This is a genomic window from Polaribacter sp. MED152 (genome assembly GCF_000152945.2).
GTDB lineage: Bacteria > Bacteroidota > Bacteroidia > Flavobacteriales > Flavobacteriaceae > Polaribacter.
In genome coordinates, this window is sequence record NC_020830.1 from 2,580,659 (window position 1) to 2,637,036 (window position 56,378).

The 56,378-nt window shown below is 30.5% G+C and carries 62 protein-coding genes, 2 tRNA genes and 1 pseudogene (1 of these 65 cut by a window edge); 37 read left to right on the forward strand and 28 right to left on the reverse strand.

Annotated elements, in window-relative coordinates; all coding sequences use genetic code 11:
- The 4 genes from tpiA to MED152_RS11425 form a co-directional block, all read left to right on the forward strand.
- Positions 1-186, forward strand: partial view of a triose-phosphate isomerase gene (tpiA, locus tag MED152_RS11410; RefSeq protein WP_015482042.1) — the 3' portion only. It extends 573 nt beyond the left edge of the window; the window shows 186 of its 759 coding nt (coding positions 574-759); its start codon lies off the left edge, out of view; its stop codon occupies positions 184-186.
- 74 nt (positions 187-260) lie between these two features.
- Positions 261-1,097, forward strand: coding sequence for a 50S ribosomal protein L11 methyltransferase (gene prmA / locus MED152_RS11415; RefSeq protein ID WP_015482043.1), 837 nt, complete (start codon positions 261-263; stop codon positions 1,095-1,097).
- 10 nt (positions 1,098-1,107) lie between these two features.
- Positions 1,108-1,383, forward strand: coding sequence for an ATP-dependent Clp protease adaptor ClpS (locus tag MED152_RS11420; protein WP_015482044.1), 276 nt, complete (start codon positions 1,108-1,110; stop codon positions 1,381-1,383).
- A gap of 2 nt (positions 1,384-1,385) precedes the next feature.
- A complete protein-coding gene (locus MED152_RS11425; RefSeq protein ID WP_015482045.1) occupies positions 1,386-1,658 on the forward strand; it encodes a hypothetical protein in 273 nt (90 codons plus the stop codon).
- A gap of 50 nt (positions 1,659-1,708) precedes the next feature.
- Here MED152_RS11425 and MED152_RS11430 read toward each other — a convergent pair whose 3' ends face one another.
- From MED152_RS11430 to MED152_RS11450, 6 genes are all read right to left on the reverse strand, one after another.
- A complete protein-coding gene (locus MED152_RS11430) occupies positions 1,709-2,275 on the reverse strand; it encodes a hypothetical protein (protein ID WP_015482046.1) in 567 nt (188 codons plus the stop codon).
- Positions 2,276-2,532: 257 nt separating this feature from the next.
- Positions 2,533-3,099, reverse strand: coding sequence for a hypothetical protein (locus tag MED152_RS11435; protein ID WP_015482047.1), 567 nt, complete (start codon positions 3,097-3,099; stop codon positions 2,533-2,535).
- Complete coding sequence (locus MED152_RS13765; protein ID WP_015482048.1) at positions 3,096-3,269, reverse strand: hypothetical protein; 174 nt, start codon at positions 3,267-3,269, stop codon at positions 3,096-3,098. Before MED152_RS13765 ends, MED152_RS11435 begins: the two co-directional genes overlap by 4 nt.
- A 189-nt stretch (positions 3,270-3,458) precedes the next feature.
- A tRNA-Arg gene (locus MED152_RS11440) sits at positions 3,459-3,532 on the reverse strand.
- A gap of 57 nt (positions 3,533-3,589) precedes the next feature.
- On the reverse strand, positions 3,590-3,820 hold the full coding sequence (locus tag MED152_RS11445; protein ID WP_015482049.1) for a DUF2007 domain-containing protein: 231 nt from the start codon (positions 3,818-3,820) through the stop codon (positions 3,590-3,592).
- A gap of 10 nt (positions 3,821-3,830) precedes the next feature.
- The gene (locus MED152_RS11450) at positions 3,831-3,983 is read right to left on the reverse strand and encodes a hypothetical protein (RefSeq protein WP_015482050.1); all 153 of its coding nucleotides are present in this window, start codon (positions 3,981-3,983) and stop codon (positions 3,831-3,833) included.
- Between the two features lie 486 nt (positions 3,984-4,469).
- Between MED152_RS11450 and MED152_RS11455 the strand changes: the two genes are divergently transcribed.
- Complete coding sequence (locus tag MED152_RS11455) at positions 4,470-5,402, forward strand: calcium/sodium antiporter (protein WP_015482051.1); 933 nt, start codon at positions 4,470-4,472, stop codon at positions 5,400-5,402.
- On the opposite strand, the gene MED152_RS11460 is transcribed toward MED152_RS11455, so the two are convergent.
- Positions 5,395-6,609, reverse strand: coding sequence for an MFS transporter (locus MED152_RS11460; protein ID WP_015482052.1), 1,215 nt, complete (start codon positions 6,607-6,609; stop codon positions 5,395-5,397). The two genes, MED152_RS11455 and MED152_RS11460, sit on opposite strands and share 8 nt — an antisense overlap.
- Before the next feature lie 210 nt (positions 6,610-6,819).
- Between MED152_RS11460 and MED152_RS11465 the strand changes: the two genes are divergently transcribed.
- Entirely contained in the window at positions 6,820-7,440 is a 621-nt protein-coding gene (locus MED152_RS11465; protein WP_015482053.1) for a DUF1684 domain-containing protein, read from the forward strand.
- Here the strand turns inward: MED152_RS11465 and MED152_RS11470 are convergent.
- The 4 genes from MED152_RS11470 to MED152_RS11485 are packed head-to-tail and all read right to left on the reverse strand — an operon-like array spanning position 7,437 to position 10,052.
- Positions 7,437-8,138, reverse strand: a complete 702-nt coding sequence (locus MED152_RS11470) for a crotonase/enoyl-CoA hydratase family protein (protein ID WP_015482054.1) — start codon at positions 8,136-8,138, stop codon at positions 7,437-7,439. The two genes, MED152_RS11465 and MED152_RS11470, sit on opposite strands and share 4 nt — an antisense overlap.
- 8 nt (positions 8,139-8,146) lie before the next feature.
- Positions 8,147-8,518 (reverse strand): fluoride efflux transporter CrcB, encoded by a 372-nt coding sequence (crcB, locus tag MED152_RS11475; RefSeq protein ID WP_015482055.1) that lies wholly within the window; start codon positions 8,516-8,518, stop codon positions 8,147-8,149.
- On the reverse strand, positions 8,518-9,504 hold the full coding sequence (locus MED152_RS11480) for a DoxX family protein (RefSeq protein WP_015482056.1): 987 nt from the start codon (positions 9,502-9,504) through the stop codon (positions 8,518-8,520). The genes crcB and MED152_RS11480 overlap by 1 nt, the downstream gene beginning before the upstream one ends.
- A gap of 11 nt (positions 9,505-9,515) precedes the next feature.
- Positions 9,516-10,052 (reverse strand): DUF1599 domain-containing protein, encoded by a 537-nt coding sequence (locus MED152_RS11485; protein WP_015482057.1) that lies wholly within the window; start codon positions 10,050-10,052, stop codon positions 9,516-9,518.
- A gap of 82 nt (positions 10,053-10,134) precedes the next feature.
- Here MED152_RS11485 and MED152_RS11490 point away from each other — a divergent pair, with 82 nt between their 5' ends.
- From MED152_RS11490 to MED152_RS11500, 3 genes are all read left to right on the forward strand, one after another.
- The gene (locus tag MED152_RS11490; RefSeq protein ID WP_015482058.1) at positions 10,135-10,716 is read left to right on the forward strand and encodes a TIGR00730 family Rossman fold protein; all 582 of its coding nucleotides are present in this window, start codon (positions 10,135-10,137) and stop codon (positions 10,714-10,716) included.
- Position 10,717: 1 nt separating this feature from the next.
- Entirely contained in the window at positions 10,718-11,539 is an 822-nt protein-coding gene (gene folP, locus MED152_RS11495; RefSeq protein WP_015482059.1) for a dihydropteroate synthase, read from the forward strand.
- A gap of 172 nt (positions 11,540-11,711) precedes the next feature.
- On the forward strand, positions 11,712-13,676 hold the full coding sequence (locus tag MED152_RS11500; RefSeq protein WP_015482060.1) for a YgiQ family radical SAM protein: 1,965 nt from the start codon (positions 11,712-11,714) through the stop codon (positions 13,674-13,676).
- Positions 13,677-13,678: 2 nt separating this feature from the next.
- Here MED152_RS11500 and MED152_RS11505 read toward each other — a convergent pair whose 3' ends face one another.
- The 5 genes and pseudogenes from MED152_RS11505 to MED152_RS11520 form a co-directional block, all read right to left on the reverse strand.
- Positions 13,679-14,419, reverse strand: a complete 741-nt coding sequence (locus tag MED152_RS11505) for a hypothetical protein (RefSeq protein WP_015482061.1) — start codon at positions 14,417-14,419, stop codon at positions 13,679-13,681.
- Positions 14,420-14,519: 100 nt separating this feature from the next.
- The gene (locus tag MED152_RS11510; RefSeq protein WP_015482062.1) at positions 14,520-15,380 is read right to left on the reverse strand and encodes a hypothetical protein; all 861 of its coding nucleotides are present in this window, start codon (positions 15,378-15,380) and stop codon (positions 14,520-14,522) included.
- A 63-nt stretch (positions 15,381-15,443) separates the two neighbouring features.
- Positions 15,444-15,701 (reverse strand): annotated as a pseudogene (locus MED152_RS13890) (DUF3667 domain-containing protein); the annotation flags it as partial.
- A complete protein-coding gene (gene apaG, locus MED152_RS11515) occupies positions 15,689-16,075 on the reverse strand; it encodes a Co2+/Mg2+ efflux protein ApaG (protein WP_015482063.1) in 387 nt (128 codons plus the stop codon). The gene apaG and the pseudogene MED152_RS13890, both read right to left, overlap by 13 nt.
- A gap of 49 nt (positions 16,076-16,124) precedes the next feature.
- Positions 16,125-17,342: a DUF5103 domain-containing protein gene (locus MED152_RS11520; RefSeq protein ID WP_015482064.1), complete on the reverse strand. Its 1,218-nt coding sequence runs from the start codon at positions 17,340-17,342 to the stop codon at positions 16,125-16,127.
- Between the two features lie 182 nt (positions 17,343-17,524).
- Here MED152_RS11520 and MED152_RS11525 point away from each other — a divergent pair, with 182 nt between their 5' ends.
- Genes MED152_RS11525 through nqrF form a run of 6 tightly spaced genes read left to right on the forward strand, consistent with a single transcriptional unit; the run spans position 17,525 to position 23,616 of the window.
- The gene (locus MED152_RS11525) at positions 17,525-18,868 is read left to right on the forward strand and encodes a Na(+)-translocating NADH-quinone reductase subunit A (RefSeq protein ID WP_015482065.1); all 1,344 of its coding nucleotides are present in this window, start codon (positions 17,525-17,527) and stop codon (positions 18,866-18,868) included.
- A gap of 4 nt (positions 18,869-18,872) precedes the next feature.
- Positions 18,873-20,072, forward strand: coding sequence for an NADH:ubiquinone reductase (Na(+)-transporting) subunit B (locus MED152_RS11530; RefSeq protein WP_015482066.1), 1,200 nt, complete (start codon positions 18,873-18,875; stop codon positions 20,070-20,072).
- Between the two features lie 2 nt (positions 20,073-20,074).
- Positions 20,075-20,863, forward strand: coding sequence for a Na(+)-translocating NADH-quinone reductase subunit C (locus tag MED152_RS11535; RefSeq protein WP_015482067.1), 789 nt, complete (start codon positions 20,075-20,077; stop codon positions 20,861-20,863).
- 3 nt (positions 20,864-20,866) lie between these two features.
- A complete protein-coding gene (locus MED152_RS11540; RefSeq protein WP_015482068.1) occupies positions 20,867-21,514 on the forward strand; it encodes an NADH:ubiquinone reductase (Na(+)-transporting) subunit D in 648 nt (215 codons plus the stop codon).
- Between the two features lie 58 nt (positions 21,515-21,572).
- Positions 21,573-22,307, forward strand: coding sequence for an NADH:ubiquinone reductase (Na(+)-transporting) subunit E (gene nqrE, locus MED152_RS11545; RefSeq protein WP_015482069.1), 735 nt, complete (start codon positions 21,573-21,575; stop codon positions 22,305-22,307).
- 1 nt (position 22,308) lies between these two features.
- Positions 22,309-23,616, forward strand: coding sequence for an NADH:ubiquinone reductase (Na(+)-transporting) subunit F (gene nqrF, locus MED152_RS11550; protein ID WP_015482070.1), 1,308 nt, complete (start codon positions 22,309-22,311; stop codon positions 23,614-23,616).
- A gap of 79 nt (positions 23,617-23,695) precedes the next feature.
- On the opposite strand, the gene MED152_RS11555 is transcribed toward nqrF, so the two are convergent.
- Positions 23,696-24,172: a hypothetical protein gene (locus MED152_RS11555; protein WP_041384018.1), complete on the reverse strand. Its 477-nt coding sequence runs from the start codon at positions 24,170-24,172 to the stop codon at positions 23,696-23,698.
- Positions 24,173-24,315: 143 nt separating this feature from the next.
- Between MED152_RS11555 and MED152_RS11560 the strand changes: the two genes are divergently transcribed.
- The 3 genes from MED152_RS11560 (at position 24,316) to MED152_RS11570 (ending at position 25,314) form a co-directional block, all read left to right on the forward strand.
- Positions 24,316-24,762, forward strand: coding sequence for a retropepsin-like aspartic protease (locus MED152_RS11560; protein ID WP_015482072.1), 447 nt, complete (start codon positions 24,316-24,318; stop codon positions 24,760-24,762).
- A gap of 17 nt (positions 24,763-24,779) precedes the next feature.
- On the forward strand, positions 24,780-25,229 hold the full coding sequence (locus MED152_RS11565; protein ID WP_041383643.1) for a GatB/YqeY domain-containing protein: 450 nt from the start codon (positions 24,780-24,782) through the stop codon (positions 25,227-25,229).
- Positions 25,230-25,240: 11 nt separating this feature from the next.
- Positions 25,241-25,314: transfer RNA gene (locus MED152_RS11570), tRNA-Arg, on the forward strand.
- A 38-nt stretch (positions 25,315-25,352) separates the two neighbouring features.
- On the opposite strand, the gene MED152_RS11575 is transcribed toward MED152_RS11570, so the two are convergent.
- From MED152_RS11575 to MED152_RS11605, 7 genes are all read right to left on the reverse strand, one after another.
- Positions 25,353-26,633 carry an FAD-dependent oxidoreductase gene (locus MED152_RS11575; RefSeq protein WP_015482074.1) on the reverse strand — a complete coding sequence of 427 codons (1,281 nt, stop codon included), beginning with the start codon at positions 26,631-26,633 and terminating at the stop codon, positions 25,353-25,355.
- The gene (locus tag MED152_RS11580; protein WP_015482075.1) at positions 26,614-27,999 is read right to left on the reverse strand and encodes an exonuclease domain-containing protein; all 1,386 of its coding nucleotides are present in this window, start codon (positions 27,997-27,999) and stop codon (positions 26,614-26,616) included. Before MED152_RS11580 ends, MED152_RS11575 begins: the two co-directional genes overlap by 20 nt.
- The gene (gene rpe, locus MED152_RS11585; protein WP_015482076.1) at positions 28,000-28,656 is read right to left on the reverse strand and encodes a ribulose-phosphate 3-epimerase; all 657 of its coding nucleotides are present in this window, start codon (positions 28,654-28,656) and stop codon (positions 28,000-28,002) included.
- 229 nt (positions 28,657-28,885) lie between these two features.
- Positions 28,886-29,749 carry an RNA polymerase sigma factor RpoD/SigA gene (locus MED152_RS11590; RefSeq protein ID WP_015482077.1) on the reverse strand — a complete coding sequence of 288 codons (864 nt, stop codon included), beginning with the start codon at positions 29,747-29,749 and terminating at the stop codon, positions 28,886-28,888.
- 442 nt (positions 29,750-30,191) lie between these two features.
- On the reverse strand, positions 30,192-30,806 hold the full coding sequence (locus MED152_RS11595) for a deoxynucleoside kinase (protein WP_015482078.1): 615 nt from the start codon (positions 30,804-30,806) through the stop codon (positions 30,192-30,194).
- 63 nt (positions 30,807-30,869) lie between these two features.
- The gene (locus MED152_RS11600) at positions 30,870-31,547 is read right to left on the reverse strand and encodes a response regulator transcription factor (protein WP_015482079.1); all 678 of its coding nucleotides are present in this window, start codon (positions 31,545-31,547) and stop codon (positions 30,870-30,872) included.
- Positions 31,540-33,144, reverse strand: coding sequence for a sensor histidine kinase KdpD (locus MED152_RS11605; RefSeq protein WP_015482080.1), 1,605 nt, complete (start codon positions 33,142-33,144; stop codon positions 31,540-31,542). Before MED152_RS11605 ends, MED152_RS11600 begins: the two co-directional genes overlap by 8 nt.
- Positions 33,145-33,265: 121 nt before the next feature.
- Here MED152_RS11605 and MED152_RS11610 point away from each other — a divergent pair, with 121 nt between their 5' ends.
- The 6 genes from MED152_RS11610 to gldA all read left to right on the forward strand — a co-directional run bounded on the left by MED152_RS11610 (position 33,266) and on the right by gldA (position 39,974).
- The gene (locus MED152_RS11610) at positions 33,266-33,646 is read left to right on the forward strand and encodes a hypothetical protein (protein WP_041383647.1); all 381 of its coding nucleotides are present in this window, start codon (positions 33,266-33,268) and stop codon (positions 33,644-33,646) included.
- Positions 33,647-33,648: 2 nt separating this feature from the next.
- Positions 33,649-34,491 (forward strand): GLPGLI family protein, encoded by an 843-nt coding sequence (locus tag MED152_RS11615; protein WP_015482082.1) that lies wholly within the window; start codon positions 33,649-33,651, stop codon positions 34,489-34,491.
- 98 nt (positions 34,492-34,589) lie between these two features.
- Positions 34,590-35,420, forward strand: a complete 831-nt coding sequence (locus MED152_RS11620; RefSeq protein WP_015482083.1) for a GLPGLI family protein — start codon at positions 34,590-34,592, stop codon at positions 35,418-35,420.
- A 39-nt stretch (positions 35,421-35,459) separates the two neighbouring features.
- Positions 35,460-38,210 (forward strand): carboxypeptidase-like regulatory domain-containing protein, encoded by a 2,751-nt coding sequence (locus MED152_RS11625; protein WP_015482084.1) that lies wholly within the window; start codon positions 35,460-35,462, stop codon positions 38,208-38,210.
- A 61-nt stretch (positions 38,211-38,271) separates the two neighbouring features.
- Positions 38,272-39,033 carry a hypothetical protein gene (locus MED152_RS11630; RefSeq protein ID WP_015482085.1) on the forward strand — a complete coding sequence of 254 codons (762 nt, stop codon included), beginning with the start codon at positions 38,272-38,274 and terminating at the stop codon, positions 39,031-39,033.
- 47 nt (positions 39,034-39,080) lie between these two features.
- Positions 39,081-39,974, forward strand: a complete 894-nt coding sequence (gldA, locus tag MED152_RS11635) for a gliding motility-associated ABC transporter ATP-binding subunit GldA (protein ID WP_015482086.1) — start codon at positions 39,081-39,083, stop codon at positions 39,972-39,974.
- Here the strand turns inward: gldA and dnaE are convergent.
- A complete protein-coding gene (dnaE, locus tag MED152_RS11640) occupies positions 39,971-44,308 on the reverse strand; it encodes a DNA polymerase III subunit alpha (protein ID WP_015482087.1) in 4,338 nt (1,445 codons plus the stop codon). The two genes, gldA and dnaE, sit on opposite strands and share 4 nt — an antisense overlap.
- Before the next feature lie 144 nt (positions 44,309-44,452).
- Positions 44,453-44,899 (reverse strand): PA2169 family four-helix-bundle protein, encoded by a 447-nt coding sequence (locus MED152_RS11645; protein WP_015482088.1) that lies wholly within the window; start codon positions 44,897-44,899, stop codon positions 44,453-44,455.
- Positions 44,900-45,181: 282 nt separating this feature from the next.
- On the opposite strand from MED152_RS11645, the gene MED152_RS11650 reads away from it, so the two are divergent.
- Positions 45,182-45,745 carry a 30S ribosomal protein S16 gene (locus tag MED152_RS11650; RefSeq protein ID WP_015482089.1) on the forward strand — a complete coding sequence of 188 codons (564 nt, stop codon included), beginning with the start codon at positions 45,182-45,184 and terminating at the stop codon, positions 45,743-45,745.
- A gap of 14 nt (positions 45,746-45,759) precedes the next feature.
- Positions 45,760-46,290 (forward strand): ribosome maturation factor RimM, encoded by a 531-nt coding sequence (rimM, locus tag MED152_RS11655; RefSeq protein ID WP_015482090.1) that lies wholly within the window; start codon positions 45,760-45,762, stop codon positions 46,288-46,290.
- Positions 46,291-46,304: 14 nt separating this feature from the next.
- Here the strand turns inward: rimM and MED152_RS11660 are convergent, their stop codons facing one another.
- Positions 46,305-46,733, reverse strand: a complete 429-nt coding sequence (locus tag MED152_RS11660) for a hypothetical protein (protein WP_015482091.1) — start codon at positions 46,731-46,733, stop codon at positions 46,305-46,307.
- A gap of 134 nt (positions 46,734-46,867) precedes the next feature.
- On the opposite strand from MED152_RS11660, the gene MED152_RS11665 reads away from it, so the two are divergent.
- Entirely contained in the window at positions 46,868-47,536 is a 669-nt protein-coding gene (locus MED152_RS11665; RefSeq protein WP_015482092.1) for a tRNA1(Val) (adenine(37)-N6)-methyltransferase, read from the forward strand.
- On the opposite strand, the gene MED152_RS11670 is transcribed toward MED152_RS11665, so the two are convergent.
- Entirely contained in the window at positions 47,537-48,904 is a 1,368-nt protein-coding gene (locus tag MED152_RS11670; protein WP_015482093.1) for a saccharopine dehydrogenase family protein, read from the reverse strand.
- 72 nt (positions 48,905-48,976) lie between these two features.
- Between MED152_RS11670 and MED152_RS11675 the strand changes: the two genes are divergently transcribed.
- The 10 genes from MED152_RS11675 to MED152_RS11720 all read left to right on the forward strand — a co-directional run bounded on the left by MED152_RS11675 (position 48,977) and on the right by MED152_RS11720 (position 56,363).
- Positions 48,977-49,357: a DUF423 domain-containing protein gene (locus tag MED152_RS11675; RefSeq protein ID WP_015482094.1), complete on the forward strand. Its 381-nt coding sequence runs from the start codon at positions 48,977-48,979 to the stop codon at positions 49,355-49,357.
- A gap of 84 nt (positions 49,358-49,441) precedes the next feature.
- Positions 49,442-51,052, forward strand: a complete 1,611-nt coding sequence (gene pckA, locus MED152_RS11680; protein WP_015482095.1) for a phosphoenolpyruvate carboxykinase (ATP) — start codon at positions 49,442-49,444, stop codon at positions 51,050-51,052.
- A 96-nt stretch (positions 51,053-51,148) separates the two neighbouring features.
- Positions 51,149-52,375 (forward strand): Nramp family divalent metal transporter, encoded by a 1,227-nt coding sequence (locus MED152_RS11685; protein ID WP_015482096.1) that lies wholly within the window; start codon positions 51,149-51,151, stop codon positions 52,373-52,375.
- Complete coding sequence (pxpA, locus tag MED152_RS11690; RefSeq protein WP_015482097.1) at positions 52,376-53,107, forward strand: 5-oxoprolinase subunit PxpA; 732 nt, start codon at positions 52,376-52,378, stop codon at positions 53,105-53,107.
- Positions 53,094-53,831 (forward strand): 5-oxoprolinase subunit PxpB, encoded by a 738-nt coding sequence (pxpB, locus tag MED152_RS11695; RefSeq protein ID WP_015482098.1) that lies wholly within the window; start codon positions 53,094-53,096, stop codon positions 53,829-53,831. The genes pxpA and pxpB overlap by 14 nt, the downstream gene beginning before the upstream one ends.
- Positions 53,824-54,675 (forward strand): biotin-dependent carboxyltransferase family protein, encoded by an 852-nt coding sequence (locus tag MED152_RS11700; RefSeq protein ID WP_015482099.1) that lies wholly within the window; start codon positions 53,824-53,826, stop codon positions 54,673-54,675. The genes pxpB and MED152_RS11700 overlap by 8 nt, the downstream gene beginning before the upstream one ends.
- A 110-nt stretch (positions 54,676-54,785) precedes the next feature.
- A complete protein-coding gene (locus MED152_RS11705; RefSeq protein ID WP_015482100.1) occupies positions 54,786-55,142 on the forward strand; it encodes a YtxH domain-containing protein in 357 nt (118 codons plus the stop codon).
- 5 nt (positions 55,143-55,147) lie between these two features.
- Positions 55,148-55,543, forward strand: a complete 396-nt coding sequence (locus MED152_RS11710; protein WP_015482101.1) for a hypothetical protein — start codon at positions 55,148-55,150, stop codon at positions 55,541-55,543.
- A 10-nt stretch (positions 55,544-55,553) separates the two neighbouring features.
- Positions 55,554-55,754 carry a DUF6327 family protein gene (locus MED152_RS11715; RefSeq protein ID WP_015482102.1) on the forward strand — a complete coding sequence of 67 codons (201 nt, stop codon included), beginning with the start codon at positions 55,554-55,556 and terminating at the stop codon, positions 55,752-55,754.
- A 24-nt stretch (positions 55,755-55,778) separates the two neighbouring features.
- Entirely contained in the window at positions 55,779-56,363 is a 585-nt protein-coding gene (locus MED152_RS11720; RefSeq protein ID WP_015482103.1) for a hypothetical protein, read from the forward strand.
- Positions 56,364-56,378 lie beyond the last annotated feature (15 nt).

The following is a 56,378-nucleotide window of genomic DNA, read 5'->3' on the forward strand; positions in this document are numbered from 1 at the left end:
ATTAGAAAAACAATTGCAGAAAAATACAATCAAGAAGTAGCAGACAGCATTTCTATTTTATATGGTGGTAGTGTTAAACCTGCAAATGCAGTAGAAATATTTTCTAAAGAAGATGTTGATGGTGGTTTAATTGGTGGTGCATCTTTAAAACCTGCCGATTTTGCAGCTATTATAAAAGCAATTTAACTTAAGTAAAACAAATACTTTGGTATAAAACCAATAAATTTGCATCAAGATTAAATCTTGATGCATTTTTTATTATGGATAATATATATATCGAATATACTTTTACAATAACACCTAAAGAGCCAGCTTCAGAAATTTTAATAGCTGAGTTAGGTTCTGTGGGTTTTGAAAGTTTTGTAGAAACAGAAAATGGTGTAATTGCCTACATTCAAAAAGACGATCACTCTTCAACTGTTTTAGAAGATATTTATATTCTAAGTTCTAATGAATTTTCAATTTCATATACTAAAAAAGAGGTTGCACAGACTAATTGGAATGCAGAATGGGAGAAAAACTTCACCTCAATTCAGGTAAACGATTTGGTAAGTATTAGAGCGCCTTTTCATGAGAATCCTAATTTGCAATATGATATTGTAATAGAGCCAAAAATGAGTTTTGGAACTGGGCATCATGAAACTACGCACATGATGATTCAGCATTTATTGGCATTAGATTTAAAGGATAAAAAGACTTTAGATATGGGATGTGGAACTGGAATTTTAGCAATTTTCGCTGAAATGAAAGGTGCAAAACCCATAGATGCCATAGATATTGATAATTGGTGTTATGAAAACTCAATAGAAAATGTAAAACGTAATAATTGTTCAGAAATAAGCGTTTATGAAGGTGATTCTTCTTTGTTACATGATAAAAAGTACGATGTAATTATTGCGAACATCAATAGGAATATTTTGTTAGCAGATATGGAAATCTACACAAATTGTTTAAACGATAAAGGTGTTTTATTATTAAGTGGTTTTTATAAAGAAGATATTTCTATCATAGATGATGAGGTTTCTAAGTATAACTTAAAGTTAGAAAAAACGATAGAAAGAAATAATTGGGTTGCTTTAAAATACAATAAATTGTAATTTTGAAAATATGAGTACTAAAGAAAAAATTCAAGAGGAAGTAGACGTCTTAGAAAAAGAGGTTTTTCAGCACGAAATTGTTTTGCATAATGATGATGTAAATACGTTCGATTTTGTAATTGAATCTTTAATCAATGTTTGCGATCATACTTTAGAACAAGCTGAGCAGTGTACTATTTTAGTACACTATAAAGGTAAATGCACTGTTAAGTCTGGTGAATTTAAAGATTTAGAGCCAAGGTGTTCTAAATTATTGCAATTAGGTTTATCTGCAGAACTCGTTTAATTATGGAAAACGTATTAAAGTATTACGAGTTTTCGGATTTTAAGAAAGACAGTTCTGAAGCATTTTTTAATAACGATATTGCATATACTGAGCTAAATGATACTCATTTTTTGATTTTTGAAAAAGAGGAAAATCAATTTAATTTGTATGTGTCTAAATACAATTCAAGAAGTGAAATTGGTAAAAAGAAACCGCTTATTTTAGAATTGTTGGTTTCTAATTACGATAAAAGTAAGCCTGAGCATAGGTTAGCTATAAAACAATATCTTAATTAAAGATAAATTAAAAAGCCCATAAAATTTTCTTTTATGGGCTTAGTATTTAATTATTCTTTCTCTTTCAAAAACTCTTTAACCATACCATAAATAATGGTGTCTTTGTCGTTGTTTATTTCTCTCCATTTTAAAACTTTAACGTAAGCTTTTTTGCCATTTTTATCAAAAATCTCATCAATAGAGTTTAAATCGTTACCAGTTATTGCAACCACCAAATCTTTCTCATAATATGCTTGCGCATATTTATCTCCAAAAAGATCGAAGTTGTCTTTACCTATATGCGAATAAATATCATATGAAAATAAGTGTCCCAAATGTTTTACGTAAGCAGGATTTACATATTGTATGATAAAACGATTACCACGTTTTACCTTTTGCCAAACTGGTAAAGGAAAACCTTGATAAGTTCTATTGAAAATAATCATGTTCTTTTTAAGCGAAATGCTTTTTTCCTTCAGTTTTACAACTTCAATTTTTACATTTTGGTTTTCAGTTCTTAAAAAGTACGTTGATGTTGTTAAAAACAACAAAGAGATATAGGTAATAATTTTATGTTTCTTTTCTAAATTGGAAACAGTAAATAATAGAGACTGAGCCTTAAGTCCTAATTTTTTCATAAATAACGGGTATCAGATTATTTAAAAAATTTTCGGGGGTTGGTAAATGAATGTTAAAAGATCTTTTTTACAATGTTCGATGGTATAAATAAGAACTGTAACTTAAATAGGGAATTACATAACCATTATTAGGGCAAATGGAGTAGTGGAGCATAATTGTAGGGGTTAAAAGTGAAAATCAAATATAGTCAAAAAAAGCATATAAGAACAATACCCTTGTTCTTTTCATGCTAAATTGTTAGTAAAGTAAAGGTGACTTATTTTTTTATTTTGGTAATTCTTTGCACCATTCCATAAACTAAAGTATCCTTATTATCTCTAATACTTCTCCATTTTAAAACGTGTCCATTAATTGGCGCTCCAGATTTATCTAGAAATTCTTCAGTAGTAGTTAAAGTTGTTCCTGTTATAGAAACAGCAATGTCATTTTCATAAAATATTTGTGCAGATTTTTTTGGCCAAAGCTCAAAATTATTTTTTCCAATAACCAGGTATTGATCATTATTAAAAAAATGACCAAATTCCTTAACAAAAGCAGGGTTAGTATACTGCATGATAAACTCGTTACCTCTTTTTACTTTTTGCCAAACAGGTAAAGGAAATTCTTCATAACTTCTGTTGAAGATTACCATATTCTGTTTCAAGTTTAAATTACGCTCTTTTACAATTGCGTAATCTACCTTTACTCTTTGATTTTCTGTTCTTAAGAAATAGGTAGATATGGTTAAAAAAAGCAACGAAGCATAAGTAATTACTTTATGTTTACGTTCTATATTAGAAACTGCAAAGAGTAATTTACGAGAATTAAAACTTAATTTCTTCATTTACCTCCCTGTTTAAATAAGTGCAAAGATTCTGAATTTACAGTGTAGATGTTGTTAAACCATAAATTATAAATCCAATAAAATAAACGTATAGGGGTTATATATGAGGTATTATCACCTGTAAGCAAAGGCGATTGAATATAGAAAGCATTAGTTTTTATATTATCCATAGTTGAGGGAATTGTAGGGATTATTTAAAATACTAATTATTTGTTTCAACAAATAATAAGGCAAATATAAAAATATAAGATATATAGCCAATATTAATACTCTAATATACAAAGTAAAATTATATATATAGACTAATTATAAATTAAAATAAAAAAAAACTCATTTTAATTAAAAAATGAGTTTTTTTGTGACCATGCTAGGATTCAAACCTAGAACCTCTTGAGCCGTAATCAAGTGCGCTATTCAGTTGCGCCACATGGCCTTTTTGCGGGTGCAAATATAATATCATTTTTTTAATATAGAAAGCCTTATGAGGTTTTTATGAATTTATTTCATTCTTAAAATTTTCTACAACTGCATTTGCTTTATCTAAATCTGTATTGGCAGCATACAGCTCTATAGAATTACCCAAGGCTCCAAAGCCAGCTAAATTTCCTGAGTTTACCCTGTCTTTTATAATGGTTTTAATGTTTGCTTCTTCTAACAAAGAATTTAGTCTATTAACTAAAATAGAGCTTCCTGTAAATACTTTAATATATTCTATTTCCATAATGTTTGTTTTAATCTAAAGATTTCATAGTAACAAATGCTCGCCAACCAATAATGGCAAGTTGTATTTTTGATGCTTTAGAGATGTCTAATTCTTTTTTGGTGTAAGAAGGTAAAATTACCTTATTTACTTTAGCTAATGTTTTAAATAATTTTTTCTTCATTACTGTTTGGTTGGTCGTAAAAGGTAGCAAAAATGTACAACTTTATTTTGGTTATAGCAAGTTGTACTTAATTTCTTAGAATAGAATTATATAAATGATTTCTGCAACAAGTGTAATAAATTTAACCAGTAGTAAGATCATAATTTCTGTGAATTTTAAGTTGAATTTTAATTTTCTGATTTCAATATAAAATCTTAAAATGCTATCAACCTAAAGTTTATAATACTATTAATTAAATTTGTTTTACAATAATAATTAAATAAATAGTTTTAGTTATAATATTTTAAACATTTGCTAGGTGTTAGTTTATTTTTATAATTAATTTATATGAAAAATGCTTAAATGTGTTATCAAGTAAAGGGCTGTTTTAAGTGGATTTATAATTGTAAAGGAAATTTCATCTTTAATTGGTTGTATTTTGCACTTTTCATCTTTATCGAATTTAACTAATTGTATAATCTTGTATCTTTGGCAAAAAGATTTTAGATGAATTTTTTACTAATTATTGTTGGTTTAGTATTGTTAATTTTAGGTGGAGACTGGTTGTTAAAATCGGCAGTAGCATTATCGCTTAAATTAAAAATTTCTAAAGTTGTAATAGGGATGACAGTAGTTTCTTTTGCTACTTCTGCTCCTGAACTTATTGTTAGTATAAACGCAGCTTTAACTGGCTCATCAGATTTGGCTTTAGGTAATGTAATTGGCTCTAATGTTGCTAATTTAGGTTTGGTGCTAGGTATTACTTTGTTATTAGGTTCTATGGGGGTTAGTAAAGACTTTTACAAGTTGAATTGGCCTGTAATGATGATAGCTTCATTGTTATTATATTTCTTTCTTTTGAGTGATTCTGTAATTGTTTGGTGGGAAGGTTTGTTTCTGTTTGTATTCTTAATCTGTTTTATTGTCTATTTACTGCGTTCCCAAAAAGAGTTTGATCTTGATGATATTATAGAAGAAGAAATTCTATTACCTAATCATAAAACATTCTTTTACTTTTTAATAGGTGGTTTAGGCCTTTGGGGAGGATCAGAATTATTGATTAAAGGAGCAACTTCGTTAGCATTAGAATTTGGAGTAACTGAGAGAGTAATAGGAGTTACCTTAGTTTCTATAGGAACAAGTGTGCCTGAGTTAGCAGCTTCTGTAATTGCAGTTCTTAAAAAAGAAAAAGCCATTTCACTAGGAAATTTAATTGGCTCTAACATATTTAATATACTTGCTGTAATTGGTATTACTTCAATAATAACTCCTGTGTCATTATCAGATCAAAGATTGTTGTCAAGTGATATTTTATGGATGTTAGCTATTTCATTTAGTATTTTGCCAATGGTTCTACTGCCAAAGAAATTCAAACTCAATTGGGTAAATGGTGTACTTTTGTTGGGTGCTTATTGTGCTTTTATTTACGTAATTATATAGTTGGTTGTTCTTTCTTTAAAACAAAGTGTTTTAATGCCATTAGAATAGCAACACCTAAAAAAGCAAATACTGTCATAAATAACCAAGTTAATTCATAGCCTATAAAACTAATCATTTGCATTCCTGAGTTATGGCTAAAAATACTAGCTAGCGAAAATGATATTGCATACATAGCCATATATTCTCCTTGATTGCCTTTTTTACCTCTTTCCATTGCAAAAGCATTTGAGAAAGGAAAAGCAATCATTTCTCCAATGGTCATCAACAAAATGCCTACAAATAAAACTCCTATCCAAGATGTAGTTAAAAGGATAACAAAACTTAATGAGACTAAAAATAGACCTAAAGCAACAAGCTTTATCTTATCTTTTTTCAAATTTTCTAACCAATGAATAAGTGGCATTTCAAAAACGAAAATGAAAAAACCATTAAAACCCATGAGTAAGCCAATTTCGAATTCGCTTAAATTTCTAATGTCTTTGTAATATAATGGCATTGTAGAAAAGTATTGCATAAAAGTAAATCCGAAGATGAACATTCCTATAAAAAAGATCCAAAATGCTTTGTCTTTATAAACTGATACTGGTTTTTCTACAATAACATTATCTAGTTCTTTTACTTTTTTAGGATGTAAAACAAATACTAATACCAAGGATGCTAAAATGCAAGTAATGCCATCAACCCAAAAAAGTGCATAATAACCAATACCTGTAATAATTATTCCACCAATTGCAGGTCCAGCAGAAAAACCAAGATTGATTGCCAAACGAATCAAAGTTACAGATCTGGTTTTGTTTTCTGGTTTACTGTAGGCATTTAGAGCAACAAACATTGCAGGTCTAAAAGCATCTGCTGCTAGCATTGTTAATAATATTCCAAGACAAAAAGACTCAAAAGTAGACAGGGTTTGTAATAAAATAAAGAATATTCCTGAGATTAGTAAACTGCTAAACATTACTTTATAATAGCCTATTTTGTCTGTCAGTTTTCCTCCAAGCCATGTGCCTAAAACAGAACCTAATCCCCAAAAAGATAATATCCAACCTACATTTGCTAAGCTAAACCCTAAATTTTTATTAAGGTATAAAGATAAAAACGGAATTACCATTGTTCCTGCTCTATTCACCAAAGTAATTAATGAAAGCCACCAAACCTCTTTAGAAAGGCCTTTAAAGGTGTTTACATAATTGGTTAGAATATTTTTCATCTGGATTATTAGTGTGATAAAATCAAAAAGCCCAATTTCTAGATTGGGCTTTTAATTAATATATTTATTGAATAGAATTAAAAGTGCAACCTCAAATTTGTATAATTGGTAAGTTAGATTTATAAATTCTATTTTTCATTTGCATTAATTACAGGGTAAACGTACGTAAAATTATTGAATATCGTATTTTTGAAAGATAAACATGCTCTAATGAAAAGACTATTTCTACCTAGTTTAATTGTTTTAATATTGATAATATCTTGCAATTCTAAAGATAAAAGACCTTTGTTAGGTGATACTCCATATCAACAAAAATTGAATGCAAGTTTTAAAGATGCTACATCATCACCTTTAAAAAAGATAGATATTAAGGTTTTTAAGGGCTTAGATTTTTTTCCTGTAGATTCAAACTTTATTGTCACAGCAAAACTTACTAAAATCGAAAATGCGCCTATTTTTAAAATGGCAACTACTACAGATAGAACTCCTTTATATAAAGAATATGGAGTTTTAGATTTTACGATTAATAATAAGGCATTACAACTTACAGTATATCAAAGTCAAGAGGATTTAGAAGATGAGCAGTATAAAGATTATCTGTTTATCCCTTTTACAGATGAAACTTCTGGCAATGAATCTTATGGAGGAGGTCGTTATATGGATGTTATGTTAACTGATATTAAAAATGATCAAACAATTCAACTCAATTTTAACAACACCTATAACCCTTATTGCGCTTATAATGAAAAGTTTTCTTGCCCAATTACACCAAGAAAAAATCATTTAGATATAGAAATAAAAGCGGGTATTAAAGATTTTAAAAAGCATTAAGCGTCTAAAGAAATACTGTTTTTAGCGTCTTCAAGAATTGCGTTTTCTAAGTTATTTAAATGATGCTGTCTTACTTTTAGTTTTGTTTCAGCATGTGCTTTCTTGTTTAGTTTAGTAAACATTTCAGCAACCTTTTTTGCAGTAGGTATTAAGTGAGTTTCAGGCACAATCATGTCTAAAAAACCTGCTTTTACAGCGTCTTTAGGATTAAAGATTTCAGCATTATTAACACTTCTGTTTAAATATACTTCAGATAGTCTTGCATTAGCAATGGCAATACCAGCATTATGCATGGTCATTCCAATTAGCACTTCATTTAGTCCAATTTTAAAATCGCCTTCTACACCAATTCTATAATCTACAGATAATAATAAAAATGCACCTTTAGCAATAGCATGACCATTACAAGCTAAAATTATTGGTTTAGAAAAAGACAACATTCTTAAAGAAAGTTTAGAACCTTTGGTTACTAATTCTATGGCAGATTCAGGTGATTTTGTCATCACTTTTAAATCGAAACCTCCAGAAAAAATACCATCTGTACCTGTTAGAATAACTACCTTATCTTCTTTGTCAGCTTTATCTAAGCCTGCATTTAAACCTGCAATAACTTCGTGAGAAATCGCATTCGCTTTTCCGTTATTAATAGTAATTATTGCGTAGTTTTCTTCTGATTGATAAGTTACAAATTCGTTCATTTTCTGAGTTATATTAATTTAATAAGGTACATTCCTGCAAAAACAGCTAAGAAACCTGTGATAAAACTGACAATTGTATAGAATGCAAATGAGGTAAAATCTCCTGATTTTAAGAATACATGATTCTCGTACGCAAAAGTAGAAAAGGTAGTAAAGCCACCACAAAAACCTGTTGCCAATAATAATGTATGATTTTCTGAAATGGCATCGTTTTTTGCTGCATATCCTAAAATCAAACCTATTAAAAGGCTACCTAAAATATTTGCAGCAAAAGTGCCATAAGGCACTCCTGTTTCAGTGTTGTTTAGCCATTTGCCAATGATGTATCGCAAAACGCTTCCAAACCCTCCACCAATAAAAACAAGAAATAAGCTTTTCATTACAAATCTAATTGATCAATGTTTCTCCAATTTTTCTTGTCTACTATAGTACCTTTATTTAAAATCATAATTCCAGGATTAGATCTTATCATGGTTTTTAAAGTAGTTTCATCACAAAATAAAAATTCAAAATCTAGTTGATAACGCTCTTTGGTTAAATCTATGATATCAGAAAAAGAGGCAGAAACACCGTAAATGCTGTAGCCTTTTGCTTTAGCATCTGTAGCTAACTTTTTAATTTCTGGAAATGCACTGTAATTCGACTTTTCCAAACTAGGCATAATTACTAAAATAACTTTTTCTTTTGCTAAAATTTGTGGAGCCAAATCGTTTTGGGAATCTTCTAAAAAGAAATCATGAATTGGTGGAATTTTACCATCATTTTTATATTCCATTCCTTCAGGAATATTTGTACCAATAGCATATGCTCTAAAGTCAATAATTGGTAAATTAACCAAAACATACCAAGTAATTGCTGCTGATATTAATAATGATAAAAAGACAATAAAGCCATTGTTATTCCTCGGTAAAATAGGGTTGATAAATTTTATTTTAAAACCAATAAAGAATATTAAAATGGTTAGTATTACATCTTTCCAAAAGGTCTCCCAAGGCGTAAGTTTAATAGCATCACCAAAGCAGCCACAATCTGTAACTTTATCAAAATAAGCAGAGTACCAAGTTAAAAATAGAAAGAATAGAATAATTAGTTTTAAGCTGTTTACGGTAAATTTTCGTTTCCAACCTACTAAAAGAGCAACACCTAAAACTATTTCTGCAATAATTAAAAATATTGCAAAAGGTAAGGCATAAGGTATCAGAAACTCTAAATTTAGTACACCTTCAGAAAAATATTCTTCAAATTTGTATTGAGAACCAATAGGATCTACCAACTTCACAAATCCAGAGAAAATAAATAATCCTCCAACAATAATTCTAGAAATTTGGACTAAAATATTGATGAATGTATCTTTTTGTTTTACCATAAAATTTAAATTTAATTCTGCAAATGAATCATTGCAAAAACAGCATAATTGATCATGTCTTGGTAGTTGGCATCAATACCTTCAGATACAATTGTTTTTCCTTTATTATCTTCTATTTGTTTTACACGAAGTAATTTTTGAAGAATTAAATCGGTTAAACTAGAAACACGCATATCTCTCCAAGCTTCTCCATAATCATGATTTTTATTCATCATTAATTCTTTGGTAATTTTCACGTGCTTATCATAAAGTAAAGTAGCTTCTTCAGTAGACAAATCTGGATTTTCAACCACACCTTTTTCTAGTTGAATTAAAGCCATTACAGAATAGTTGATAATACCAATAAATTCAGACTTTTCACCTTCATCTACTTTACGAACATCATTCTCTTGTAATTGTCTAATTCGTTGTGCTTTTATAAATATTTGATCTGTTAATGAAGGCAAACGTAAAATACGCCAAGCACTTCCATAATCTGTCATTTTTTTTATGAATAAACTTCTGCATTCTTCAACTACAGCATCATATTGTTTTGAGGTGTCTTGCATTTTTTAATAAAAAGAATTTATCAAATGTAGTAAATCTTATATCCAATTCATTTATTTTTACAATGAAATTAACAATGATTTTATGAAAAGAGTAGTTGTGTTTTGTGGTTCTAGTATAGGTTTTAATCCTGTTTACAAAAAAGCCGCAAAATCTTTGGGGCACTATTTTGCAACTCATAATATTGGGTTAGTTTATGGTGGAGGTAAAATAGGAATGATGGGTGTTTTAGCAGATACCATTTTAGAAAATGAAGGTGAAGTTATTGGAGTAATACCTAAACTTTTAGAAAAGGTTGAAGTGATTCATGCAGGTGTAGAAGAAATGATTGTTTGTAAAAACATGAGTGAGCGTAAAGTAATCATGAGTAAATTGGTAGATGGTTACATTACACTTCCTGGTGGTTTTGGTACTTTAGATGAGCTTTTTGAAGCACTTACCTTAAACCAATTGCATATAGAACAAAAGCCTGTAGGTTTGCTGAATATTAACGGATTTTTTGATGCCATTTTAATGCAAATTGATAAAATGGTTGAAGAAGGTTATGTGAGACCAGAAAATAGAAAGCTCTTAATTGTTGCAAATACTGTAGATGATTTAATGATAAAAATGCAGCAATATGTTGCTCCAGAGTTAGGGCATGTAATTCAAAAAGTGGTAAAATAGAATGACGATTAACTGCAAAGGCAATTTGATAGATTTAGCTTCTCCAAAAGTTATGGGGATTTTAAACATAACTCCAGATTCTTTTTATGATGGAGGAAAGTACAAAGACGAAAACGCCATTTTAAGACAAGTTGATAAAATGTTAGAAGAAGGTGCAACATTTATAGATGTTGGTGCCTATTCTTCTAGACCAGGAGCAGCACATATTTCTGAAGAAGAAGAATTAAAAAGAATTTTACCAGTAGTTGATTTGTTGGTAAAAAACTTTCCAGACATTATTCTTTCTATAGATACATTTAGAAGCGCTGTTGCTAGAGCCACAATAGGTTCTGGTGCAGCACTAATTAATGATATTTCAGGTGGTAATATGGATGACCAAATGTTTGCAACTGTTGCAGATTTGCAAGTTCCATACGTTTTAATGCATATGTTAGGTACACCACAAAATATGCAGAAAAATCCTGTTTATGAAGATGTAACAAAAGAGATAATTTCCTTTTTTGCAGCACAGATTTTTAAATTACATCAATTAAAGTTAAATGATGTAATCATTGATGTTGGTTTTGGTTTTGGTAAAACGTTAGAACATAACTTTGAGATTTTAAAAAACTTATCACTTTTCAAAAGTTTAGATGCACCTATTTTGGCAGGTGTTTCTAGAAAATCGATGTTGTACAAAACTTTAGATGTTTCTGCTAAAGAAGCCTTAAATGCAACCACTTCTGCAAACACTATTGCTTTGTTAAATGGTGCAAATATTCTACGAGTGCATGATGTAAAAGAAGCTTTAGAGGCTGTAAAAATTGTACAGCAAATAAAATAAATTAATTCAAATTCTTCATTTATAGTCTAGCCCTGATTGAACGATTTGTTTGAGCTCTTTTGAAGCATGAAAAAAGCGAGTAGTGAAAGCAGGAAATGGCTTCAGAAAAATAGCAAAAAGACCTGGGTAAATTAATTTTACTTCACAAATTTTCTATGTATTTTTGCAAACTATGCAAGAAACAAAAAAACATCAATTAACAGATTGGTTACCAACTACAAACAGGGAAGTTAAAATCCGTGGATGGGATCAATTAGATGTTATTTTATTTAGTGGAGATGCTTATGTAGATCATCCTTCTTTTGGGCCAGCAGTAATTGGTCGAATTTTAGAAAGCTATGGTTTACGAGTTGCTATTGTGCCTCAGCCAAATGTAAATGATAATTTACAAGATTTTGAAAAACTGGGTAAGCCAAGACTATTTTTTGGTTGTACTGGTGGTTGTATGGATCCTATGGTTTCTAACTACACAGCTAGCAAAAAAAGAAGAGATAAAGATGCATACACACCAAATGGTGATAAAGGTTTTAGACCAGACTATGCAACATCTGTGTATTCTAGAATATTAAAAGATAAATTTCCTGATGTACCAGTTTTAATTGGTGGTATAGAAGCTTCTTTAAGAAGAGTAACTCATTATGATTATTGGTCTGATAAATTGTTACCTACTATTTTAGAAACCTCAAGGGCAGATATGCTTGTTTACGGAATGGGTGAACAGCCTTTGCGTGAAATTGTAACTTTATTGCAAAAAGGAGTGCCTTTTTCTAGTTTAAAAAACATTAAACAAACTGCAGTTTTAATTGATCAGAAAGAAGAGAAATTACCTGTTATAAATGATTGGGAGGATGTAACTATCAATTCTCATGAAGCCTGTTTGAAAGACAAAAAGACGTTCGCCTCTAATTTTAAAGTGATAGAGCAAGAGTCTAATAAATTAAAAGCGAGAAGGATTTTACAGGATGTTAAAGGTAAAACCTTAGTTATTAATCCGCCCTTTCCAACAATGACAGAAAAGGAGATTGATGGTTCTTTTGATTTGCCTTACACAAGATTACCACATCCAAAATATGATAAACGTGGACCTATACCTGCGTTTGAAATGATTAAATTTTCTATTAATATACATAGAGGATGTTTTGGTGGATGTAGCTTTTGTACAATTTCTGCACATCAAGGAAAATTTATTGCAAGTAGGAGCCAAGAATCTGTTTTGAGAGAAGTAGATAAGGTTGCAAATATGCCAGACTTTAAAGGTTATTTGTCTGATATTGGTGGGCCTTCTGCAAACATGTATCAAATGAAAGGTAAAGTACAATCTATCTGTGATAAGTGTGTTGCTCCAAGTTGTATTTCGCCTGTAATTTGTTCTAATTTAGATACCTCTCATAAACCGTTAACAGATTTATATCAAGCAGTAGATAAACATCCGAAGATTAAAAAATCTTTTATAGGTAGTGGAATTAGACATGATATGTTGGTTCCTGAATTTAATAAAAATGCAGATCCTAAAGAATTGGATGCTTATACAGAAGAGGTAATGACCAAGCATGTTTCTGGTCGTTTAAAAGTAGCGCCAGAACACACTTCAGATCCTGTTTTAAAATTAATGCGTAAACCATCTTTTACGTATTTTCATAAGTTTAAAGAACGTTTTGATAGAATTAATATTAGGAAGAAATTGAACTTACAATTAATTCCGTATTTTATTTCTAGTCATCCTGCAAGTGAAGTGGAAGATATGGCTAACTTGGCTGCTGAAACTAAAAATATGGGCTTTCAGCTAGAACAAGTTCAAGGTTTTACGCCAACTCCAATGACGGTTGCTACAGTAATTTATTATTCAGGGTATCATCCTTATACATTAAAACCAACTAGAACTCCTAAGACTAAAAAGGAGAAAGAAGATCAGCATAAATTTTTCTTTTGGTATAAAAAGGAAAATAAAGATTGGATTAGAAATACCTTAAATAAAGTAGGAAGACAAGATTTGTTAAATGTTTTGTTGCCAGAAAATAAATCGTGGCAAAAGAATAAAAAGGCAAAGCCTGCTAAAAACACTTTTGATGATGCTGTCCCTTTTAATAGAAGAAAAAAGAAAGTAACTCGTAGTTCTTCTAAAAAAAGACGAAGATAAATTTACTCTGGTAAAACTGTAATGTGAACTTTTAAAATACATTCATTTTTATAATCAGTATCAGCAGTAAAAGCTTTAATAACTAACATATTACTTTGGCCAACTAGAGTTTGGTCTATTTTAATTTGAAAACGATTTGAATCTTGATTAATTCTTAGTTTACCAGCAAAATGATATAACTGATATTCAATTTTTCGGTCTTTTGGGTCGTTAGCTTCTACTAAAAGCTCATATTCATCGCCAATTTTTAAAATTGGTTTTTGTTGATTTTCTTCAGGATTGATAGTCCAAGTATTGCCAAGATTATCAGAAATTTTAGAAATAGAAATAAAATAATCGTCTATCTTATTTTTCTTATTGTTAAAAATGGTAATGGCATTTTTTAGATCTTGAACAATTCCAGAAAGTAAATGTTCTTGACTCTGAATTAAATCCTGACCATTATTCTGTGTTTTCTGGAACTGAAGAACTTCATTAAAGAAAACTTCAAACCTTTTTTTATCAAACAGAACAGGTAGAAAGTGATCCCAATTTTTATCTATAATTTCTTTTAAGTCTTCCAGCTCACTGTAAAAGATTATTCTTTTTTCAAATAGAAAGCCATCATTCTGCTTTTTTGAATGGGCTCTTTTTGCCACCCATTTATCAGAAATTTCTTTAGAAACTTGGTAGTGACTGCTGTCTGCATTGCCAAGAATATCAATAATTAATTGTCTTAATGTGGTGATGTATTGTTGTATCATTAATAAAACTGAGTTAAAAGAAATCTATTACAAGAGTTAGCGAAGTTAAATTTTTAAATTTTGAGAACCAAGTCTCTAATAGATTCTCTTAATTTTTTACCTAAAAGATGGCGAAAGATATTAAGAATAAAATTCCCATTCCAAATGAGGCTATAAAGCCAAAACTAATATTTAATAATATAAATTTTAAGAATGTTTTAAAATAACCTTGCTGATAAAATTTTTTCATAGCCAAGTATAGATAAATTAAAAAGAGGATTAGAAAAACCCAAACTGCTGGAGTTACATGAAAAATTAGAAATATAAAGTATATGGAGAACAGCATAAAGAATACTGTTTGCACATGAAATACAAAAATAAGATGATCTACATACGTGTATTTTCTTCTAATAAAATAGAATTTTAAGAAGAGTGTGAAAAATGGTAGAAATATAAATAAGGCAATAGATCCATAAGACAATAATTGATTAAAATACTGTTCTCTTGTTTCTTCATTTTTAGAGAAAGAATGTAAACTTTTGGCTCTTGTGAATAGAAATCTATTCGTAAAGTTTTTTTCATAACCCAAAGAATCTAGCGCATTATTAATATCAGGATTCGGATTTTCCTTTACATAATCCATAAAGGCATTAAGTTTAGAATCAAAATCTAGATTAATGCTGTCATCAGTTGAGTCTTTTTGGCTCTCTATTTTAATGGCTTCTAAATCTTTCATGAAAGTAGAATCTTTTGCTTGTTTGTCTACTTCATCTAAAATTATTTTTCTTGTTTTCTCAGGCACAGGAATAATGAAGTTTTTCATTTCGGTATCAACCTCTTTTTTTAAAGAGTCAATTTCTTTTTCCGTGAGTTTTTTAGACTTTACCTCAGTTGAATCTTTTTGTTTGATGTCGATTATTTTTTCGGTAACATTGGTAGCAAGCGCTTCATACTTTTGTACTGTTTTGTATAAACCAATCAATAAAAAGAAGATGATGGAAACCGTTAAATAGAAACGAAAAGGATTTGTGTAACGTTGTCTTTTACCACTAATATAGTCTCTTGAAACTTTACCTGGTTTTGTAAGTAGAGGTATTAGAGTGTTCCAAAATTTAGCTTCAAAATTGAATAAACCATTAAAAACTTCATGAATAAAACTTAAAAAGGTAATTCTGTAGCCATTATTGGCTTGGCCACATTCAGGGCAAAAATTTTCTGATCCGCTAAAAGGATGCCCACAATTTAAGCATGCAGGATCTTTAATTTTGGCTACTTTATTTTTACCTTTAGTTAGTTTGATAATATGGTTGTTGCAAGTTGAAACGTAGGTATGTAAACTTTAAATTCTTCTAAAGTATTGGTGTTTATCATTTTGTAATATCCGTTCATGGCACCAATATTAGATTCTAAAAAGCAGCCAGAACTGTAAGAGTAATGATCATTTGGTTGTAATACAGGGCTTTGACCAACAACACCTTCACCTTCTACAATTTCGGTTTTATTTAAACTGTCGTAAATTTTCCAAAATCGGTCTGTAAGTTGCACTGTTTCTAAAGAATGATTTTCTATAGTAATAAAGTAGGCAAAAACGTAATACAATCTATTGTTTCTATAGCTTGTACCATTAAATTTCGTTTTTACAGAAATTCGAATGCCTTTTGTTACTTGCTCAATCATTAAGGTAAATGTAGTTTTTTTGATTAAAAAATACAAATACTAACTTTAATTATCTATTTTGATTAAAAGTAGCATTTCCAACACCTATAACTCTATCATATAAACTGCCAAAAGGTTTAAAATAAACAATGACTGTGTATTCATTTTCGGTCTGAAAAAAGGTGCCATTAATTTCGTTGGTGTTTACGTTTCCAGATTCATCAACTGTAGCAAATGTATAATTATAAAAGCCTTGTTTCAGCAGTACACTTCCAGAATACATGCTATTGTTAAAATCATATTCTAGTTGAGTTTCATCTTCAATTTCAAAATTATTGAAGGCACCATATACGTGCACCTGTTTGTCTGCAAAAGGCTCGTCTGCATTTATGGTAAAATGCATTCTTGCATAATCTGCTTCAGTTCTGGCATCATTTCCGTCTAAAGTTCTAAAAACGAATTGCCCATTAATATCTGGGTTATATCTATAGGTTAAATAAGGATCATAAGTAAAAGGATATACGTAATGCTGAAATACATCACCTTTTTCAATTCTAACAATATTGATGCTTTTGTTTCTTAAGAACTTGCTGTCAAAATTTAAGTACTCATTACCACCCCAAAAGTTAGTTTGGTTAGAGTAAGTATATTTTAATTGATTAGGTTTAAAAAATGTAGGTTGTAAATCAGTAATTTTTTCATTCCAATTTTCATTTTTTAAAATAGCTACATTAATTTCCTGCTGTGGATTGTTGATTCTTAAATTAGGATAATTAACACTAAATTCGAGAGTTTGTTGTTTATTTAATGTTTTGGCATTTCTACTTCTAGACACTTGAATACCTATTGTTGCTGCACTTTCGTATAACACGAATTTACGCGTAAAAACAACGTCATCATCATCGTCTAAAACGGATAAAAGGTAATTACCACTTTTTGTAATTACTGTATTTGCATTGGGAATTCTTACTTCATAATGCGAATAACTTTGTAAAGTATTAAAAGAATTGGTGACATTAATTATGGTATTTTCGTCAAATCCATCTATAAACTGACTCGAAAGCAATCTGCTTTTTTGCCAATCGTGTGTCATGTGTTCAATTCTATATTGATAATCTTTTCCATCAGCCTCTAAATCATCAAAAGAAAGTTCTAAGGTAGTTCCTAATGGTACAATTGAAGTGTAAACATCATCACCCAAAGCCCTTAATTGAATAGATTTTATTTCTTGATTGTAGCCCTGAATGCTAGATAATAGCGTGATAATAATGAATATAAATTTCTTCATTTTACAAAAATATCAAAAGATTTCTAAGGATATTACAAAATTCAAGCCAAAAATGAATATCAATTTAAATTATTTAGAATAAATATAAATAACAAATTTAAGCCGTTTTTTATGTTTAAAATAATGCTTAAAAGCCGTAAATTTGCATGATTTTTTTAGTTAAATAAAATTCCACAATTACTATGTCAAAAGACATTCGTATTAAAAAAGGCTTAGATATTAAGCTTGTTGGTATTGCAGAAAAAACAACTACAAATAGTTCTTTAAGTAGTGTTTATGCAATAAAACCAGAAGATTTTCATGGAATTACACCAAAACTTGTTGCCAAAGAAGGAGCTGAGGTAAAAGCAGGAGATACACTTTTTTATTCTAAGAGTGACGAACGCATTTTATTTCCAAGTCCTGTTTCTGGTAAAGTTACTGAGGTAATTCGTGGAGCAAGAAGAAGAGTTATGGCTGTTAAAATAGCAGCAGATGCAACTCAAGTACATACAGATTTTGGTGTTAAAGATGCCGCAAAAATGTCTGCAGAAGAAGTAAAGAATCATTTGTTTACTTCTGGATGTTGGCCATTTATTAAGCAACGTCCATATGATGTTGTTGCGAATCCTAATCAGGCTCCAAAAGCAATCTTTATTTCTGCTTACGCAAGTGCGCCTTTGGCTGCAGATTTAGAATATACTTTAGCAGGTAAAGAAGCTGAATTACAGGCTGCAATTACTGCTGTTTCTAAATTAACAGAGGGTAAAGTGCACCTATCTGTTGGTGCTAATTCTATGTTTGCAAATTTATCTGGTGTAGAAATTCATAAGGTATCTGGCCCTCATCCTTCAGGAAATGTTGGTACGCAGATTGCAATGATAGACCCAATTAATAAGGGTGAAGTTGTATGGGTTGTAACTCCACAAGATTTAGTGGTTATTGGTGAATTGCTTTTAACTGGTAAATTAAACTTACAAAGAACAATCGCTTTAACAGGTTCTCAATTTGAGAAGCCTCAATATATTACAGCAATTGCTGGGGCGTCTATTTCCGATGTAACTGCCAATAATTTGAACAACGATAATACCAGAATTATTAGTGGAAACGTGCTTTCTGGAAAGCAAGTAGAAATTGATGGTTTCTTAGGGTATTCTGACAATCAAATTACAGCAATACCAGAAGGTGATGATTATGAGTTTTTTGGTTGGAATAAGCCAGTTTTTGATAAAATTTCTGCATCAAGAGCATTAACATTCTCTTGGTTAACTCCAAACAAAAAATACGATTTAGATACCAATACAAATGGTGAACATAGAGCATTTGTAGTTACTGGTTCTTATGAAAATGTATTTCCACTAGATATTTATCCAATGCAATTGTTAAAAGCATTTATGATAAAAGATTTAGATGAAATGGAAGCTTTAGGTGGTTACGAAGTAGCCCCAGAAGATTTTGCTTTAACAGAATTTATTTGTGTGTCTAAACAGCCACACCAAAAAATAATTCGTGAAGGTTTAGATTTAATGAGACAAGAATTAGGATAGAGTTATGAGCTTAAAACAAAACTTACATAATTTAAAAGAGAAATATAAGGGCACAAAAATGGCACCTGCATTTAATGCAATCCATACGTTTTTATATTTACCAAATGAGGTTACTCATGGAGGAACTCATATTAAAGCAGCAGATGATTTAAAGCGTACAATGAATATTGTAATTATGGCTTTAATTCCTTGTTTGCTATTTGGAATGTTTAATGCAGGTTATCAGCATTATGCAGCTATAGACGGTTCTTTAAGAGACAATGTGTTAGCTAACTTTTTTACTTGGGACAATTTTTGGATCGGTATTATTAAGGTATTACCATTAGTAATTGTTTCTTATGGAGTTGGTTTAATTGTAGAATTTATTTTTGCAGTCATTAAAGGACATGAAGTAGAAGAAGGCTATTTAGTAACTGGTATGTTAGTGCCATTAATTGTACCTGTAGATACGCCACTTTGGATGTTAGCAGTAGCAGTTGTTTTTGGTGTTGTAATTGGTAAAGAAGTTTTTGGAGGTACAGGTATGAATATCTTAAACCCGGCATTAACTATTAGAGCATTTTTATTCTTTGCATATCCAACTTGGATGTCTGGAGATAAAGTATGGGTTTACGATGCTGTTGAAAGAACAGGAACTGCAGATGCAATTTCAGGAGAAACTATTTTGGGTAGTTATGCACAAAATCAAGAGGTAATTTATTCTAATTGGGATAAATTCTTTGGTTTTATTCCTGGTTCAGTAGGTGAAACTTCTACTTTCTTAATATTATTAGGAGCAGCTTTCTTGATTTTTACTAAAATAGGAAGTTGGAGAATTATCTTATCAACATTTGTTGGTGCAGCTGTAATGGGCTTAATTTTTAACGGAATTGTAAATGCAGATATTATTACTGAATCAAGTAAATTTTATGGTTTAATGAGCACTAATTGGTGGGAACACTTAATGATTGGTGGTTTAGCATTTGGAGCTGTTTATATGGCTACAGATCCTGTAACTGGTTCTCAAACTAATAAAGGAAAATGGATTTATGGTTTCTTAATAGGTTTCATTTCAATAATGATACGTGTATTTAACCCTGCATATCCAGAAGGTGTTTTCTTAGCCATTCTATTAATGAATGTGTTTGCACCAACTATAGATCATTATGTAGTGCAAGGAAATGTAAAAAAGAGATTAAAACGTGCTAAAGTTAAAACTGCCTAATTATGAGTAAGAGAACAGATGGTAATGGTTATACAATGATTTTCGCTGTTGTAATGGTGTTAATTGTTGGTTCTTTATTGGCTTTTATGGCATCATCTTTAAAGCCAAACATTAAAGAAAATCAAAGAATAGAAAAACAACAAAACATCCTTTATGCAATGGATGTTAATGAGAATGACGAATCTAGTGCAACTTTTGTTTCTACAGCTGTTGCAGGAGAAGAGTTTTCTAAATACATCACAGAGCAACTTGTTTTAGAAAGTAAAGACGGTAAAATCGTTAAAACACAAACTAGGCAAGAATACATGGATGAAAATGCTGGTCAAGAGCCATATTTAATCGATGTAAAAAAGCAACAAGCCAATGCTAAAGTTGGTAAGGCTAGAAAATTGCCTTTATTTGTTGGTGAAAAAGATGGTAAGAAATATTATGTAGCTCCAATTTATGGTAAGGGATTATGGGATGCTATTTGGGGTTATGTTTCTATGGATGAGAATATGGTTGTTCAAGGCGCATATTTTGATCACAAAGGAGAAACTCCAGGATTAGGAGCAAACATTAAACAACGCTATTTTATGGATGATTTCTATGGAGAGCACTTACTTACAGAAGCAGGTGTTTTTAAAGGAATTACTGTTGCCAAAGGTAACAACGATCCAAAAAATGACGATAAAACAGATTATGAGGTAGATGCTATTGCTGGTGCAACAATTACTGGAGATGGTGTTACTGCAATGATAAAATCAGATTTATCATTATACGTACCTTATTTTAAATCATTAAAACAATAATTTATGGCACTTATATCAAAGAAAGACGCAGCCTTAATTAAAGATCCTTTTTTAGACAATAACCCAATTACTATTCAAGTATTAGGTATTTGTTCTGCATTAGCAATTACAGCTGAGCTTAAGGCTTCTATTGTAATGTCTGTATCAGTATTATTTGTATTAGGTTTAGGTAATGTTGTAATCTCATTAATGAGAAACATTATCCCTTCTAAAATTAGAATCATAGTTCAGTTAATTGTAGTTGCAACTTTAGTAATTATTGTTGATTTAGTGCTAAAAGCTTTTGCATACGAATTAAGTAAAACACTATCCGTATTTGTTGGTTTAATTATTACCAACTGTATTATTATGGGGCGTTTTGAGGCTTTTGCCTTAGGTAATGGTCCATGGAGATCTTTCTTAGATGGTATTGGAAATGCAGTAGGTTATGCTGTAATTCTTATTGCTGTAGGTTTCTTTAGAGAGTTATTAGGTTCAGGAACTTTATTAGGTTATAAAGTTTTAGGAGATCCAATAGAAAAGACAGGTTTATACGCAATTGGCTATGAGAATAACGGATTTATGTTATTATCACCAATGGCTTTAATTGTAGTTGGTATCATTATTTGGGTTCAGAGAACTAAGAACAAATCATTAATAGAAGAACATTAAATACAATAATCATTAATCAATAGTAATTGATTTTTGATAATTGATAATTGAAAAAAATATGGAACATATAGAATTATTTTTCAAATCGATTTTTATAGATAACATGGTTTTTGCAACATTCTTAGGGATGTGTTCTTACCTGGCTGTATCTAAAAAAGTATCTACTGCTGTTGGTTTAGGGGCTGCTGTTATATTTGTATTAGCAGTAACTGTGCCTTTAAACTGGTTATTAGATCAATATATTTTACAAGAAGGAGCACTTTCTTGGTTGGGTGAAGAATATGCACAATACGATTTAAGTTTCTTATCATTCATCATGTTTATTGCAACTATTGCAACCATGGTACAATTGGTAGAAATTATTGTTGAGAAATTCTCACCATCTTTATACAATTCTTTAGGTATATTCTTACCATTAATTGCTGTAAACTGTGCAATTTTAGGAGGTAGTTTATTCATGCAATCTAGAGAAATACCTACTTTAGGTTTGGCTTTAACTTATGGTGTGGGTTCAGGAATTGGCTGGTTTTTAGCAATTTTGGCTATTGCTGCAATTCGTGAAAAAATTAGATATTCTAGTGTTCCTCCAGCTTTAAGAGGATTAGGAATTACTTTTATAATTACTGGTTTAATGGCAATTGGTTTTATGAGCTTTGGTGGTATGTTAACAGGAGGTGATGAAAAGAAAGATGAGCCAAAGAATGAGGAAGCTAAGATTGAAGTTCAAAAAGAACTAAAGAAAGAAGAAGATGCTAAAATAGTAGCAGAAAACACAAACTTAAATAACAATTAGAATGATATTAGCAGCAGGTACAACAGGTACAGTTATTGCAACAGTAGCAGCTTTTTTACTAATTACTTTAATATTAGTTGCTTTATTGTTGTTTGTGAAGCAGAAGTTATCTCCTTCTGGTCCAGTAACCATTACAATTAATGGTGAAAAGACTTTAGAAGTAGGTTCAGGAAGTACGTTATTAACAACATTAGGTAACGAAAAAATCTTTTTACCATCAGCTTGTGGTGGTGGAGGTTCTTGTATACAATGTGAGTGTCATGTTTTAGAAGGTGGAGGAGAAGCTTTACCAACTGAAGTACCTCACTTTACTAAGAAAGAATTAAAAGCAGGAGCACGTTTAGCATGTCAGGTTAAAGTAAAACAAGACATGAACATTACAATTCCAGAAGAAGTATTCGGAATTAAAAAATGGGATGCTGTAGTTGTAAGAAATTACAATGTAGCTTCATTTATTAAGGAATTTGTAGTAGAAATTCCTGAAGACATGGGCTATAAAGCAGGTGGTTATATTCAGATTGAAATACCTCCTTGTGAAGTTAAGTTTTCTGATATGGACATTACAGCTCACCCAGAAGAGCATGAAACTCCAGATAAATTTCAAGCTGAATGGGACAAGTTTAAACTTTGGCCATTAGTAATGAAGAATACAGAAACTGTAGAAAGAGCGTATTCTATGGCCTCTTACCCTGCAGAAGGTAGAGAAATCATGTTAAATGTTCGTATTGCAACTCCACCTTTTGATAGAGCTAAAGGTGATTGGATGGATGTTAATCCTGGTGTTGCATCTTCTTACATCTTTAACTTAAAGAAAGGTGATAAGTGTGTAATTTCTGGTCCTTATGGAGAATTCTTCATCAACGAATCAGATTCAGAAATGTTATATGTTGGTGGTGGTGCTGGTATGGCTCCAATGCGTTCTCACTTGTATCACTTATTCAAAACCTTAAAAACAGGTAGAAAAGTGACTTATTGGTATGGAGGTCGTTCTAAGAGAGAACTATTTTACTTAGATCACTTTAGAGATTTAGAGAAGGAATTTCCAAACTTTAAATTTTATTTAGCGTTATCAGAACCAATGGAGGAGGATAATTGGAAAGTTAAAAAAGATATTAATGATGAAGGTGATGGTTTTGTTGGCTTTATTCATAATTGTGTAATCGATAATTACCTAAGTCATCATGAATCTCCAGAAGATATTGAGTTGTATTTCTGTGGACCACCGTTAATGAACAAAGCTGTTCAGAAAATGGGTGAAGATTTTGGAATACCAGATGAACACATCAGATTTGACGATTTTGGAGGATAGAAATTCTTCATATAGATAAAAAAGACCAACAATTATGTTGGTCTTTTTTTTGTTTATGCTTAAAAGAATTAAGGAAAAACTATGCTAAAATAGTTTCATTTAAAAATGTTTTTAAGTGATAAATAGGTTCTCCATTTTCTTGCTCAAATAACTTAGATAAATCCATTACATCCTCAACTTGATCTAATTCACACAATAGAGAAATCACAGCACAAAGTCCGTTAAAAAGCACATCATTTGCTGTGGGATTTTTTGGCTTTATATTGTAATGGCATAAAGGAGTTTCAAATCCACAAGCCTCTAAAAAGACTTTCTCTATTTTTAAAATCTCTAGGGGAGTGTACCCATTGAATTTGCGTCCCAAATTTTGATGCACCCTACCTACATAGCTTAATTCTAAAGAACCATGATCATTAGATAAATGTTTCCAACTATCATGATTGTCCAATATATTACCTACTGCACATGCAGCACAATCTTCTGGATTTAGTTGCTTGTTATGATACGCATTGTATAATTTAGTTAAGGCTTGTTCCAGTCGTTTAGAAGTCTTCATCATCATTTAATTTTGCTTTTTAAAGATAAGAAATCTTTAAAACTATTAAAAAAATTGAAAGTTAAATTATTGGTCTAAATTGTTTTCAATCTATTTTTATCTACTTTTTATAAATTGTACTTTTGAAAAACTAAAGCCACTCCATGAGAAGTATTGACAAGATTCTTTCTAGGAAGAATTATGTAAAAATCAAACTGAAAAAAATTGCAACAAATCACTTAGAATTAAAAGCCAAAATTAACGGAGTTAAAGGTAGGTTTATTCTAGATACTGGCGCATCTAATTCATGCGTTGGTTTAGACCTGATTAGTTTTTTTAAGTTGGACGCAGAAGAGAGTGAAACTAAGGCTGCAGGAGCAGGAGCCACAGGAATGGAGACACAACAATCTAAAGGAAATAATTTAAAAATTGGCGACTGGAAAACAAATAAAAGTCATTTAGTATTATTTAACCTTGAGCATGTAAATACTGCCTTAGAACAACACAATGCTAAGAAAGTACATGGTATTATAGGTGCTGATATTCTAGAGAAAGGAAAAGCATTTATAGACTACAAACAACACGTTTTATATTTAAAGAAGAAAAAATAAAATTTAATACAAAGAATATGAGTTTACAAAAACAGGTAATGACAAAAATGAAAGAGGCAATGAAAGCAAAAGATACTGTTGCTTTACAAGCGTTAAGAGCTGTAAAATCTGCTTTTTTATTGGCTAAAACTGAGTCTGGAGCTCAAGAAGAAATTTCTGAAGAACAAGAATTGAAAATTATTCAGAAGCAAGTTAAACAACGAAAAGACAGTGCTGCTATTTTCTTAAAGCAAGGTAGAGAAGATTTAGCTGCACCTGAATTGGCAGAAATAGCTGTTTTAGAGCAGTTCTTACCTGAAGCTTTATCTGAAGAGGAAATTGAAAAAGTAGTTAAAGCAACCATTGCCGACTTAAATGCTGAAGGTATGAAAGACATGGGTAAGGTTATGGGAGTTGTATCTAAGAAACTTTCAGGTCAAGCAGATGGTAAAACAATTTCTACGCTTGTAAAAAAGAATTTAGCATAAATTCAAAAAAGGGCTACATAGTTCAACTGAATAGAATATCAGATTTCGGCTCTGAGGGTTGCAGGTTTGAATCCTGCTGTAGTCACAGAAAAACTCAAAGTAAATTTAATTGCTTTGAGTTTTTTATTGATATTCAGAAGTCAGTTCATCTACAATTAAGCCATCTTCTAAAGTTTGTATAACACCCAAAGCAGCTCTTTCACCAGAAATCATAGCAGCATTTAAAGAACCATTTAACAATTGATCTCCTGCTAAAAATATGGTTGATTTTAATTTGGTTTCTGTACTAGAAATTTCATATTGAATATTAGTAAGATTAGGCAATGCGTTTTTAATTTGATATCTCTTTAAAAATTTAGCATTAGTTATTTTACAATAATCATTTAACTCTTTCTGAACCTTTTCAATTAAATGTTCTTCTGATAATTGATGATTTTTTACAACTATAACCGATAATAGTTCTTTTGTGTTTTTAGCATCTGTGGCAACACTTGTATGATAGAAAATATTGTTTACTAATGCATCCTTATTTGCTACTAAACCAATTAGTGGTTTTTGAATCACTCTTTGTTCGGTTTCAAAGTATAGTGTATCACAACTTTTCCAAACTGTTTCTTGATTTTTTAGATTGGAAATTAGAGAACTTGCTTCTGTTGCAATTATGGTGATATGACTTTTTATTTCTTTACCATCCTCTAATAAAATCGCATTGTTTTTTACCTCTTGAACTTTAGAGTTGAATAAAAAACTGGTGTTTTTTAATTTACTTTTTAATTGATTTGATATCTCTTGAATTCCCTTTTTTGGTAAAACAGCTAATCCATCTCCAAACATTTTATATACAAATTCAAACATTCTACTAGAAGTGTCCAAATTTGGTTCTAAAAATATACCAGAGAAAAATGGTTTGAAAAAATCATTTATAATTTCTTCAGAAAAACCAAAATCTTCTAAATATTGTAGTGTTGTTTTTTCATCTTCTTTGAATATAGTAGCAATCTCTTTTTTCTTTAAAAGTGTGTTTAATTTTAATACTTTCACTTTATCAGAAAGTGTACCAATATTCGAAAGTAACGTAGGTAATAAAAGTGATATTTTTCTTAAAGGATCTCCAATAGTTTGTTGTTTACCATTTTTAAAAATGGTTGCTCCAGGCAAAAACTCTTGCAAGTCTAATGCTTTGTAATCTAAATACTTTTTTGCTACAGGATAAGAGGTTAGTAAAACTTGAAAACCACGGTCTAAAGTATAGCCTTGAAAATGGTCAGATTTTACACGACCACCCACTTTTTCTGTAGCTTCTATAATAGTTGGATGATATCCGTAGTTTTCTAAGATTTGAGCCGCAATTAAACCACTAACTCCTGCACCAATTATATTTATTTTATAAGCTGATTTCTCCATTTTCTTCCTGTTTTTCTTTAGAATTCTTTTTCAAATATGCAGTTAAAATTCTTTGTACATCTCTATTGTCTCTCTTTGGTTGTAAAAAGAATTGATAATCTTCTGGCTGTTCTAATTCTTCAGCTTGACTTTTATCAATATACCCAAAACCTTTGTAAGAGCCATCTAAAATTAGTGTAAAACCTATTTCGTGCTCATTTCTTCCAGTTTCTTTAATAACCAAATTTTTAGCTTCAAAACCTACAGTAGCAATTGCTTTTTGTACACGTAAATTATACGTAGCTACATCTTCTTTATCAATACAAACACCATTACAATTTTGTAAGTGATAACTAAAGCAGCTTTTAACATTGGTTTGCAAATGACAATATTTAGGGCATAATTGATACTCGGTACATAAACTTTCTAAAAAAGCTCTGCATTCAGAAACTGAATAGAAAGTCATTATTGGGTTTGGTGTCAATTTTAGCTTATTAAACGCCAAATGTAAAATTCCCTTTTGATCTTCATAAGAAAATAGGCCAATGGCAGAATTACTATTTTTCTGTGATCTGTTATATTTAGGAAATTTTGTTTTAATTTCTGATGATTCTAATAAAAGAGCCAAAAGTTCACTTCCAGTTTCTGTGTAAGATAAGTGTGCAGTTTCTAAGCACATTTCTCTTTCTTTTTTCTTTTTATCGTAAAAATGACTTATTACTCTTTGCTTTATATTGTTTGCTTTACCAACGTAAATAATTTCTTTAGCACTATTTTTAAAATAGTACACTCCAAAAGTTTCTGGTAAATTATCTACCACCTTTTTATCTAATAAAGGAGGTAAGGTTGCTTGGCGTGAACGCGGATTCAAAAATGAATTGATGATAAAACTATCATCTCTTTCAATAAGTCTTCTAAATAATTCTGTTGTTGCTTCTGCATCACCTTTTGCTCTGTGTCTGCCATTAATAGGTATATTTTCATCTATACAAATATTACCCAAACTATAAGAACGTAAACCAGGCATTATTTTTCTCGATAAACGAACAGTACAAAGTTTTTTACGTTTAAAATCAAATCCTAAACTTTTAAACTCATCTCTAATAATATTGTAATCGAAATTTACATTATGCGCTACAAAAATAGTATCTCTTGTAAGCTCTTCTACTTTTTTAGCAATTTCATGAAATTTAGGTGCATACCTAACCATAGCATTTGTAATACCAGTTAGATTTGTAATAAATGGAGGTATATTTTGTTCTGGATTTATTAAGGATGTAAACTCATCAATTATTTTTTTACCATCAAAAACAAAAATAGAAATCTCAGTAATTTTTTGACCCTTAAAGCCATTACCTGTGGTTTCTATGTCTATTACTGTATACAATTAGGCAATAATATTTTTTAAATCTGCAATGGTTTCTGTTGGGTTATCGCTCTTAAAAACATAACTACCTGCAACTAGTACATTAGCACCAGCTTCTATTAAAGCATTTGCATTTTTATTGGTAACTCCACCATCAATTTCTATTTGACAGTTAGATTCTGTAAACTCAATTAAATGTTTTAATTGACTTACTTTTTTGTAAGTATTTTCTATAAATGATTGCCCACCAAAACCAGGGTTAACACTCATTAAACAAACCATGTCTAAATCTTCTATAATATCTTCTAAAACTGCAATTGGTGTATGAGGATTTAAAGCAACTCCTGCTTTCAATCCTGCTGCTTTAATAGCTTGAATTGTTCTGTGCAGGTGTGTGCACGCTTCATAATGTACAGTTAAAATATCTGCACCTAAGTCTGCAAAAGTTTGTATGTATTGATCTGGATTTACAATCATTAAATGAACGTCAATCGTTTTTTTTGCATGTTGTGTAATTGCTTTTAATACTGGCATTCCAAAAGAGATGTTTGGCACAAAAACGCCATCCATAATATCTATGTGAAACCAATCTGCTTCACTATTATTTACCATTTCTATATCTCTTTGTAAGTTAGCAAAATCTGCTGCTAGTATTGAAGGTGCTATTAAATTACTCATTAGTGTGTTGTTATTTTTTGCAAAGATAATTAATTAGGTAAAGAACTTAGTTTGAATTAATTTAAATTCTTTGGCAAATAGTTTAGCCCTGATTGTAATGGCATCCTTTTAAGGTAAACAGATGAAAATCTGCTTTATCTAAAAAGATAAAATGGAAAGCAGGAAATAGCTTCAAAAAAAAACTCTCAAAAATTAATTTGAGAGTTTTAAGCTGTATGAATTTGAATGCTTACCCTAAGTAAGTCATTAAAATTTTAGATCTAGAAGTATGTTTTAATCTTCTTATTGCTTTTTCTTTAATTTGACGAACACGTTCACGAGTTAAATCGAAAGTTTCACCAATTTCTTCTAAGGTCATTGGTTGGTGCTCACCTAAACCAAAGTATAATTTAACAACATCTGCTTCTCTTGGTGTAAGCGTTTCTAATGCTCTGTTAATTTCTATACGTAAAGATTCGTGTAATAATACACGGTCTGGATTTGGAGATTCACCAGAATTTAAAACGTCGTATAAATTTGAATCTTCACCCTCAATTAAAGGTGCATCCATAGATACGTGACGTCCTGAATTTTTCATAGATTCTTTAACGTCATTAACTGTCATGTCTAGTTTTTTAGCAATTTCTTCAGGACTTGGAGGTCTTTCGTTTTCTTGCTCTAAAAACGCATACATTTTGTTAATTTTATTAATAGAACCAATTTTATTTAATGGTAAACGTACAATTCTAGATTGTTCTGCTAATGCTTGTAAGATTGATTGACGAATCCACCAAACAGCATAAGAGATAAATTTAAATCCACGAGTTTCATCAAAACGTTTTGCAGCTTTGATTAAACCTAAGTTACCCTCGTTAATTAAATCTGGTAACGTTAACCCTTGATTTTGATATTGCTTTGCTACAGAAACCACAAAACGTAAATTAGCTTTTGTAAGTTTCTCTAATGCTCTTTGGTCTCCAGCTTTAATAAGCTGAGCCAATTCTACTTCTTCATCTGCAGTAATTAGGTCTACTTTACCAATTTCTTGTAAGTATTTGTCTAGGGATGCAGTTTCTCTGTTAGTAACCTGCTTTGTAATCTTAAGTTGTCTCATCTAATTCTTTCTACTTTTAAAAGAGGTGATAATCATCCTCAAATACTTATACGTTGAATTTTAAGTAAATGTTACAAAATAATTTTATTTTTTTAATTATTCTTTTTCGGATACTGTAAAAAGCGTAGAAACAAAGGCTTTTGAGGCTTTAAAAAAATAGTTATGGATTCTAAAATATTATTTGAAATTTAAGAATTTAAAGGTATCTTTGTCTTTGATTAAAAATAAAACTACTTATTAATTCTGTAAGTGTCATAATATTAGGTTTTTAGACTTATTTCTGAAAAAATTTAATTTTTTTAAATGTCAAGCATTGATCTAATTCAATAAAAGCTTGATAGAAAGTTGGGGGACTATCTATCATGAGTGATGTTAATCACAAAAAAAGAGACCGTTTTTACGGTCTCTTTAATTTTCTATATCGATTTCGTTTTTTTTCTATTTAGAAAAGTCCATTGATCTGAGAATCAATTCTATCTATAATATATCCTAAATCTTCTTGGTTTTGTACAAAGTCTAAATTATCTACATCTATTACTAATAATTTACCTTTTGTGTAGGTAGAAATCCAGGCTTCATAACGTTCATTCAATCTACTTAAATAGTCTATACTAATAGAGTTTTCATATTCTCTGCCTCTTTTATGAATTTGACCTACCAATGTTGAAATGTCTGCTCTTAAATAAATTAATAAATCTGGAGGTGAAACTAAGTTTTCCATCAACTCAAAAAGAGAGCTATAATTGCTATAATCTCTATTTGTCATTAAGCCCATTGCATGTAAGTTAGGTGCAAAAATATGTGCATCTTCATAAATGGTTCTATCTTGTATGATGTTTTTACCTGTTTCTCTTAATTCTAAAATCTGACGAAAACGACTGTTTAAAAAATAAACTTGAAGGTTAAAAGACCAACGTTCCATTTCTCCATAAAAATCATCTAAATACGGATTTTCATCTACAGATTCAAAATGAGGTTTCCATTTGTAATGTTTGGCTAATAATTTGGTTAGCGTAGTTTTACCTGCGCCTATATTTCCTGCTATTGCAACGTGCATTGTTTATTGTTCTATAAGTTATAAAGGTGTGCTAAATTACTAAAAATAATAGAGTAAAAAAGCTTAACAGATTAATTTATAACCAAAACCTCTAATATTTAAAATTTGAATATTATCGTCTTTTTTAAGCTTTTTTCTAAGCTTACTTATAAAAACATCCATGCTTCTTGCATTAAAGAAATCATCATTTCCCCAAAGTTTATTTAAGATAAAAGTTCTATCTAAAACCTGATTTTTTTTGTTGTTAAGATGTAATAGTAATTCTGCTTCTCTATGTGTTAGGTTTACCTTTACATCATCGAACTCTAAAGTTTGTTTGGTGAAGTTGAAAATGTAATTACCAATTTTTATAAGTTCTAAATTGGTTTTAACTTCTATTCTACTTAACAAGGCTTTTATTCTCACAATAAGTTCTTCCATAGAAAAAGGCTTTTTAAGGTAATCATTACCACCTAAGTTAAAACCTTCTAAAACATCTGCTGTTTGAGATTTTGCAGTTAAGAATATTATAGGGATACTTTTGTTAGTTTCTCTTATTTCTTTGGCTAAAGTAAAACCATCTTTTTTAGGCATCATAACATCTAACACCAAAATGTCTGGTTCATTTTTGGTATAAATTTCTGAGGCTTCTTCACCATTTTCTGCATGATAAACTACAAAGTCTCTACTTTCTAAACTTTCTTTAACAATCATACCTAAGCTAGTTTCGTCTTCTGCCAAAAGCACTTTTATTTTATCCATTTGGTATCAAAATTTTAAAAGAAGTTTGTTCTTTGTTTGATTGCAATGTAAGTTGACCAAGATGCTTTTCTACTATTTTTTTGCAGTAGTATAAACCAATTCCAAAACCTTTAACATCGTGTGTATTTCCTTTAGGTATTCTATAAAATTTATCGAATATTTTTTCTTGCTGACTTTTATCTATACCAGTTCCATTATCATTAATACTGATTTCTGTAGATTTTAAAATAGAACTGATATTAATTTCTATTTCATTTCCTCCATACTTTACTGCATTATCAATTAGATTTGAAATAACATTTTCAAAATGAAAAACATCTACGTGCAAATAAACAGGCTGTTTATTTGTTGCAAAAGTTATTTGCTTATTATTAGAGAGTAGTTTGTGCTTTTGAACAATTTTTTCGGTCATTTCTACAATATCTACATTTTCTTTTTTAAGCACTAGTTGCTCACTATCTAAGGTTGCAGTTTCTAACAATTTTTCTACCATTTGATGTAGTTTTTTTAATTGTATGCTAGACATTGCCAAATACCTTTGCGTTTTTTCTTTATCATCTAAAACATTAAAATTAGAAATAGCTTCTAAAGCTGTGGATACAGTTGCAATTGGAGTTTTAAATTCGTGAGTAATATTGCTGATTAAATCGTTTTTAATGCTCGCTAATTGTTTTTGTTTTGTAATGATTTTTAATAGATAAAAAAGACAAGAAATAATTAGCAAAGACAAAATTAAGGATATAAAAATTCCGCCAAAACTTCTTTTTAAAGCTTCTATGTTTGGATTGGTGTAAAGTAATTCAAAACGTTGATTCTCTTTTACATAGGTTGATTTTGATACAGCTACAAAAGTTTCTGATGTAAGTAAAGAGTCTCTAGTTTGATGAAAAATTGTATCATTCTTTATATGATGAAAACTAGTTGTTAAATCAATTCCTTTTTGACTCAATTGATTGTCAATTAAAGAGTCTATTTTTTTATAGTCTAAAGAATTGTCGAAAAAAGAAATAAACATTGGTTTTAAGTTCTTAATTAACTTTAAACTGTCTGCAGATTTTTTTCCTTTAAAATATTGTATTTCAGATTTTTTACCATTTTTGTCTACAGAAAATCCATTTTTCTCGTCTGTAAATTGTGTAAATAAAATTGAGGTGTCAGTTTTTCTTTTAGCATCCTTTAACTTATCACTTTGCAGTTCATTGGCAAAATCTTTCATGTCATTCATCATAGAATCTAACTGCTGTTGAGAAAGATCGTCATCCGAAGTTATTTTTATATTGCTAATGGTAAATTTCGGTTTTATTTCTTTTTCCTTTTTTGTCCATATGTTTTTAATAATTGAATCATAAGAACCTTCTGTAGAGAATTTAATATCTACTTTATCTTCTCCTGGTCTTAAAATGGTTAAAAAATCTTTTTTGGCTAAATTGGAATAATAGATTTCAACAGCAGAATCTAAACTTAGTTGAATTTCATTTTTTACGCGTTGTTTGTTTTCTTGGTAGTTTTTATAGTTCCAAAAGATTTGTACAGCAATAGTTGTTAATATCGTTGCTGCAATAAAATAAAAGATCCAAGTGTATTTTTTGGTGTTCATGTAGCAAATATAAGAGGTAAAAACTATAAAAACAGTCGGTTAACACTCGTTAACATTCGTTAACTTTAAAATATAAGAATACTTCACATCTTTGTAGTGTAACCAAATAAAACTAAAAATTATGAAAAAAATGATCACCTTATGCATAGCCTTAATATCATATATCGGTTTTGCACAATCCAAGAATATAGCGTTAAAAGAAAATTACAATTACAATTCACAAGTTAAATTAACCTCTTTATCTTTTGATGTAAATTCTGTAGATGAATTGAAAGATATTGATTGGAAAGAAATTAAGAGTATTTTTGAAACTAATGGTGAAGAAGATATGATTAAAATGAGTTTTGCCATTAATATGAATAAACAAAAAAGTAAGAACGTGAAAATTGCAGGTAAGTTTTCAGTTGAAGGCAAAACTGAAGATATTGATAGTCTGATTAAAAAATCGAAAAAAGGAATAAAAGGTTTAATTAAAGTATACAATAAATATCAAAATAAATAATTATGAAAGCAATACTAACAGGTTTAATGCTACTTTTTGTAGCTACAATTTCAGCTCAAGAATTTAGTGGTAGAGCTACGTATAAAACTAGTAGAAAATCGACTATTAAATTTGGTAAAAATCAAAAAGGAATAACCGATAAAATGCAAGAGGAGCTTAAGAAAAGAATGCAAAAAATGAATCAGAAAACGTTTATTCTTGAGTTTGATAAAACTACATCTACCTATAAAGAAGACGTGAAATTAGATAACCCAAATCCTCAAGCAAATAGAAGTGGAGTAATGGTAATGTCTTTTGGTGGTTCAGGTAGTACAGATATTTATTATAAAAATATAAAAGATCAAAAATTTGCAAATAAAACAGCCATTATGGGTAAACCCTTTTTAGTAAAAGATAAACTTAAGCAGTACAATTGGGAGCTTTCTTCTGAAACTAAAAATATTGGAATGTATACTTGTTATAAAGCAACATCTACAGAAGAAGTAGAAAATGTTAAAATAAGTATGATTAATGGTGAATCTAAAGAAACTAAAACTACAGAAACTGTAACAACAACTGCTTGGTATACAACTCAAGTTCCAATAAGTAATGGCCCTAAAAACTACCAAGGTTTACCAGGTTTAATTTTAGAAATTAATGATGGTAAAAATTTAATTGTTTGTACAGAAATTGTGCTTAATCCAGAAAAAACGGTTGTAATAGAAGAGCCAACTAAAGGTAAAGTTGTAAGTAAAAAGAAGTTCGATAAAATTCAAAAACAGAAATCAGACGAAATGATGGAGAAGTTTAAGAGCAGAAAGGGAGTAGATTTAGGTAATGGGATTAATATTAAAATGGGAGGCTAAGTGTTAAAGTTTTCCTAATGAATTTAAACTTTTAAGGTTTTTTTAAGTCTTAGCACATATTATACAAGTATTTTTGGTTAAAATTTAAAAAAATAAACATGAAATCATTACTAACACTCTTTTTGGCATTTGTAACAGTTGCAACTTTTGCGCAGAAAGATTTTCAGGGTAAAGCAACCTATATGTCTAAAACTACTATGGATATGAGTAGGTTTGGAGATCAAATGAGCGAGCAGCAGAAAAAGCAAATTATGGCTCGTATGAAGAATTTTTTAGAAAAAACTTACACATTAAGTTTTAATAAAAATGAATCATCTTTTAAAGAAGAAGTAAAATTAGATGCTCCAGGAACATCAGGTCCAAGATGGGGTGCAAGTAATGGTCAAGGTTCTATTTACAAAAACCTTCAAGATCGTGAAATGATTGAAGACGTAGAGCAGTTTAGCAAACGTTTTTTAGTTGTTGAGCCAATGGAGCAACCAAAATGGGAGCTAGGTACAGAAAGCAAAAAGATTGGTCAGTACACAGTATACAAAGCAACAATGACCACTGTAGATACAAAAATTGATTGGGGAGGTATTTTTAGAAGAGGTAGAAGAAACCAGCCAAAAGATTCTACAAAAACGGAAGATAAAGAAGCACCAAAAATGCTAAATGTTACTGCATGGTACACACCTCAAATTCCTGTAAGTTCAGGTCCTGAATCTTATTGGGGTTTACCTGGTTTAATTTTAGAATTAAATGCAGATAGAACTACAATGTTATGTACTGAGATTGTAATCAATCCGTCTGAACCTGTAGAGATAGAAAAACCTAAAAAAGGTAAAAAAGTTTCTAGAGAAGAGTACAACAAAATTATCAAAGTAAAAACAGAAGAACTTAAAGAGCGTTTCCAAAACAGACGTAGAGGAGGAGGAAGAGGATTTTAAATAAAACTTAAACTCTATCTAACTTAAACACATTTACACATGAAAAAACTACTACTTATCGCCATTTTTATGGTGTCTTGGGCTACTAGTGCCCAAATTAAATTCTCTGGAGTTGTAAAAGATTCTATTGGAGAGCCATTAGAAATGGCAAACGTTATTGCTTTAGATACTGTAGCTAAAAGAATTGCATCTTATGGTTTTACAGACTCGAAAGGTGTTTTTAAACTAGACTTAGCTAAAAACACGGTTTACAATATTAAAATTAGTTATGTTGGTTTTAAAGAAATTAGCCAGAACTTAAAAACAGGAACTACTGACATGTCTAAAAATTACACATTGTATGAAGACAATATGTTAGAGGGTATAAATATTGTAGCAAAAATGCCGGTTACTGTTAAAGGTGATACCATTATTTACAATGCAGATTCCTTTAAAAATGGTTCAGAAAGAAAACTTAAAGATGTATTAGAAAAACTACCAGGTGTAGAAATTAATGATGCAGGGCAAATAGAAGTAGAAGGTAAAGCCGTAGAAAAAATTATGGTTGATGGTAAAGAGTTTTTTAGTGGAGACACTAAATTAGCTACAGAAAATATCCCTTCTAATGCAGTTGATAAAATTCAGGTTTTAAGAAATTACTCGAATGTAAGCCAGTTAAGTGGTGTACAAAATAACCAAGACAGAGTTGCCATAAATATAAAACTAAAGGAAGGTAAAAAGAACTTTTGGTTTGGAGATATTTCAGCTGGTGGAGGTCAATCTCAAGATGAAACTTTATACTTATTTCAGCCTAAATTATTTTACTATACCCCAAAATATACCATTAATATTATTGGTGATGTAAATAATCTTGGTGATGTTGTCATAAGTAGACGAGATGCTAGAAGTTTTGGAGGTAGTTTCCAAAGTCAGAGTCCTTCTAATGGTACAAATATTAGTTTAGGAGATGCAGGTATTAGCTTTTTAAATGCTGGTGCAAGAAATGCAAATAGAATTGAAACAAAGTTAACCGCTTTAAATTTTAGTTATTCTCCAAATCCTAAATTAGATTTAAGCGGATTTTTAATTTGGTCTGGAAATAGCAATGGACAAAGAAATATTTCTGATATCGATTATGTAGATCCTACAATTCCAGATGAATTTAGAGATACCCAAACAAATCAAACAAGTAACACTGGTTTGTTTAGGTTTAGTACAGTATATAAGAAAGATTTTAATAATCAATTGAATTATAACATTTCTGGGCGTTTTTCAAACGAGTTTAGTAATGAAGCTGTAGATTCTAGAGTTTTGAGTGATATATCTCAATATGAGAAAGCAACACCATACACCATAAATCAAGATTTTAGTTATTTCTATACAGCAAGTGAGAAAAGTATTTTTGCTTTAGAAGTAAAACACTTATTGCAAGATGAAGATCCGTTTTATATAGCTTCATTAGAAAATGATCCTAACAATAATGATGATGTCGATAATGATGGTTTTGATGATGCTGCAGAAACTCTAGGTTTAGATAGGTCTAATGCGTTCTATACTTTAGAGCAAGATAGAAGAGTAAAATCGAATCAACTAGATGCAAAATTAGATTATTACTATATTTTAAATCAGAAAAGTAATTTAAACTTTGTGGCTGGTACTATCTTAAGTAAGCAAAATTTTGATTCTCGATTTTTTCAAATTTTAGATAATGGTGCAGAGTTAGATCCTAATCCAACTATTCCAGGTATTGTAGATCCACAAACTACAAATGATACTGAGTATAATTTTACTGATATTTATGCAGGATTAAGATATAGATTAAGAACGGGAATCTTTACAGTTACTCCTGGTTTTACATTGCACTCTTACAATTCTAATAACACACAGTATGGTTTAGAAACATTTGAAGATAAATTCTTTAAACTATTACCAGAATTTGAAGCAATTGCGCAGTTTAAACAAAGTGAAAGCCTAAGATTTAGTTATAGACAACAGGTTAATTTTACAGATGTGAATCAAATAGCAAGAGGTATTGTTGCCAATAGTTATGATTCTTTCTTTTCTGGAAATGCAGAATTGTTAAATGCTAGTTTTCATAATGTGAGTTTAAATTATAGCAGTTTTAACTTATTCAATAATAGTAATGTTTTTTCTAGAATTAACTATACTAAAACGATGAATCAAGTGAACAGAAATACAATTTTTGAACCAGGTTCAGTAGTTTCTAGTAGTAATTCTATTAACTCGCCATTAGATAATGAAAGTTTTACAGGCCTTTTATTTGCTGGGAAAACATTTGGTAAAATTCAAACACGTTTAGGAGGTACCTATAACTACAGCAAGAGTTACCAGTTTATAAATAATTTAGACAACACAAATATTAACAATAATTACAGTTTTAGTGCTAGAGTAGGTACTAATTTTAGAAAGGCACCAAACGTAACTATACGTTATAATATTGGGTTCAATAATCAAGAAAACAGTGCAAGACCAGATATCATTAAAACAGTAAGACATACCCCATCTATAGATTTTGATGCATATATCTGGAAATCTGTTACGTTAACTTCAGACTTTTCTTACACAGACCAAAGACAAGATGGTGTTTCTACGAACTCATTTAGCTTATGGAATGCTAAATTGGCGTACAGAAAAGATAGTGATGCAAAATGGGAGTATGAAATTGTTGGGAACAACCTTTTAGCAACTGGTTCAGAAGCGTCAGTAAGCCAAAGTGTATTTGCATTTACGTTAAATGAACGTTTTATCTTACCAAGATTTGTAAGTTTTAGAGTGCGTTATCAATTATAACAACCAAAATCTTTAATTATAAAAATGGCTCATTCTTGAGCCATTTTTTTATTTTAGCCAAATGAGTTTATTAGCATCAAAATCGCCTTTATATGCAACCTTTAAAACATTGGGTTTACTCTATTTGTTTTTTGTGGTAGGTTTATTTTTAGATAGTTTTTACTTGGTAAGAATTACTGAAAACGCTCAGTTTTATGCTAATGCTTTAATGCTCATTGTATTTTTTATCACATTTTTTAAAGTAACACCGAGATTAAAAGAACAAATGATTTCTGCTGTTCTTATTGGTTTTTTTGGTGAGTATTTGTTTTCTGTTTTATTGGGTATGTATACATATAGGTTAGAAAATGTGCCACATTACATTCCTTTTGGTCATGCTTTTGTATACATAGCAGTTCTGTGTTTTTCAAAAGCAGCCTCAATAAAAGTTAGAAGAAAACAAATTGAAACTTTTTTAATAATAGCCATAAGTATTTACGCCACATTATTTTTAATATTTAAGAATGATGTTTTTGGTTTTGTAATGACAGTTGCAACATTATTAATTCTGAGAAATAAATCAAAAGAGCGACTTTTTTACCTTACAATGTATGCATCTGTTGTGGTTTTAGAGTTGGTAGGTACTTACTATAAATGTTGGTTTTGGCCAACAACTGCCTGGAATGTAGTGCCATTTTTGCCAAGTGCAAATCCGCCAAGTGGTATTAGTTTGTTTTATTTTTTGCTAGATTTAGGTACGCTTTGGTTGTATAAACAGAGGCACAGAGAAGCTTGGCAAAGAATGAAAAATATTCGTAAAATAAAAGCAATTGCCAAAAACTAAAGTCTATTATTTTTCGTTTACAATTTAGTGGTTACAAAACTTAACACATGTCTATACAAATAACATCGGTTTCTAAGCTTTATAAAGATCAAAAAGCGTTAAATGATATTTCTTTTTCAGCGAAAAAGGGTGAAATCATTGGGTTTTTAGGTCCTAATGGAGCTGGAAAATCAACCATGATGAAAATCTTAACAGGATTTATTAAACCAAATTCTGGTACTGTTTTGGTTGATGAAATTGATGTGTTAGAAAAGCCTATAGAAAGTCAGAAAAATATAGGTTACTTGCCAGAACATAATCCTTTATATGCGGAAATGTATGTAAGAGAATATTTACAATTTAGAGCACAAATTTATAAAGTTGATAAAAGCCAAGTTGAGATTTGCATAGAAAAGGTAGGTTTAACAGCAGAGGCCCACAAAAAAATAAATCAACTTTCTAAAGGATATCAACAAAGGGTGGGCATTGCAGCTGCTATTTTGCATAATCCCTCAGTATTAATTTTAGATGAACCAACTACTGGTTTAGATCCAAATCAATTGGTAGAAATTCGAGCATTAATCAAAGAATTGGGTAAAGAAAAAACAGTTCTATTATCTACACATATTATGCAAGAAGTAGAAGCGGTTTGCGATAAAGTGGTTATCATTAAGAAGGGTGAAATATTGCTGGAAGAAGATTTAAAAAATTTAAATCAAAAAAAGCAACAAATCATAGAAGTTACATTTAGCGCCAAACTAGATGAACAATTGTTTAGCCAATTAACTCATTTAAATTCTACAAAAAAGGTAAACGATACAACTTGGCAATTATCTTTTTCATCGGAAGAAGATATGCGACCTAAAGTGTTCGATTTTGCTAAACAACACGATTTGCAAATACTAGAATTGAGTTCCAAAAACAAAAACTTAGAAACACTTTTTAGAGAAGTTACAGCTTAATTAAGCTTATAATTAATTTGCTGCTTATCTAAAGTTGCCAAAAGTTCAGAAGAAATTTTAATTTTAGTATTTCTGCTTGGTAAACTCAATTCAATCTTTTCTTTAGCGTCCCAGATTGTAAAATTTAAACTTTGTGTACCATTCACATTTCTTAAAATACTTTCCAAATTTAAAATGCGTTCTTCACTAAGTTCATCTACAGACATTTTAATGGTAATCTTTTTACACAAAGTATCCATAATATCATGAAGCAATTTAAACTCTGTAAACTTAATTCTTGGTTCACCTTGTACGCCATCTTTGTTGGTCCAACCAGCTTGAATTGTTGCACGCACAAATAAAAAAGAATTAGGAACTAGAAAATGCTTAAACTTTAAGTAATCTTCTCCAAAAACACGAAATTCATTACTATCACCATAATCTTCAATAAAGAAAGAGGCCCAACCTTTACCTGCTTTAGATACTCTGTGTTGTACTTCTGTTATAATACCTGCAAAAGATAAGTTCATACCAACGTATTTGTTCAAATCTCCTTTAAAGTATTTTAGAGAGGCGTTACAGAAAATCATTTCATTTTTAAAATCATCTAAAGGATGTGCAGAAATGTAAATTCCGATTACTTCTTTCTCTTGTGATAAAAGTTCCATGGTTCCCCAAGTTTCACACTCAGGAATATCTGGTTCAGGAAATTGGACAGTAGAGGTTTCACCAAACATAGAAACTTGAGCTGAATTTTCATTTTCTTGGTACTTACTACCAAATTTCATTGCTCTTTCTAAAAAGGTAATTCCTTTTTCATCGGTAGCAAAATATTGAGCTCTATGTGTGTCTGAAAAAGAATCAAAAGCACCTGCTTTTATTAAACTGTCAAAAGATTTTTTATTGGCAGCTCTTAAATCTACACGTTTTGCTAAATCAAAAATAGAGGAATAATTTCCGTTTTCTTTGCGCTCTGCAATTATTGCTCTTACAGCTGCAGCCCCAACACCTTTAACTGCAGCCATTCCAAAACGAACAGCACCTTCTTGATTTACAGAAAATTTTAAATAAGATTCATTAATATCTGGTCCTAGAACCTCTAGCCCCATACGTTTACATTCTTCCATAAAGAAGGAAACAGCCTTAATATCTTTCATGTTGTTAGAAAGTACAGAAGCCATATATTCTGCAGGATAATGTGCTTTTAAATATGCAGTTTGATAAGCAATCCAAGCATAACAAGTAGAGTGAGATTTATTGAAGGCATAACTTGCAAAGGCTTCCCAATCTTTCCAGATTTTTTCTAGCTTTTCTTCATCATGACCATTTTTACCTGCTTGCTCAATAAACTTAGGTTTCATTTTATCAAGTACAGCAATTTGCTTTTTACCCATGGCTTTACGTAAAACATCGGCTTCACCTTTGGTAAAATCTGCCAGTTTTTGCGAGAGTAACATTACTTGCTCTTGGTAAACTGTAATTCCATAGGTCTCTGCCAAGTATTCTTCCATTGCTGGTAAATCGTACTCAATATCTTCTGTTCCGTGTTTTCTGTTGATAAAACTCGGAATGTATTCCATTGGTCCAGGTCTGTACAATGCATTCATTGCAATTAAATCTGCGAAAACTGTTGGCTTTAGTGAGCGCATGTGTTTTTGCATTCCTGGAGATTCATACTGAAAAATACCTACTGTTTCTCCTCTTTGGAATAACTCGTATGTTTTTTCATCATCTAAAGGAAAGTTCTCAGGATCTAATTCTACACCATGTTTTGCTTTTACAATTTTTACGGTGTCTTTAATTAATGTCAGTGTCTTTAACCCTAAGAAGTCCATTTTCAACAAACCTGCAGATTCTACTACAGAGTTGTCAAATTGGGTTACATACATATCTGAATCCTTAGCCAAAGCAACAGGAACGTAATTTGTAATATCACCAGGTGTAATGATTACACCACAAGCATGAATACCTGTATTTCTTACGGAACCCTCTAAAATTGTAGCTTTATTTATCGTTTCTGAAACTAAATCAGAACCAGAAGACATGGTTCTTAACTCTTCTACTAATTGTTTTTCTTCTGCACGTAAACCATCTACTTTACCTTTACTTTTAGGGTCATCACCAAAAATATTTTTAAGCTTTATTCCAGGAATTAATTTGGCAATTCTATCCGCTTCAAAAAGTGGTAAATCTAAAACTCTGGCTGTATCTCTAATCGAAGATTTTGCAGCCATTGTTCCATAAGTTATAATTTGTGCTACTTGGTTGGCACCATATTTATCAATTACATAATCCATAACTCGACCTCGACCTTCATCATCAAAATCGATATCGATATCTGGCATAGAAACACGTTCAGGATTTAAGAAACGCTCAAAAAGTAAATCGTATTTAATAGGATCAATATTGGTTATCCAAAGACAATAAGCGACTACTGAACCAGCTGCAGAACCACGACCTGGACCCACTGCAACATCCATTTTTCTGGCTTCGCGAATAAAATCTTCTACAATTAAAAAGTAACCAGGATAACCTGTTTTTTCGATTACTTCTAATTCAAAATCTAAACGTTCTTTAATTTCGGGCGTTATTTCTCCATAACGTATTTTAGCACCTTCAAAAGTTAGGTGTTTCAAAAAGTTGTTTTCACCACGTTTACCTCCATCTTCATTATCTCTTGCGTCTTTAAATTCATCAGGAATATCAAAAGCAGGTAACAGTACATCTCTTGCTAAAGTAAATATTTCAATTTTATCTACAATTTCTTGAATATTGATAATAGCCTCTGGCAAGTCTGCAAAAAGCGTTTTCATTTCATCTGAAGACTTGAAATAGTATTCTTCATTAGGTAAACCATATCTATAGCCTCTACCTTTTCCTTTAGGTGTAGCTTGCTTTTCGCCATCTTTTACACACAGTAAAATATCGTGTGCATTTGCATCTTTTTTCTCTAAATAGAAAGTATTGTTCGTAGCAACAATTTTAATATCATGTTTTTTAGAGAATTTTAATAAAGTTTCGTTTACTATATTTTCATCTTGTTGATTATGACGCATCAACTCAATGTAGAAATCGTCTTGAAATTGCTCTTTCCACCAAAGTAAGGCTTCTTCAGCTTGTTTTTCTCCAAGATTTAAAATCTTACTTGGTACTTCTCCATATAAATTACCAGTTAAAACAATGATATCATCTTTGTATTTTTTAATGATTTCTTTGTCAATTCTTGGTACGTAGTAAAATCCATCAACAAAAGCAATCGAAGACATTTTTGCTAAATTGTGATAACCATTTTTGTTTTTGGCTAGTAATACAACTTGATAACCATTGTCTTTTTGAGATTTATTTTTATGATCTTCACAAATATTGAACTCACAACCAATGATTGGTTTCATTGGTGTTTCTGCAGTTTTGTTATGGTTTAATACTGCACTCACAAAATGGAAGGAAGCCATCATGTTTGCAGTGTCTGTCATTGCAACTGCAGGCATATTGTCTTTAGCTGCTGCTTTTACAATGTTACCAATTTGCATGGTAGATTGTAGTACAGAAAACTGAGTATGATTGTGTAAATGCGCAAATTGAACGTCTTTTAATTCTGCTAAACCTTCTGAAGTAGATCTGGTTTCTTCAGTATCTTTTAGCTTTTCTAAACGCTTACGTATTTTATCACTCTCTTTTTTTAGGTTGATGTGTTTTAAACCAATTAATTGAATTGGTTTAGGATTTTCTTCTGAAAAGTTTTTAAAATATTCTTGATCTACATCTAGCTCTTCTTTGGTAAACTCTCTAATTCGAATTAGTTCTAAGAAACAGCGAGTTGTAGCTTCAACATCTGCTGTTGCATTGTGAGCTTCAGCAAAATCGATTCCAAATAAATGCTTGTGTAATTCTGTAAGTGTGGGTAACTTAAATTTACCTCCTCTACCACCAGGAATTTGACATAAAAGGGCTGTTTTTTCTGTACAAGTATCTAAAACTGGTAATTGATTAAGATTTGTTTCTGTAGCTAGTCTGTGAAATTCACAGCCCATAATATTTAAATCGAACTCTACATTTTGACCAACAACAAATTTTGTTTTTTGTAAAACTTCGTTAAATAAAGCCAAGCCTTCTTCTAATGTAATACCTTCTTGTTGGGCTAACTCAGTAGAAATACCATGAATTCTTTCTGCATCATAAGGAATGTTAAATCCTTCAGGTTGAATTAAAAAATCATTGTGTTCTATAACTCTACCCATTTCATCATGCAATTGCCAAGCAATTTGTATGCATCTTGGCCAATTGTCTGTGTCTGTAATTGGGGCATTCCAGCTTTTTGGTAAACCTGTAGTTTCAGTATCAAAAATTAAGTACATAGAAGATTTTGTCTGATAAATTTGGAAGGTTAAAAGTACAAAATCAACACAGATTTAGAACTAATAAGTTGTTTAGACTTATCAACAAAAAAAGTCAACCCAATTAAGGATTGACTTTCTTAAACTAATTCAAATAATTTATTTTTATGCTAACTCTTCTTCTACCATTAATGAGTTAATTGCAGACTGAATTTTAATTTTCTGTCTATCTAACATTTTCTCTGTACTTGGTGCAAATTCGTTGTCTTTTAAAATTTCGCAATATTCATCAAAACTAGCTTTTTCACCTCTAAGAGCTTCTTCTAAAATAGCTTCTTCATCGTTTGATGTGAATAAAGATTTTAAAGACATCCAGTTTCTGTGCATGGCTCCTGTAAAGGTTCCATTATCTTCTGGAATTTGTCCATAAGATAAAATCTCTGTTCTTAAATTTTTTGCAAACTCACTTCTTTCAGAGGCTCTATTTTTAAAAAAGATTTTTAGTCTTGTACTATCTACATTTTCAGCAGCATTTAAATACCCTTTTTCGGCATCATAATTCTTCTCTAACAATTCATTTAATTGATTCGAAACTTTTTCACTATACTTCATAATATCATTTTCATTTTAAATTTCAACAATTTATTTTAAGATGCTCATTGTTTAACATCTGATACAAAAGTAATTAAGATTCAGATCCTTCATTTGTTCAAACGAATTGATTGTTAACTCAATCGCTATTTTTATATTTTTTTAATAAATACTGATACTGAATATTTTATAGTTCTTTTTATTAGTTTTTATTAAAAAGAAAATTGTAAATTTGCGCTCGCTTATTACGAGATAATAAGAGTTTTAATAACCAAGGTCGAGAACCTTAAAAAATTAATAAGTATGCCAGTAAAGATTAGATTACAAAGACATGGTAAAAAAGGCAAGCCATTTTATTGGATTGTTGCTGCAGATGCACGTGCAAAGAGAGATGGACGCTATTTAGAAAAAATAGGTACCTACAACCCAAATGTAAACCCAGCTGAAATTAACTTAGATGTTGATGGTGCTGTAAAATGGTTACAAAATGGTGCTCAGCCAACTGATACTGCAAAAGCAATTTTATCTTACAAAGGAGCTATGCTAAAAAATCATTTAGTAGGTGGTGTAAGAAAAGGAGCTTTAACTGAAGAGCAAGCAGAAGAGAAATTTAATGCTTGGTTAGCAGAGAAAGAAGGTAAAGTTTCTTCTAAAGAAGAAAAATTAGCAAAAGCTGAGGCAGACGCTAAAGCAAAAGCTTTAGAAGCTGAAAAGGCTGTAAATGAAGCTAGAATTGCTGCAAACTTACCAGAAGTAGAAGAAGCTGGTGATGCTACTGAAGAAGTAGAAGCATTAGAAGTTGCTGCTGAAGAAGGAGCTGCTGCTGCAGATTCTGAAGTTGCAGAAGAAGAAAAATCAGCTGAGTAAAACTTTTATACGATATGCGTAAAGAAGAGTGTTTTTACTTAGGCAGAATCGTAACAAAATATAGTTTTAAGGGTGAAGTTGTTATCAAATTAGATACAGACGAACCTGAGTTGTATAAAAATATGGAATCAGTTTATGTCGAATTTGGCAGTAATCTGGTTCCATTTTTTATTGAAAAAAGTTCACTACACAAAGGAAATCAATTGCGAGTTCAGTTTGAAGATGTTTATTCTGAAGAAGAAGCAGATTCTATTTTAAAATGTGGTATTTATTTGCCTTTAGATTTGTTGCCTAAATTATCTGGAGATAAATTTTATTTTCACGAAGTAATTGGTTTTAAAGTTATGGATGCCAATTATGGTGAAGTTGGTTCTATTGTGCATATTAATGATAAAGCTGCACAACCATTGTTTGAAATAGATAGTAATGGAAAAGAGGTTTTTATACCTATGATAGATGATTTCATAAAAAAAGTAGACAGAGCAAACAAAACTATTGAAGTCGAAACTCCAGAAGGCTTAATAGAATTGTACTTAAATAGTTAGAAAGCTATTTGTTTTTAAGGAATATCAAAACTAAAATTTACTCTCGCAAATTCATTTGCATTACCATTGCTAGCTCTCTCTAACAATAATTCACCTTCTACAAATACTTGTACTTTTAATTCAGAGGTGCTAAAGTTATTTCTAAAAGCTTCACCATCTAAAAAATCGTATTTATAGTTATCAAAAATTAGCTTTAAAGGTAAAGGGTTACCATCTGTATCGTATTTAAATACGTATGCTTCTGCAACATCTGTAGCCAAATCAATATCATAATAAGTAATCATAGCCTCATCATAATTAGGTTCAGTTGTTGTAAAAATAATTTCAATATCGTTTGTAGTTGCTTCTTCTTGAGCAGCAATATCAGCAGCAGTTAATTCATCACAAGTACAACTGCAAGAATATAAAATGGCTAACATAAAAACGGCTACTATTTTCTTCATAATTGTGATGTTTACTTTTATAAAAATTTAATTTTTAATACTACAATATTAGTTAATTTTGCGCTAACTAAAAACTTACAGTTATTAAACCTTTTAAATTTAAACAATTTACAATTCACCAAGACAAAACTGCTATGAAAGTGGGCACAGATGGTGTGCTTCTTGGAGCTTGGTGTACCATTAAAGATGAGGTAGATTCTATACTCGATATTGGTTCTGGTACAGGAATTCTCGGTTTAATGATGGCTCAACGTTCCGAAGCATTTACAATTGACGCTGTAGAAATAGATGAAGCTGCATACGAACAAACCGTAGAGAATTTTGAAGGTTCAGATTGGGGAGACCGATTGTTTTGTTATCACTCTAACTTTATAGATTTTGCAGATGAAATTGTAGAAGAAGAGGAAAGCTATGATCTCGTAATTTCTAATCCTCCTTTTTATTCTGATGAATTTGAAACGGAGGATGATTCTAGAAATAAAGCAAGATTTACTTCATCATTATCTTTTAATGATTTATTAAAAAATGTTGCAAAAATTTTAAGTGATGATGGTCAATTTTCAACCATAATACCAAGAAAAGAAGAAGCAATATTTATTGATTTGGCAAAGAGCTATGACTTACATGTTAATCGAATCTGTCATGTTAGAGGTAATGAAACTTCTGAAGTGAAAAGGAGTTTACTTGAGTTTTCTTTTCAAGAGAAAGATGTAGATTATCAAGAATTAACAATTGAAACAGAAAGACATAAATATACAGAGCCTTACATTGCCTTAACCAAAGCGTTTTATTTAAAAATGTAATTATCCTCTTACATGATTAGGATTGTACCCTAAATAAGGCACTTCCTTTTCTTTAAAAGTAATTCCATAAGTTTCTAATTCTTTTAAAATTGGGTCATAGACTTCTTTAGAAAGAGGTAGTTGAACTCCAGGTGTTTTTATTTCTCCTTTTAAAATTTTTAGTGCTGCAATTGCAACAGGTAATCCAACAGTTTTAGCCATTGCTGTATAAGTTTGATTTTCTCCTTTTACTACCAAACTACTTTCTAATTGTTTTTTCTCTCCATTTTTTTCAAAACCAAATAAATGTTGCATTACAATCATGTCTTTGTCTTCGCTTTTTAAAGTCCATGAATCTTCTAATATTTTTTGAAGAATTTGCGCAGGAGAAGCATTTTTTAGTTTGATTTTTTTGTTAGGATTAAAGAGGTCTAGTTCTAGCAATTTTTCCCACATAATATCATCTTGATCAATCTTTAAATAAGAACGTAATTTTAATTCTACAGAATCTGAGGGTGAGTAAGCTAAAAATAAGTTAACAAAATCTCGATAGCTCATATTTTCAGAATCCTCAATTTGATAGGAATCATCTGTCATGCCTAACTGTACAAAAATATTCCAAGCTCTAGAAAAACCAATTCTTCTAATGGTACCTCTATACATTGTGGGTATGTTGTCTAAACCGTAAACGCTTCTATATTTTAACGAGTCTCTATTTGCATAAGCCTCATACCTCTCACCTTCTATCTTTAAAAACTCCGTTCTTCGAAACAATTTATGGTAAGGAATGTATTTATATGTGCTTTCTTGAATAAACATGGCAGCTCCTCCTTGGCCAGCCAAAACCACATTTCTAGGATTCCAAGTAAATTTATAATTCCATAAATTAGTATCACTTTCAGGGGCAACCAATCCACCACAGAAAGATTCAAAAAGCAACATATTCCCTTTTTGCTCTCTGATAGAATCGATAACTTTCATAGCACTCATATGATCAAGACCTGGGTCTAAACCAATTTCATTCATAAAGATGAGGTTGTTCTTTATTACTTTAGCATTTAAACTTTGCATCTCTTTAGAAATGTAAGATGCAGTTACCATATGTTTTTTGTAAAAAACACAATCTTTGGCCACTTCTATATGAAATCTTGCAGGTAACATAGAAATTACCAAATTCGATTTTTCAATTTCAGTTTTTCTTTGCTGATCATTAAATACGTCAAATTCTAAGACTGCTGTATTTTTATGATCATTAACTAATTCAGACGCATTTTTAATATCTAGATCTCCAATAGTTAGAAAGAGATTTTCTTCTTCAGCTTTATCTAATAAGTACTTTATTAAAGAAGAACTCGATTTACCAGCACCAATAATTAGAATATTTTTCATGAAATAAAACGTATTTTTGATCTAGAAACGAAGATACTATATTTGTTTAAAATTTAACAAAAACACACTATAATGTTTAAAAATTTAATTATTACTGCTATTTTAGGTATGTCAGCAGTAATTTTAGGTGCTTTTGCAGCACATGCTTTAAAAGATACTTTATCAGCTGAAGCTTTACAAAGTTTTGAAACTGCTGTTCGTTACCAAATGTATCATGTGTTAGTACTACTATTTGTAAATATCTATGAAGGATTTACAGAAAAGCAAAAAAATAGCATAAGTTATCTTTTATTTTTAGGCATCCTTTTCTTTTCTGGTTCTATCTATTGCATTCAATTAACCTCTATCACAGCAAAATCTATTTGGTTTGTTACACCTTTAGGAGGGTTGTTTTTTATAATAGCTTGGCTTTCAATGATTGTAATATTCGTAAAAAAAACAAGGAACAATTAAATAATTCATAAATCTTTTCTGATAATCACGTTGTTTTAAAATATTCATTAGTTTTGTTACTTATAAAATCAAAAAAATATTGATATGGTAGATACAAATACGAAATCGATTTCGTTAAATAGTCTAGGAATCAAAAATGCTACAGTTCGTTACCAATTAACTTCGAACCAATTACACAAAGAAACTTTAGAAAAAGAACAAGGAGTAGAATCATCTTTAGGCGCAATTGCTGTAAATACAGGTGAATTTACAGGACGTTCACCTATGGATCGTTTTATTGTAAAAGATGATATTACAAAAGACGAGGTTTGGTGGAGTAACATCAACTTACCTTTTGATGAAAATAAATTTGACAGTCTTTACAATAAGGTTGTAGATTATTTATCTGATAAAGAAATTTATGTTAGAGATAGTTATGCTTGTGCAGATGAAAATTATAAATTAAATATTAGAGTTGTTAATGAATATCCTTGGAGCAATATGTTTGCTTACAATATGTTCTTAAGACCAACAGAAGAAGAGTTAGTAGATTTTAGTCCTGAATGGACCGTTATAAATGCACCAGGTTTTATGGCAGATGCTGCTGTAGATGGAACGCGTCAGCACAACTTTGCAATTTTAAATTTTTCTAAGAAAATTGCATTAATTGGTGGTACAGGTTATACAGGTGAAATTAAAAAAGGAATTTTCTCTGCTTTAAACTTTATTTTACCAGTTTATAAAAATACCTTGCCTATGCACTGTTCTGCCAATGTTGGTAAAGATGGTGATACAGCTATTTTCTTTGGTTTATCAGGTACAGGTAAAACAACTTTATCTACAGATCCAAACAGAAGTTTAATTGGTGATGATGAACATGGTTGGACAGCAGAAAACACTGTTTTTAATTTTGAAGGTGGTTGTTATGCTAAAGTAATTAACCTATCTCAAGAACAAGAGCCAGAAATTTTCTCGGCAATTAAAAAAGGTGCCATTTTAGAAAATGTAATTATGGATGACAATGGAGTTGTCGATTTTGCAGACACTTCAATTACTCAAAATACAAGAGTAAGTTACCCTATTTATCATATAGATAATATTCAGGAACCATCTATTGGTAAAAACCCAAAGAATATTTTCTTTTTAACTGCAGATGCTTTTGGTGTTTTGCCTCCAATATCTAAATTAACACCAAGTCAAGCTGCATATCACTTTATATCTGGTTATACAGCTAAAGTTGCAGGTACAGAAGCAGGTGTTACAGAGCCAGTACCGAGTTTTTCTGCCTGTTTTGGTGCACCATTTATGCCTTTGCATCCAACAAGGTATGCAGAGATGCTAAGTACGAAAATGACAGAAGCAGGTGTAAATGTTTGGTTGGTAAACACAGGTTGGTCTGGAGGTAAATATGGTGTTGGAAGAAGAATGCCATTGAAATACACAAGAGCAATGATTACTGCTGTTTTGAACGGAGATTTAAAAGATTATACTTACGAAGATTATCATATTCACTCAGTATTTGGTGTAGCACAACCAAGAACTTGTCCTGGTGTGCCAACAGAATTATTAAGTCCGAGAGCAACTTGGAATAATGATGACGCATACTATGAAACTGCCTTTAAACTATCGAATGCATTTAGAAATAATTTTAAGCAATTCGAAGAATTTGCAAGCGAAGAAATTCGAAGAGGTGGACCTCAAAGATATGCTTACTAGTGAACATTGTTTTTAGTTTAAATCAGAAACACCTCATTTTTATGAGGTGTTTTTTGTTTTAAAAAAGTATCTTTAGTTCATAAAATTTTAAATGGAATGATTAAAAAATGGTTTCAGAATATTGGTCCAGGTACTTTAGTAGCTGCTGCTTTCATTGGGCCAGGAACCGTAACTTTATGCACACTAGCAGGTGTAAACTTTGGGTTTAATCTGCTTTGGGCAATGTTGCTATCGATAATTGCAACTATAGTTTTACAAGAAATGGCTGCAAGATTGGGTGTCATTTCTCAAAAAGGCTTATCTGAAGTTATTAGAGAAGAAATTAAAGTTCCGTTTTTAAAACAATTCATTACACTATTAATTTTAGGAGCTATTGTAATTGGAAATGCCTCTTATGAAGCAGGAAATATTAGTGGTGGAATTCTAGGTTTAGAAACTGTTTTTGGTAAATTTATTTATAGTCTTGGAGAGCTCAATATCAACTTAATGAGTTACGTAATTGGTAGTATTGCCTTTCTATTATTATACATTGGTAATTATAAATTTTTAGAAAAGGCATTGGTTACTTTGGTGTTATTGATGAGTTTTTCTTTCGTGCTTACTGCAATTATTACTAAACCAAATATCATTTCTATTTTACAAGGATTATTTATTCCTAAATTTCCTGATCAGAGTTTACTAACTGTAATTGGTTTAATAGGTACAACTGTAGTGCCCTATAATTTGTTTTTACATGCTTCTTTAGTTAAAGAAAAATGGTATAAAAAAAAGGATTTTAAACTCGCTAAAAAAGATACAATTGTTTCTATCACATTAGGAGGTTTAGTTTCTATTGCCATTATTATTTCTGCAGCCTCTATACCTTCTAAGGATATTTTAAATGCGGCTGATTTAGCTATAGGATTATCGCCTTTGTATGGAGAATTTGCCAAATATTTTTTAGCCCTTGGTTTATTTGCAGCAGGTATTACATCAGCAATTACAGCTCCTTTAGCAGCAGCTTATGTAGCCAAAGGTTGTTTGGGCTTCAAAGGTGGTTTGCAGTCTAAATGGTTCAGGTTAGTTTGGATTATTATATTAGTTCTGGGCGTTTTATTTTCCTCTGTAGGTATCAAACCAATTGAGATTATCAAGTTTGCTCAAATTGCAAATGGAATGTTATTGCCCATAATAGCAGGTATTTTATTATGGATTATGAATAAAAAGAATGTTTTAGGGAACTATGTAAATACTAAAACTCAGAATTTTATCGGTTTTATAATTTTGCTAATTTCGATTTTCTTAGGAGTAAAAGGAATTTTAAAAGTTTTTAATTTTATCTAAATGAAAGTTGATATTAATTGTGATGTTGGAGAAGGAGTAGCCAATGAGCATTTGATAATGCCTTATATATCATCTTGTAATATTGCTTGTGGAGGTCATTTTGGCGATAAACAAACCATTGATAAAACAATACAATTGGCTGTTGAAAATGGAGTTAAAATTGGTGCACATCCTTCTTTTCCTGATAAAGAAAATTTTGGGAGAAGATTTATGGAGCTACCAAAAACTAAGCTGAAGGAAAGTATTACCCATCAATTAGATCTTTTTCTAGAAAGATTGTCTTTGGTGCAGAAAGAGTTACATCATATAAAACCTCATGGAGCTTTGTATAATGCCTTAGCAGTTGATGAGCAATTGGCAAAAACCATTGTAGAGATTTTAAAACCCTATTTAAACAGTGCTTTTTTATACGTGCCTTATAATTCTGTAATTGCAAAAATTGCTTTACAAAGTGATATTAAAATAAAATACGAAGCCTTTGCAGATAGAAATTATAATGATGATTTAACTCTAGTCTCTAGAATCGAAAAAAATGCATTGCTTGCAGATAAATCAGACGTGCTTAATCATGTTATTTTTATTTTAAAGCATAATAAAGTAAAAACAATATCGGGCTTAAAGGTGCCAATTAAAGCTGATACTTTTTGCGTTCATGGAGATTCTGAAAATGCTTTAGAAATAGTAAGCCATTTATATAGACAACTTCAAAAAGAAGGTTTTGTTATCAGATAAAAATATCACATACAAGCAGTTTGGTCTTCAAGCAATTCTTATAGAATGGCCTGCAATTATTAATGATGAAATTTTTGAGGATATTTTAGTATTCAAAACGAAACTATTAAAAAGACATAGTTCAAAAATTGTAGACGTAATTCAAGGTTATAATTCGTTAACCTTAGTATATAACTCACTCGTTAGTAATTTTAATGAAGAGGTAGAAGCTTTACAAACTATTTACAAAACAAATTCAGAACCTTTAAAACAAGTAAATCTTGTATGGGAAATACCTGTATGTTATGATTTGCAGTTTGGTATAGATTTACAGGAAATTGCCTTACAATCAAGCTTAAAAGTTGAGGAGGTAATTGAGTTACATACCAATAGTATTTATAAAGTTTACTTCATTGGTTTTCTTCCAGGCTTTTTATATTTAGGAGGTTTGAATGAGCAACTATATTTTGATAGAAAACCAAATCCTAGATTAAGAGTTCCTAAAGGAGCTGTGGCTATTGGAGGTAAACAAACAGGAATTTATCCTAATATTTCTTCTGGAGGTTGGAATATTATTGGTAATACTCCAATTGATTTTTTTGATATTGAAAAAGAGAATCCTTGCTTTGCAAAGCCTGGTGATTTTATAAGATTTAAGGCAGTTTCTCTTAAAGAATACAATGAAATTGTAGTGCAAATCAAACAAAATAAATACGAATTGATTAATACTTTACATCATGCTTAAAGTTTTAAAAGCAGGTTTTTTAAGTAGTATTCAAGATAAAGGTAGGTTTGGTTTTGCTGCTTTAGGATTGCCAAATTCAGGAGCTATGGATTCGTATTCTGCAGATTTGGCAAATGCTATTTTAAACAATGAAGTTCATGATGCAGTTTTAGAAATAACCTTAGGGAATTGTGAATTTCAATGCTTAACTGATACCGTAATTTGTATTACAGGTGCAGATGTAAATGCAACTATAAACGGGTTGCCAATTTCACTCAATAAAAAGATATCAATAGTTAAAAATGACATCCTAACTTTTGGAAAGGTAAACTATGGTGTTCGATCTTACTTGGCCTTAAAAGGCGGATTTTTAACAGAGAAGCAATTAAATAGCAGAAGTCTTTATCCTAATATTACTAAACAGGCACTTTTAAAAAAAGGAGACTTATTACCTTATCAAGAATATAAAGAAAAAAGTTTTGGAAATCAATCATCTATAAAAACCATTAAAAATCATTTTACGAATACAGAAATAACTTGTTATGAAGGGCCTGAGTTTGGTTTGTTGAAAGATCATCAAAAAGAATTTTTGCAAAACACCACATTTACAATTTCTAGAGACAATTCTAGAATGGGTTATAAATTGAAAGAAGAAATGCAAAATACTTTGCCACAAATACTTACGTCATCTGTTTTGCCAGGCACAGTGCAGCTTACACCTTCTGGAGTATTAATTGTATTAATGAGAGATTGTCAAACAACAGGTGGTTACCCAAGAATACTGCAACTAACAGAAAAATCAATAAATCAATTAGCGCAAAAAACTAGTTTAGATTTTTTTAAATTTGTAGTGAAACTCATTTGAGTTAAAGTTTCATTTTTATGAGTTAAGTTAAAGTGTGGCTCTAAGATATCTTTGTAGTGTGTTTGATTAAGCACAAAAAATAAGTTGAACAATTAAAAAAATCAAAAACCATGAGTAATTTATCAAATTTTGTATTAGGTGCTGCAGTAGGTAGTATTTTAGGTATTTTATATGCTCCTGATAAAGGAGAAGAAACTAGAAAGAAATTAATGGCTGAAGCTTTAGTGGCTAAAGATAAACTTGCAGAAACTGCAGAAGAAGTTAAAAGCCAAGTGAGTTCTACAGTATCTAATCAAAAACATAATTTAGAAACTCAGTTAGAAAGTGTAATGTCTAATGTTAGCTATAAAGCTGAAGATGTAATTACTACACTAGAAAGAAAATTGAGTGAATTAAAAGAGAAAAATAAGCATCTACAAAAAAATACGGTAGAGGATTTAGAAGATAAATTTAATCAAACTGTATAATATAGATGTTCAATCAAGAAACTAAAAATAGCACTTCAGATAGTACTATAGACATAGCAAAAAGATATTCAGAAACTTCATACAAGTATATAAAACTTAAGACTTTTCATTTGCTTACCTCTAATATAGCTTTATTGGCTAAGGTGTTTGTTATTGGAATCTTGTTTTTAATCTCAATATTATTTTTATCTATTTCAGGAGCTTTAGCAATAGGTAGCGCTTTAAATAGTATGCCTTTAGGATTTTTAAGTATTTTCTTAATATTCTTAATATTTGCATTTATTGCTTTTCTTCTAAGAAAGAAAATAAACAAAGCTGTAATTACCACTTTTGCAGATAAGTTCTTTAGTGCAGAAGATAGCTTGACACCTAAAGAAATAGTTAAAAACAAATCAAACTAAAACATTAATAATGAAATCATACCAAAACTTCGAGCAAATAGAATATGACCTGAAGGTTTTAAGCTTAGAAAGGCAAATTGCTTATCAAGAATTAAAAGGAGTAAAACAAGATTTTGAAGAAACCTTAAAACCTATGAATATTTTGGGAGGTGCTTTGAAATTTTTAGGAAAGTATGGAGCTTTATTATTAGTTAAGAAATTTTTTAAATAAAATTAATTAAACAAAAAAAATATTATGAAAAAAGTAATTATGACAATCATGACAGCTGCTGTATTAGTAAGTTGTGATGTAGACCAAACTAAGAAAACGAAATTACCAGAAGTAGATGTAGATATTGATACAGAAGCAGGGCAATTACCAGCTTTTGATGTAGACTGGGCAGAAGTTAATGTAGGTACAACAACAAAAATGGTAACAGTACCAAAAGTAGTTGTAGTAATGGAGGAGGTTGAGGTAGAAGTACCTTATGTAGATGTAGAAATGCCAGATGATGTAGATGGCGAAAAAGAAGAACAAACTTTAATGGTAGAAGCAGAGGTTTCAGATAAGGAACATGCTATTGAAATTAAAGAAATTAGAGCAATGAATAACAACCTAATTGTAATTTCTGAATTAGAAGAAATGACAACAAGTTTAGGCGATAAAAAAATTAGAGTATCTGATCAAGTTACTTTAAATGCTCCAGATATGAATGTAAAATACTATGTTATTGGTGAAAGACCAGATAGAGTATTTAACACAAAATACAAGTACTATTCAGACATGAATACCTTAAACGAAAAATTAGGAAATGATTATAAAGTTATCTATACCAAATAATTTTATAATGGTTGG

What these genes read in the sequence shown, in the direction of transcription:
- prmA (WP_015482043.1), top strand. Translation starts at nt 261, where the DNA reads ATGGATAATATATATATCGAATATACTTTTACAATAACACCTAAAGAG.
- MED152_RS11420 (WP_015482044.1), top strand. Translation starts at nt 1,108, where the DNA reads ATGAGTACTAAAGAAAAAATTCAAGAGGAAGTAGACGTCTTAGAAAAA.
- MED152_RS11425 (WP_015482045.1), top strand. Translation starts at nt 1,386, where the DNA reads ATGGAAAACGTATTAAAGTATTACGAGTTTTCGGATTTTAAGAAAGAC.
- MED152_RS11430 (WP_015482046.1), bottom strand. Translation starts at nt 2,275, where the DNA reads ATGAAAAAATTAGGACTTAAGGCTCAGTCTCTATTATTTACTGTTTCC.
- MED152_RS11435 (WP_015482047.1), bottom strand. Translation starts at nt 3,099, where the DNA reads ATGAAGAAATTAAGTTTTAATTCTCGTAAATTACTCTTTGCAGTTTCT.
- MED152_RS13765 (WP_015482048.1), bottom strand. Translation starts at nt 3,269, where the DNA reads ATGGATAATATAAAAACTAATGCTTTCTATATTCAATCGCCTTTGCTT.
- MED152_RS11445 (WP_015482049.1), bottom strand. Translation starts at nt 3,820, where the DNA reads ATGGAAATAGAATATATTAAAGTATTTACAGGAAGCTCTATTTTAGTT.
- MED152_RS11450 (WP_015482050.1), bottom strand. Translation starts at nt 3,983, where the DNA reads ATGAAGAAAAAATTATTTAAAACATTAGCTAAAGTAAATAAGGTAATT.
- MED152_RS11455 (WP_015482051.1), top strand. Translation starts at nt 4,470, where the DNA reads ATGAATTTTTTACTAATTATTGTTGGTTTAGTATTGTTAATTTTAGGT.
- MED152_RS11460 (WP_015482052.1), bottom strand. Translation starts at nt 6,609, where the DNA reads ATGAAAAATATTCTAACCAATTATGTAAACACCTTTAAAGGCCTTTCT.
- MED152_RS11465 (WP_015482053.1), top strand. Translation starts at nt 6,820, where the DNA reads ATGAAAAGACTATTTCTACCTAGTTTAATTGTTTTAATATTGATAATA.
- MED152_RS11470 (WP_015482054.1), bottom strand. Translation starts at nt 8,138, where the DNA reads ATGAACGAATTTGTAACTTATCAATCAGAAGAAAACTACGCAATAATT.
- crcB (WP_015482055.1), bottom strand. Translation starts at nt 8,518, where the DNA reads ATGAAAAGCTTATTTCTTGTTTTTATTGGTGGAGGGTTTGGAAGCGTT.
- MED152_RS11480 (WP_015482056.1), bottom strand. Translation starts at nt 9,504, where the DNA reads ATGGTAAAACAAAAAGATACATTCATCAATATTTTAGTCCAAATTTCT.
- MED152_RS11485 (WP_015482057.1), bottom strand. Translation starts at nt 10,052, where the DNA reads ATGCAAGACACCTCAAAACAATATGATGCTGTAGTTGAAGAATGCAGA.
- MED152_RS11490 (WP_015482058.1), top strand. Translation starts at nt 10,135, where the DNA reads ATGAAAAGAGTAGTTGTGTTTTGTGGTTCTAGTATAGGTTTTAATCCT.
- folP (WP_015482059.1), top strand. Translation starts at nt 10,718, where the DNA reads ATGACGATTAACTGCAAAGGCAATTTGATAGATTTAGCTTCTCCAAAA.
- MED152_RS11500 (WP_015482060.1), top strand. Translation starts at nt 11,712, where the DNA reads ATGCAAGAAACAAAAAAACATCAATTAACAGATTGGTTACCAACTACA.
- MED152_RS11505 (WP_015482061.1), bottom strand. Translation starts at nt 14,419, where the DNA reads ATGATACAACAATACATCACCACATTAAGACAATTAATTATTGATATT.
- apaG (WP_015482063.1), bottom strand. Translation starts at nt 16,075, where the DNA reads ATGATTGAGCAAGTAACAAAAGGCATTCGAATTTCTGTAAAAACGAAA.
- MED152_RS11520 (WP_015482064.1), bottom strand. Translation starts at nt 17,342, where the DNA reads ATGAAGAAATTTATATTCATTATTATCACGCTATTATCTAGCATTCAG.
- MED152_RS11525 (WP_015482065.1), top strand. Translation starts at nt 17,525, where the DNA reads ATGTCAAAAGACATTCGTATTAAAAAAGGCTTAGATATTAAGCTTGTT.
- MED152_RS11530 (WP_015482066.1), top strand. Translation starts at nt 18,873, where the DNA reads ATGAGCTTAAAACAAAACTTACATAATTTAAAAGAGAAATATAAGGGC.
- MED152_RS11535 (WP_015482067.1), top strand. Translation starts at nt 20,075, where the DNA reads ATGAGTAAGAGAACAGATGGTAATGGTTATACAATGATTTTCGCTGTT.
- MED152_RS11540 (WP_015482068.1), top strand. Translation starts at nt 20,867, where the DNA reads ATGGCACTTATATCAAAGAAAGACGCAGCCTTAATTAAAGATCCTTTT.
- nqrE (WP_015482069.1), top strand. Translation starts at nt 21,573, where the DNA reads ATGGAACATATAGAATTATTTTTCAAATCGATTTTTATAGATAACATG.
- nqrF (WP_015482070.1), top strand. Translation starts at nt 22,309, where the DNA reads ATGATATTAGCAGCAGGTACAACAGGTACAGTTATTGCAACAGTAGCA.
- MED152_RS11555 (WP_041384018.1), bottom strand. Translation starts at nt 24,172, where the DNA reads ATGAAGACTTCTAAACGACTGGAACAAGCCTTAACTAAATTATACAAT.
- MED152_RS11560 (WP_015482072.1), top strand. Translation starts at nt 24,316, where the DNA reads ATGAGAAGTATTGACAAGATTCTTTCTAGGAAGAATTATGTAAAAATC.
- MED152_RS11565 (WP_041383643.1), top strand. Translation starts at nt 24,780, where the DNA reads ATGAGTTTACAAAAACAGGTAATGACAAAAATGAAAGAGGCAATGAAA.
- MED152_RS11575 (WP_015482074.1), bottom strand. Translation starts at nt 26,633, where the DNA reads ATGGAGAAATCAGCTTATAAAATAAATATAATTGGTGCAGGAGTTAGT.
- rpe (WP_015482076.1), bottom strand. Translation starts at nt 28,656, where the DNA reads ATGAGTAATTTAATAGCACCTTCAATACTAGCAGCAGATTTTGCTAAC.
- MED152_RS11590 (WP_015482077.1), bottom strand. Translation starts at nt 29,749, where the DNA reads ATGAGACAACTTAAGATTACAAAGCAGGTTACTAACAGAGAAACTGCA.
- MED152_RS11595 (WP_015482078.1), bottom strand. Translation starts at nt 30,806, where the DNA reads ATGCACGTTGCAATAGCAGGAAATATAGGCGCAGGTAAAACTACGCTA.
- MED152_RS11600 (WP_015482079.1), bottom strand. Translation starts at nt 31,547, where the DNA reads ATGGATAAAATAAAAGTGCTTTTGGCAGAAGACGAAACTAGCTTAGGT.
- MED152_RS11605 (WP_015482080.1), bottom strand. Translation starts at nt 33,144, where the DNA reads ATGAACACCAAAAAATACACTTGGATCTTTTATTTTATTGCAGCAACG.
- MED152_RS11610 (WP_041383647.1), top strand. Translation starts at nt 33,266, where the DNA reads ATGAAAAAAATGATCACCTTATGCATAGCCTTAATATCATATATCGGT.
- MED152_RS11615 (WP_015482082.1), top strand. Translation starts at nt 33,649, where the DNA reads ATGAAAGCAATACTAACAGGTTTAATGCTACTTTTTGTAGCTACAATT.
- MED152_RS11620 (WP_015482083.1), top strand. Translation starts at nt 34,590, where the DNA reads ATGAAATCATTACTAACACTCTTTTTGGCATTTGTAACAGTTGCAACT.
- MED152_RS11625 (WP_015482084.1), top strand. Translation starts at nt 35,460, where the DNA reads ATGAAAAAACTACTACTTATCGCCATTTTTATGGTGTCTTGGGCTACT.
- MED152_RS11630 (WP_015482085.1), top strand. Translation starts at nt 38,272, where the DNA reads ATGAGTTTATTAGCATCAAAATCGCCTTTATATGCAACCTTTAAAACA.
- gldA (WP_015482086.1), top strand. Translation starts at nt 39,081, where the DNA reads ATGTCTATACAAATAACATCGGTTTCTAAGCTTTATAAAGATCAAAAA.
- dnaE (WP_015482087.1), bottom strand. Translation starts at nt 44,308, where the DNA reads ATGTACTTAATTTTTGATACTGAAACTACAGGTTTACCAAAAAGCTGG.
- MED152_RS11645 (WP_015482088.1), bottom strand. Translation starts at nt 44,899, where the DNA reads ATGAAGTATAGTGAAAAAGTTTCGAATCAATTAAATGAATTGTTAGAG.
- MED152_RS11650 (WP_015482089.1), top strand. Translation starts at nt 45,182, where the DNA reads ATGCCAGTAAAGATTAGATTACAAAGACATGGTAAAAAAGGCAAGCCA.
- rimM (WP_015482090.1), top strand. Translation starts at nt 45,760, where the DNA reads ATGCGTAAAGAAGAGTGTTTTTACTTAGGCAGAATCGTAACAAAATAT.
- MED152_RS11660 (WP_015482091.1), bottom strand. Translation starts at nt 46,733, where the DNA reads ATGAAGAAAATAGTAGCCGTTTTTATGTTAGCCATTTTATATTCTTGC.
- MED152_RS11665 (WP_015482092.1), top strand. Translation starts at nt 46,868, where the DNA reads ATGAAAGTGGGCACAGATGGTGTGCTTCTTGGAGCTTGGTGTACCATT.
- MED152_RS11670 (WP_015482093.1), bottom strand. Translation starts at nt 48,904, where the DNA reads ATGAAAAATATTCTAATTATTGGTGCTGGTAAATCGAGTTCTTCTTTA.
- MED152_RS11675 (WP_015482094.1), top strand. Translation starts at nt 48,977, where the DNA reads ATGTTTAAAAATTTAATTATTACTGCTATTTTAGGTATGTCAGCAGTA.
- pckA (WP_015482095.1), top strand. Translation starts at nt 49,442, where the DNA reads ATGGTAGATACAAATACGAAATCGATTTCGTTAAATAGTCTAGGAATC.
- MED152_RS11685 (WP_015482096.1), top strand. Translation starts at nt 51,149, where the DNA reads ATGATTAAAAAATGGTTTCAGAATATTGGTCCAGGTACTTTAGTAGCT.
- pxpA (WP_015482097.1), top strand. Translation starts at nt 52,376, where the DNA reads ATGAAAGTTGATATTAATTGTGATGTTGGAGAAGGAGTAGCCAATGAG.
- MED152_RS11700 (WP_015482099.1), top strand. Translation starts at nt 53,824, where the DNA reads ATGCTTAAAGTTTTAAAAGCAGGTTTTTTAAGTAGTATTCAAGATAAA.
- MED152_RS11705 (WP_015482100.1), top strand. Translation starts at nt 54,786, where the DNA reads ATGAGTAATTTATCAAATTTTGTATTAGGTGCTGCAGTAGGTAGTATT.
- MED152_RS11710 (WP_015482101.1), top strand. Translation starts at nt 55,148, where the DNA reads ATGTTCAATCAAGAAACTAAAAATAGCACTTCAGATAGTACTATAGAC.
- MED152_RS11715 (WP_015482102.1), top strand. Translation starts at nt 55,554, where the DNA reads ATGAAATCATACCAAAACTTCGAGCAAATAGAATATGACCTGAAGGTT.
- MED152_RS11720 (WP_015482103.1), top strand. Translation starts at nt 55,779, where the DNA reads ATGAAAAAAGTAATTATGACAATCATGACAGCTGCTGTATTAGTAAGT.